Raw genomic sequence first — 53,851 nt, 5'->3', positions numbered from 1 at the left:
GCTGGAGGCCGCGCTCGCGGAATACGCCGCCGCGCAGGGTGATCCGCTGCACCCCGCCGCGATGATGGCCGCGGCGCTCGGCTACCACCGGCGCGAGCGGCAGCCGCTGTGGTGGGCGCACGCCGACCGGCTCAGTCATCCGGTGGACGAATGGGCCGAGGCTCCCGGCGTTCTGGTCGCCGACTGGGGCACGGTCGACACCAAGTGGCATCGGCGCCCCGACCGCCCGGCGATGCGGCGCTACCTGACCCTGACCGGCCGGATCGGCACCGGTTCGAGCGGCGCACCCGGCCCGAGCACACTCACCCCGGGCACCACCGTCTACACCTTCTACGACCAGCCGATGCCGGACGGCATGGTCACCGGGGCGGGCCTGCGGGCCACCGCGACGGCGACGGTGCTCGGCTGCTCGGTGGACACCGAATTCGACGACACCGTCCGGCTGGAGGAATTGCTGCCCGAGAGTTGCGAACCCTACGACGACCTGCCCTCCGCGATCGCGCCCGGCCTCCCGGACTGGGACGAGAACGCGGAACTGGCGATCGAACTCGCCGCGCAGCAGTTGCTGATGACCCTGCCGGACGCCCCACGCTCGGCCGTCTTCGACCTCCTCGCCCGCCGTCCGCCGCGGCTGCGCGGCGAGGCCGGGTTGCCCGAGGTGCACGGCGACTACGCCGTGGCGATCACCGCCGCGCTGTGCGCCCTCGACGACTCCTACCTCGCCGTGCAGGGCCCGTCGGGCACCGGGAAGACCGCGACCGCCGCGCGGGTGCTGGAGCGGCTGATCACACGGAACAAGTGGCGCATCGGCATCGTCGCGCGAGAGGCCGCCACCGTGGAGAACCTGCTCGACGCGGTCGTGCGGGCGGGCGTGCTGCCGGAACTGGTCGCCAAGAAGGACGCGGCGGCGGTCGCCCCGGAGTGGGTGGTGATCGACGCCGCCCGCTATCCACGATTCCTGGACAACGCGATCAGCGGTTGCGTCCTCGGCGGCGATCCGGCCGATTTCGCGAACGAGGATCTGGTGCCGCGTGCGGGCCTCGACCTGCTCGTCGTCGCCGACGCGGGCAGCTTCCCGCTGGCCGAGACCGTCTCCGTCGCGGCGTGCGCACGCAACCTGTTGCTGCTCGGCGACCCGGTCGCGTCGAGCGCACGCGGCGCCCACCCCGCCCCGATCGGCGAATCGGTGCTCGGCTGGCTGGCCGAGGGACGCCAGACCTTGCCCACCGAGCGGGGCTACTTCCTGGACCGCACCTGGCGGATGCACCCGGCGGTCTGCGAACCCGTCTCCCGCCTCTACTACGACGGGCGGCTGCGCGCCAACGAGACGGTCACGCTGGCCCGTCGCCTGGACGGCGAGCAGCCCGGCTTGGACACCGTCCTGGTGGACCACTACGGCAACGCCACCGAGTCACCGGCGGAGGCGCGCGAGGTGGTGCGCCGGGTGCGCGCCCTGCTCGGCATGTCCTGGACGATCGGCGCGACCACGCGCAGGCTGCATCCGCACGACATCTTCGTGGTCGCGCCGTACGCCGCTCAGGTGGGTCGCATCCGCACCCTGCTGGCCCGCGCCAAGATCGAGGACGTCCTGGTGGGCACACCGGATCGCTTCCGCGGCCGGGAGGCGGCGGTGGTGCTGCTGTCCATGACCACCTCCTCCCCCGCCGACGCGCCCTACGGCATGCCGTCGCTGTTGTCGCGCGGCTTGATCCACGCGCTGTGCCGCGCCATGTGGAAGGCGATCGTCATCCGCTCGCCGCTGCTCACCGAGTATCTGCCCGCGAGCACGGACGAACTCGCCGATCTCGGTGCGTTCCTGCGGCTGACCGACGCGGGTCAGCCGAAGCAGACGCCCTCGCCCCGGTAGGTCGGCACGCCGACGCGGGAGCCATCCTCGTCGACCAACTGCACGGCGTCGAACCGCTCGCACAATTCACCGGCTTTCGCGTGCCGGAACCACACCCGGTCGCCGATCCGGAGTTCCGCGGCACCCGACAGCGGGGTCTGCACCTCACCGGCGCCCTCGGCGCCGAGCAGCTTCAATCCGCGCGGCCACACCGGCTTGGGCACCCGCGACGACCCGGTGGGGCCGGAGGCGATGTAGCCGCCCGCGAAGACGGTAGCGATATCGGCCGCGGGCCTGCGCAGCACGGGCATGGCGAAATACAGCGCGGGTCTGGGAGTGAACGCGCGGTAGTCGTCGAACAGCGTGGGCACATACAGCCCGGACCCGGCGGTCACCTCGGTGACGTCCGGATCGGCGACGCTGACCTCGATGGACCCGCTGCCGCCGCTGTTGACGATCTCGAGTTCACCGGTCACCGAACGGACCGCGTCGAGCACCTGGGCCCGGCGTTTGCGGATCTCCGCCGCCGACGCCCGCTTCACCAAGCGCACCGCGACATTCGAATCAGGAAGCCCCGCGATCTGCGCCTCGTAGGTCATCACGCCCACCACGTCGAAGCCCCGCCGCAGCGCCGCATCCGCCAGGGCGGCCGCCTGTTGCGGCGTGCGGATCGGAGAACGGCGCACACCGAGGTGCAGTGGGCCGATGCGCAGGGACGCGTCGACGTCCAGACAGACCCGTGGCCGTACCCGATCGGTGCCGAGGGCGGCGCGGATCAGGTCGAGTTGCCCGGCATCATCGATCATCAGCGTGATCGATCGCGACGCGATGTCGCCGGCGACCAGTTCCGCCAGCGCCGCGCGGTCCACGGTCGGATAGCCGAGCAGGACATCGCGCGCTCCGTGGCGCACGAGCCAGAGGGCCTCGCGCAGGGAGTAGGACATGACGCCCGCGAAGCCGCCCGCGGCGGTGAGATCGGCGCCGAGGACTTCGGCGAGCACGGCGCGGCAGCGCACGGATTTGCTGGCCACTCGGATCGGGGTGCCCGCCGCGCGACGCACCAGGTCGGCGGCGTTCGCGCGCAGGGTGGGCAGGTCGAGGGCGGCCAGGGGCGGGTCGAGTTCGGCGGTGGCCGCGTGCAGCCCCGCGATCGGCGACGTCTCGGTCACCAGGACAACTCAACCACCAAGTTGGTCAAACGTCCAGTATTTGTCAGATCTCCGCGGCCTTGGTGGCCAGTCCACTGACCATCTCGTCGAGCACCACCAGCATGGTCTCGTCGTTGCAATCGGCCAGCCAGCGCAGGACCGTGCCCTGCACGATCGAGACCACGTTGCAGGCGATCGCCTCCACCGGCTCCAGCCACTGCGTTCCCGACCGCTCGGCACACAGCTTCAAGAACGCGGTGACCTCGGCGTCCTTCTCACGATAGAACCCCGTCGCGATCGGATCCGGGAAGCAATCGGTCCTGTCCTCCCAGCGCGCGCGCAGCGCCTGCAAGGTCATCTCATACGACTTGATCTGCCTGTCCGGGGTGGCCTTGACCAGTGGCCAGTAGGCACTGACCCCCGCGTGCAGCAACACCCGCAGCGCGCGCAGGCCCGTGCAGTCGAGCGTGGCGGCCGCCGTTTCGACCGCGTCGGTGACGGCGGGGCGTAGCCGGATTTCTGTTATCACTTCTCCACGTGCGCTCAACGACGACTCCCTCTCGGCGAAAGAACTCACGCACCTGCGTTGGCGCGACTCGCTGAACAGGGCGGGCAACATCGGGAAATACTCGGGCTGCCCGGTCCAACGTTCACCAATGGTAGAGCGTTTTCGGGGTTTGAGAACGGGTTCGATGGGTAATTCCAGACTGAAAGAATGTTTTGTTACCCAACCGGGATCGCAGCGCGATCATGCCGTGCCGCCCGGAAATCCCGCTATGACGGGGGATCTGGCCGTTCACCTTCGCCCGGCAGACCGTTGACAACGGTACGGTCCGAGTCGTCGGCAACCCAAATCCTGTGGCAAATGCCACAGCGAAACCGCGCGAATCGGTCAGCATAACGTGCGGGGTTCGATCCGCTCCCGACACCGTTTCGTTCCGCGTGCCCGATAGCCTGGATCGGTGACTCTCTCGCCCCCCGCCGACCAGTACTTCCTCTCCGGCACGTTCAACTTCCGCGACACCGGCGGGCTGCGCACCCACGACGGCGCCAAGGTTCGCCCGGGTGTCCTGCTGCGCTCGGCCCAGCTGAGCGGACTCGACGACGCCGGCCACGCGGCGCTACGGGAACTGAGCATCAGCGACGTCCACGACCTGCGCGGACAGCGCGAGATCGACCACATCGGCGCCGACCGGCTGCCCGCGGACGTCCGGCTGACCATCACTCCGTTCGACTCCAGGATGGCCGAGGCTCCGCCGCACGAGGCGACCGCGCGGACCGCCTACACGCACATGCTCGAGGTCTACCGGATGTTCCCGGCGCTGCCCGAGGCGCACGCCGCCATCGCTTCGCTCGCCGAGTCCATCCTGCGCGGCGAAGGCGCCGTGCTGGTGCACTGCGCGGCGGGCAAGGACCGCACCGGCTGGGCCGTCGCCACGCTGCTGCGCGCGGTCGGCGTGACCGAGGCCGACGTCCAGGCCGACTATCTGCTCAGCAACGGGGCCGTCCCCGCGCTGCGCGCCCTGATGACGGGCAAGCTGCTGGCCGGCGAGGAGTTGTCGATCGACCTGCTCGGCGTGCGCGAGGAGTACCTGGACATCGCCACCGCGTCGATGCGCGAGTTGCACGGCGATCTGGACGGTTACCTCGCGACCATCGGGCTGACGCCCGAGTTGCTCACGCGCTTGCGCGAGCGAATGCTGGAGTGAGGGCCGATCACTCGACCGGCGCCACTCCCCTGCGCACCAAGCCGTCGGCGTCGATCGTCACCTGATCGCCGGTGTGGAACCAGGTTCCGGTGAACCGCGCCGCCGTGGTGGTGGGGTCGTTCCAGTAGCGCGGGGTCACATTCGGCCCGCGACAGAGCAATTCGCCGCGGCCCGCCGTCGCCCGCGGCCCCCACAGGGCCAATTCCGTTCCGCCGAAAGGAAACCCGAGCACCGCGGCCGCGTCGGACGAGTCCGGCTGCTCGGCGTCGTCCACCGCGAGACCGATGCCGCTGGTTTCGGTCGCACCCCACACCGACCACTGCCGGGCCGCGGGGAACACGCCGCGCAGTTCGGCCGTGAGCTCGACGGGAGCCACCGGGGACGCGGCGCGTTCGGCGCGATGACCGGCTTTGCTGATCCGCGCGATGCCCTCGGTGCACAGCCCTTCGGCACGCAGTTCGGCGAGTTCGGGCAGCAAGCCCGCGAAGATCCGCGGCGTCGCGGAGACCATGTCGATCCGCTCGGCGGCGATCGCCTCGGCCATGCCTCGGGCGTCTTGGGTGAGTACCACGGTGCCGCCGACGGCGAAGGTCGGCAACAGCTGATCGACGCAGCCGCTGGCGTGCGCCAACGGCAGCAGCACCAGGTTGCGCAGGCCGTCGGTGGGCAGGTCCAGCGCGGCGACCACCGAGCGCACGGCCGACAGCAGATTCTCGTTGGTCAGCTCCACGCCCTTGGGCGTGCACGTCCCGCTCGTGTAGCTCAGCAGTGCAAGGTCGCCCAGCGCCGCGCCGTCGTCGATGTAGGCGGCGCCGTCGGGCAGCTCGGCGCCCTTGGGGCCGAGCACGAAATCGGCACGGCTGTCGGCGATCACGCGCTCGGCCACCGCCTCGGGTAACCCATCGTGAACCAGCACAGGTACCGCGCCGCTGAGCAAGGCGCCGAGGAACGCCTGCACCCAGCGAGCGCCGGAGGACATGTGCACGGCGACGCGGTCGCCGTATCCGATGCCGTGCTCCTGCAAGCCGCCCGCGATCCGGGAGGCGCAGTGCCACAGCTCGCGGTAGGTCAGGCGCGGGCCGCCGATCTCCACCACGGCTTCGCGGCTACCGAAGGCGTGCACTTGCAGATCCAGCAGTTCGGTCAGCGCGGGTGTGAGGTTTCCGTAGCGCAGCACCCCGTCGGCGCCACGGGCTAGCGGGTTGTCCCAGGCGGGCGGGCCGTTGAGGGGATATTCGACGAGCAACTGCGACATTCGTCCTCCGCGTGCCTCGAGGTATCAGGCACTGCGACTATATGACGCATGTCACAACTTCGCTGCGATAGGCGATGAACGTGTCCCAGCTGTCACCGCCCCGAGTAGCGAGCCTTCCCCGGACCCTGCTCGAGGAAACTGCGCACCCCGCCCTTCAGGTCCTCGGTGTCGAACAGCACCCCGGACACCTCGGGCGTCACCGAATCAGCATGTGCCACACCGCCGGAACGCCAGGCCTCGATGATCTTCTTGGTCGCCGCGTTCGCCTTCGTCGGGCCATCGGCCAGCCGGTGGGTCAGCGCCTTCGCCGCCGCGTCGAGGTCTTCGTGCACGGCGTTGACCACGCCCCACTCGGCCATCGTCGCCGCGGCGTAGAGGTCGCCGGTCATCACGAACTCGCGGGCCCGTCCGGAACCCGCGCGTTCGGCGAGGCGCTGCGGCCCGCCCATCGACGGGGTCAGCCCGACCACGATCTCCACCAATCCGAACCGGGCATTCGGCGCCGCGAGCAGGATGTCGCAGGCGAGCGCGATCTCGAAGGCGGCGGTCAGGGTCAACCCGTGCGCGGCGAACACCACCGGGCACGGCAGCGCCTCCAGCGGATGGATGATCTGCGCGAACAGGGTGCGCCACAACTCGGCGCCCTGCTCCGGGGTCAAGCCGTCGAAAACGTGCACGTCGACCCCGCCGGACACCACCTTGCCCTCGGCGCGCAGCAGCAGGGCGCGCGGCGGCCGCGCCGACAGCTCGGCGATATCGGCGATCAGCGCGTCCATCATCGCCCGATCGAAGAGATTGAGCGGCGGATGGGCGAGGGTGAGGGTCGCCACCTCCGCGCCGGCGTCGGTGCGGACTCGTTCCAGCCGGGTGGCCTTCGTTTCACTCATCCGGTCAGCGTACGAGGTCGATCTGGAAGACTGTCGATGTGACCAAGTCGGCCAGCCAGCGCGGTTCCTACGTCGAACCCGGCGAGTTCAAGAGGGACACGAACTACATCACCACCCGGATCACGGCCGACGGCCGCGACGGCTACCCCGTCCAGCCGGGGCGCTACCGGCTGGTCGCGGCGCGCGCCTGCCCGTGGGCCAATCGAACGCTGATCGTGCGCAGGCTGCTCGGACTCGAGCCGGTGCTCTCGCTCGGACTGTGCGGGCCCACGCACGACAAGCTCAGCTGGACCTTCGATCTGGACCCCGGCGGCGTCGACCCGGTACTCGGCATCCCCCGGCTGCGCGACGCCTATCTGGCCCGGTTCCCGGACTATCCGCGGGGTATCACGGTGCCCGCCGTCGTCGACGTGCCGACCGGGCAGGTCGTCACCAACGACTACGCGCAGATCACGCTCGACTTCTCCACCGAGTGGACCGCGCACCACCGGCCCGGCGCGCCGCAGTTGTACCCGGAGCCGCTGCGCGCGGAGATCGACGAGGTGAACCTCGCGGTGTTCCGCGACGTCAACAACGGCGTCTACCGCTGCGGGTTCGCCGGGGCGCAGGACTCCTACGAGGCCGCCTACGACCGGCTCTTCCACCGCCTGGACATGCTCTCCGAACGCCTTGCCGCGCAACGGTATCTGGTCGGCGACACGATCACCGAGGCCGATGTCCGGCTGTTCACCACACTGGTCCGCTTCGACGCGGTGTATCACGGGCACTTCAAGTGCAACCGGTCCAAGCTCAGTGAGATGCCGGTGCTGTGGGCGTACGCGCGCGATCTGTACCAGACCCCCGGGTTCGGCGACACGATCGACTTCGGTCAGATCAAGACGCACTACTACGTGGTGCACCGGGACATCAACCCGACCGGGATAGTTCCCAAGGGCCCTGATCTGGCGAACTGGCTCACCCCGCACGGCCGGGAGGCCCTCGGCGGCAGGCCGTTCGGTGACGGAACCCCGCCGCCCCCTCCGCCGTCGGGCGAACGCGTGCCCGCGATCGGCACTCCCGCGTAATCGGCGATCCGGACGACGTCCGTCCGGACGAAAGCGAGGCAGCCGCCGGTGGAACCGATGCGGCTGGGTACTTCGTTGTCATGACGAGCTGACGGCAACCGGTGCCATACAGTTCTACCCAGCAGACCGGAAGAGGAGGATGCCGCCGATGCTCAAAGGCGCGTTCGAGAAGACGGTGGTCGAACTGCTCGACACCGGGTCCCGCCTGCAGGCCCCCGCGGTCGCCAAGTACGTGGACCGAATTCGTCGCTCCCATCCGGATGACAGCCCCGCGCAGATCATCGACCGGCTGGAGAAGCAGTACCTGCTCGCGGTGACCGGCAGCGGCAGCGCGGTCGGCGCGACGGCGGCTGTTCCCGGCGTCGGCACCGTCGCGGCCATCGCCGCCGTCAGCGCCGAGACCACCTTCTTCATGGAGGCCTCGGCGGTGTTCACCCTGGCGGTGGCCGCGGTGCACGGCATCTCGCCGGAGGACCAGGAGCAGCGCAGGGCGCTCGTGCTGGCCGTCGTGCTCGGCGAGAGCGGCATGCAGATCGTGCAGAAGAGCGTGGGCAGTTCCGCGAAGAACTGGGGCTCGGCCTTCGCCAACCGCATCCCCGGATTGTCGAGCATGAACGATTCTCTGCTGAAGCGGTTCATCATCCGGTTCATCACCAAGCGCGCCGCGCTGATGGCGGGCAAGGTGCTGCCCGCGGGCATCGGCGCCGTGATCGGCGGCGCGGGCAACCGCGCCTTGGGCAAGGCCACGATCAACAACGCGCGCAAGGCATTCGGGAAGCCGCCTGCCACCTGGGCCGGGCACCTGATCATCGACGCCGATCCGTTCACCGCGATCGACCCGGTCGAGCCGCGACCTCCGGCCGAGCCACGATGAGCGGGGCGCTGCCGATCGCGTTCGCGGTCCAGGGACTGACCAAGCGGTACGAACTGGCGACCGCCGTGGCGGACGTCAGCTTCACCGTGCCCTCCGGAGCCATCGCCGCACTGGTGGGTCCGCGCGGCGCGGGGAAGACCACGATTCTGCGGGCGCTGCTCGGACTGGTCGTCCCCACCTCCGGAACCGCGTCCGTCGGCGGGCCCGGTGCCCGGCGCGACGGCATGGGCTCCGCGAGCGTGATCGGCGGCGTCCTCGCGCCCCGCGGACTGCCTCCGGCCCGTACCGCGCGAGAACACCTCTGGATCCACGCCGCCGCGGCGAACGTCGCCGACAGCCGGGTGACCGAGGTACTCGAACTGGTGGGGCTGGACGAGCACGCCACGACCAAGACCGGCGTCCTGTCGATCGGGCAGCAGACCAGGCTGGCCCTGGCCACCGCGCTGCTCGCCGATCCTCCGCTGCTGGTGCTCGACGATCCGATGGACGGGCTCGACGCCGCCGAACGCGGCTGGCTGCACGACTTCCTGCGCGGGCACACCCGCCGCGGCGGCAGTGTCCTGCTGACCAGCGAGAGCCTCGGCGCCGTACTGCCCGCCGCCGACCAGCTGGTCGTCCTGAACGAGGGCACGGTGGTGTACCAGGGCACTCCGGCGCGGCTGCGGCGCGGGCACCCGGACCGTCTGGTGGTCGCGGCGTCCACGCCCATCGCGCTGGCCACCATGCTCGCGGCACAGGGATTCACCGACGCGGTGATCCGGCCGGACGGTCGCCTCGCCGTCGCCGAAGCGAGCGAAGCGCAGATCCGCACGGCCGCCACCGCGGCGCAGGTGCGCATCGACAGCATCGTCGCCGACCCGATCCATCCCGACCGCGTGCTCGCGTCGCTGACCAAACCCACCGCCGCGCCCGCGCCGCACTACCCGGGTCTCTCCGCGCCCGGCGCCCAGCCACCCTCGCCGACGCCCTACGGAATCCCACGATGATCACCATCCTGCCCGCGGACCTGGTGCCGAACGTCAACTCCGAGGTGCGCAAGGTCGTCACGATGCCGCGCGCCAGGACGCTCGCCGCCGCGCTGCTCGCCGTGGCACTGTTCGCGAGCCTGGTGTCGGCGAGCCTGGCCGGGCCGCCGGATCCGCGCGGCCAGCCCGCCACCGGCGCGGCGACGATCGGGCTGTACGTCGCGCTGGCGCTGGTCGTGCTCGCGGCCGCGGTCTTCGGCGCGGTGGGCACCGGCGCCGAGTACCGGTACCACAGCATGGCGGTGACCGCGCTGTTCACCGCGGACCGCGACCGGCTCGCCGCCGGGAAATTCCTGGTCATCGGGTGTTGTGCGCTGGCGGCGGCGGTAGCGGTCGAGCTGGTGTCGGTCGGGGCGCTGTTCGGCGTCGGACACGGCAAGGTCGCCGTCACCGGGGAGTTCTTCGCGGTACTCGGCGGCGGGCTGCTCGCCGCGGTCTGCTGGTCGCTGATCGGCGCGAGCGCGGGCATCCTGCTGCGATCCTCGACCAGGGCCGTGCCGCTGCTGCTCGGCTGGATCGTGCTCGCCGAACCCTTGATCTGGCTGATCGCCCGCGGCCTCGGCATTCCGGGCGTGGTCACCCTGCTGCCCGTCTCCGCGACCGTCGGCACCGTGGCGGTGGGTTCCTACCCCGACAGCGATCTACTCGCCCCCACCCCGGCCGCCGTCGTGGTCTTGCTGCTGTGGACCATCGGCCTGGGCGCCGCGAGCTGGTGGAGCCTGCGCACCCGCGACCTGTGATCCGCGCCTGGTAGGGAACAACGGCTTGTCGGCCGGTGTCGGTACCGTCGATGACGAACGCGGTACGACAAAGGGGACGAGCGAACGACGTGGACGGGGGACGTAGACCCGGCTGGATACGCAGGCTGTGGGCCGAATGCCTACCGCACCGCGCGGTGCTGGGCGGACTGGCGGCGGCCGTGGCCGGCGGGGCGGTCGTCGAGACCGCTGGGCCGCTGCTGACGAAACGGGCCGTCGACGCGGCGGGGATCGGTGACACGGCGGCGATCAGCGCCGTGGCCGGACTGATCCTGATACTGGCCGTCAGCCGGTCCGCGGCCGGGTTCGGACGGCGCTGGCTGGCCGGGCGACTGTCCCTGGACGTGCAGCACACGCTGCGCGTGCAACTGCTGGGCGCCTTGCAGCGGCTGGACGGCGTCGGACAGGACACGCTGCGCACCGGGCAGGTGGTGTCGCGCTCGATCACCGATCTCCAGATGGTCCAGGGCCTGCTGGCGATGGTGCCGCTGTCGGGCATGGCACTGCTGGAGTTCGGATTGGCCGCCGCGGTCATGATCTGGCTGTCCCCGCCGCTGGCTGCGGTCGCGCTGCTGGTGGTCCCCGCGATCGGCGTGGTGGTCTACCGCATGCGGCCCCGCCTGCACGCGGCGACCTGGTCGGCGCAGCAGCGCGCCGCCGATCTCGCCCAGCACGTCGAGGAGACGGTCACCGGCGTGCGGGTGGTCAAAGGGTTCGGCCAGGAAGCGCGGATGGTCGATCTGCTCGAGCGGCACGGTCGCAAGCTGTTCGCGGAGCGGATGCGCGCCGCGCGGATCGATGCCGGGTTCGCGCCGTCGGTCGCGACGATTCCGCAGATCGGCATGGTCGCCGTCATCGCGCTCGGCGGACTGCTGGCGCTGCACGGCAGTATCGGCATCGGCACCTTCGTCGCGTTCGCCGCGTATGTCGCCGTCATGACCGGCACCGCGCGCATCCTCTCCTCTGTGATCGTCATGGCCCAGCTGACCAGGGCGGCGGCCGAGCGGGTGTTCCAGGTGATCGACACCGCGCCGGTCATCGCCGAGCCCGACCACCCGGTGGAGCTGCCGGACGGACCGCTCGGCATCGAGATCGATGCGCTGAGCTTCGGTTTCGACCCCGACCGGCCGGTGCTGCGCGAGCTGGATCTGCGCGTGCGGCCCGGCGAGACGGTGGCGGTCATCGGCCCGGCGGGGTCGGGCAAGTCCACGCTCGCCCTGCTGCTCCCCCGGTTCTACGCGCCCGACGCGGGCAGTATCCGGCTGTTCACCGACGCCACCGCGTCACACGCCGGCTCCGACACCCGCGCGAATCCGCCCGCCGGGGCCCACACCGCCGAAACGATCTGCGTCGACATCGCCGACGTGCGCGCCGCCGACCTGCGCGCCGCCATCGGCGTCGTCTTCGACGATCCGTTCTTGTTCTCCGACACCATCGCGGCCAATATCGCGCTCGGACGGCCTGAAGCCACCGACGAGGAGATCAGGCAGGCCGCCGTCCAGGCCGCGGCCGACGATTTCATCGCCGAACTGCCCGACGGCTACGACACGGTGGTGGGCGAGCGCGGTCTCACCCTCTCCGGCGGCCAGCGCCAGCGGATCGCGCTGGCCAGAACGCTGCTGGCCCGCCCGCGCATCCTGGTGCTCGACGACGCCACCTCCGCGGTGGACGCAGTCACCGAGGCCGCCATCTTCGATGCCCTGCCCGACAACGGCGGACGGACCACGCTGATCCTCGCGCACCGGGAGTCGACGCTGGCCCACGCCGACCGCGTGATCCGGTTGCCCGCTCCCGCCGGGCACCTCGCTACCGAGCCGGACCCGGCTGCGACGCCGGTGTCCCGGGGGCGAGCGCTCGACGGTCCCTCCGGTCGGCGCTTCGGCAGCGCGGCGGCCGACATCAGCGAGACACCCGAGCTGCGCAGGACCATCGAGCTCCTCCCGCCCGCCACCGAGCAGCCGGGCATGGACGCGGAGCGGCTTCGAGAGCCTGATCCGGCGTTCCGGCTCACCCGCTTGCTGCGGCCGGTCCGCGCATTGGTACTGACGGTGATCGCACTGCTGGCCGCGGACGCGATCATCGCGATCGCCTTCCCGCCGCTGGTGCGCTACGCCATCGACGGCGGCGTGCTCGGCGACGAGGCCGGGGCGCTGATCCGCGCGGCGCTGCTCGGCACGGTCCTGGCCGGGGCGGGCTGGGCGGTCGGCGCGGCCACCACGATGCTCACCGCCCGCACCGGGGAACGGGTGCTTTTCGCCCTGCGTGTGCGCAGCTTCGCGCACCTGCAACGGCTCGGCTTGGACTACTACGAGCGCGAGCTGTCCGGGCGGATCATGACGCGGATGACCACCGACGTCGACGCGCTGTCGACCTTCTTGCAGACCGGAGTCGCCACCAGCCTGATCGGCCTGCTGACGTTGGTCGGCATCACGGCCGCGCTGCTGGTCATCGACGTCTCACTGGCGCTGGCCGTGCTGTCGACGGTGCCCGCCCTGGCGATCGCGACGGTGCTGTTCCGGCGGGTGTCGTCCACCGCCTACACCGTGTCGCGCGAGCATGTGTCGGCGGTCAACGCCGACTTCCAGGAGAACGTGACGGGCTTGCGCGCGGTGCAGGCCAACCGGCACGAGCCACGCGCCGCCCGTCGATTCGCCGAGTACTCCCAGCGTTACCGCAACAGCCGGTTGCGGGCCCAGCGGGCGATCGCGCTGTATTTCGCGTTCGTCGTCGGATGGGCGGACGTGGCCTTGGCGGCGGTGGTGTACTTCGGGGCCCGCGAAGTCGCCACCGGCGCCACCAGCGCGGGCACTCTGGTGGCGTTCGTGCTGTATCTGGAGCTGCTGTTCGTGCCGATCCTGCAGCTTTCCCAGGTCTTCGACAATTACCAGCAGGCCAGGGTCGGCCTGCGCCGGATCGGGGACCTGCTGCGCACGCCCTCCTCGATCGCCGCCGATCCGGCCGACCCGGTGCTCATCGACGGCGGGCTGCGCGGCGAGGTGATGTTCGACGACGTCCGCTTCCACTACGCGGGCAGCCGCGTTCCCGCGCTGGACGGCGTCTCGCTGCACATTCCGGCGGGCTCCACCCTGGCCCTGGTCGGGCCTACGGGCGCGGGCAAGTCGACCGTCGTCAAGCTGCTGGCACGGCTGTACGACCTGCCCCCGGACTCCGGTTCCGCCGGTGAAGCAGAGCCCGCGGCCGCCGCACCGAAAAGCGAAAGCGGAGTAGTCGCGGATGCCCCGGGCGCGATCCGGGTGGACGGCGTCGACGTGCGCGACTACCGCCTCGCCCAGTACCGCTCTCGGCTGGGCATCGTCCCCCAGGAAGCTCACCTGTTCACCGGCGACGTGGCGAGCAACATTGCATTCGGGAAACCATTCGCGACACCCGAGGAGATCGCCGCGGCCGCCGCCGCGGTGGGCGCGACGGAGATGATCGCCGCCCTCCCGCTCGGGATGAACCAGCCGGTCGGTGAGCGCGGGCGCGGCCTGTCGGCCGGGCAGCGGCAGCTGATCGCGCTCGCCCGCGCCGAACTGGTCGCTCCGGACTTGCTGCTGCTCGACGAGGCCACCGCGACGCTCGACCCGGACGCCGAGGCATCGGTGCTGGCAGCGAGCCGGTCACTGAGCCGGGAGCGCACCACGGTGCTCGTCGCGCACCGGCTCGGCACGGCCGCGCGCGCCGACCGGATCGCCGTCGTCGATCATGGGCGAATCGTGGAGATCGGCTCCCACGCGGAGCTGCTCGCGGCGGGCGGGCCGTATACCCGGCTGTGGGCAGCGGCGCAGGCGTCGGAGGGAATATTCTCAGGTGACGCCGGGTCATCACCAATAGGGTCGGGGGTGTCGGGTGGTCGGTGAATCCGCCGATTTGCTGCTGGGCCTATCCTCAGATAGGGCGCATCGGCGCGCAATCCGCTGATCCCCGTGCCGGGCACGTCACAAACGTCGCAGCGCGAAGAACGAAATGAGGCGAACACCTGCTGTGAGCAGCTCAACTTCCCAGTTCGGACAGAACCAGTGGCTAGTCGATGAGATGTATCAGAAGTTCAAGCAAGATCCATCTTCGGTCGACGAGAGCTGGCACGAATTCCTGGCCGACTACACGCCTGAGGTGAGTGGCGACTCCGGCAACAGCCAGTCCGCCCCCGCCCCCGCGCAGGCTGCCGCTCCCGCACCGGCTCCGGCGGCCGCCAAGCGCAACGACGCCAAGCCCGCCGGCACCAAGCCCGCCTCCCCCGCGGCTCCGAAAGCGCCCGCACCGGCCGCCGCCAAGCCCGCACCGGCCGCCGCCAAGCCGGCCGCGGTGAACGCGCGCACACCGCAGACCACCCCGGCGCCGACGTCGAACGCCGCGCCGACCTCCGGCCCGAAGCAGGCCGACACCGCCGCCGACGAGTCGAAGGTGCTGCGCGGCGCCGCCGCCGCGGTGGCGAAGAACATGGCCGCCTCGTTGAGTATCCCCACCGCGACCAGCGTGCGCGCCATCCCGGCCAAGCTGATGATCGACAACCGCTTGGTCATCAACAATCACCTCGCCCGCACCAGGGGCGGCAAGATCTCCTTCACCCACCTGCTCGGCTACGCCATCGTGCAGGCGGTCAAGGCCTTCCCGAACATGAACCGGCACTACGCCGAGGTCGACGGCAAGCCGAACGCGGTCACCCCCGCGCACACCAACCTCGGCCTGGCCATCGACCTGCCCGGCAAGGACGGCAGCCGGTCGCTGGTCGTCGCGGCCATCAAGGGCTGCGAGGCGATGACCTTCGGGCAGTTCCACACCGCCTACGAGGACATCGTGCGCCGCGCCCGCGACGGCAAGCTCACCGCCGAGGACTTCTCCGGCGTCACCATCTCGCTGACCAACCCGGGCACCATCGGCACAGTGCACTCGGTGCCCCGTCTGATGAACGGGCAGGGCGCGATCATCGGTGCGGGCGCGATGGAGTACCCCGCCGAGTTCCAGGGCATGAGCGACGAGCGGATCGCCGATCTGGGCGTCGGCAAGCTGATGACGCTCACCTCCACCTATGACCACCGCATCATCCAGGGCGCGGAGTCCGGCGACTTCCTGCGCACCATCCACCAGCTGCTGATCTCCGACGGCTTCTTCGACGAGATCTTCCACGGCCTCGGCGTGCCGTACGAGCCGATCCGCTGGCGCAAGGACATCCGCGAACGCGGCGTCGACAAGAGCGCGCGCGTGCTGGAGATGATCGCGGCCTACCGCAACCGTGGCCACCTGATGGCCGACACCGATCCGCTGCGGCTGGTCAAGGAGAAGTTCCGCAGTCACCCGGACCTGGACGTCACCCAGCACGGCCTCACGCTGTGGGACCTGGACCGCACGTTCAATGTGGCGGGCTTCCACGGCCAGGACCAGATGAAGCTGCGCGACGTGCTGTCCGTCCTGCGCGACGCCTACGTCCGCCACGTCGGTGTGGAGTACACCCATATCCTCGAACCCGAGCAGTTGCAGTGGATCCAGGAGCGGGTCGAGCAGAAGCACGCGAAGCCGACGGTTGCGCAACAGAAGTACATCCTGAACCGGCTGAACGCCGCGGAGGCCTTCGAGACCTTCCTGCAGACCAAGTACGTCGGGCAGAAGCGCTTCTCGCTGGAGGGCGCCGAGGCCGTCATCCCCATGATGGACGCGGTGATCGACCAGTGCGCCGAGCACAGCCTCGACGAGGTCATCATCGGCATGCCGCACCGCGGCCGGCTCAACGTGCTGGCCAACATCGTCGGCAAGCCTTACTCGAAGATCTTCACCGAGTTCGAGGGCAACATGAACCCGGCCGCCACGCACGGCTCCGGTGACGTGAAGTACCACCTCGGCGCGCAGGGCACCTACCTGCAGATGTTCGGCGACAACGAGATCGAGGTCTCGCTCACCGCGAACCCCTCGCACCTCGAGGCGGTCGACCCGGTCCTGGAGGGCCTGGTCCGCGCCAAGCAGGACCTGCTGGACAAGGGTGACGGGGCCGAGGGCTTCTCGGTCGTGCCGCTCATGCTGCACGGTGACGCCGCGTTCGCCGGTCAGGGCGTGGTCGCCGAGACACTGAACCTGTCGGGCCTGCGCGGCTACCGGGTCGGCGGCACCATCCACATCGTGGTGAACAACCAGATCGGCTTCACCACCGCGCCGGAGAACAGCCGCTCCACCGAGTACTCCACCGACATCGCGAAGTTCATCGGCGCCCCGGTCTTCCACGTCAACGGCGACGACCCGGAGGCATGCGACTGGGTGGCGCGCCTGGCGGTCGACTTCCGGCAGAAGTTCCGCAAGGACGTCGTCATCGACATGATCTGCTACCGCCGGCGCGGCCACAACGAGGGCGACGACCCGTCGATGACCCAGCCGTGGATGTACGACGTCATCGACACCAAGCGCTCGGTCCGCAAGGCCTACACTGAGAGCCTGATCGGCCGCGGCGACATCTCGCTGAAAGAGGCCGAGGACGCGCTGCGCGACTACCAGGGCCAGCTGGAGCGGGTGTTCAACGAGGTCCGCGAGCTGGAGAAATACTCGCCGGGACCGAGCGCGTCGGTCGAAGACGACCAACCGGTGCCCGCGAGCGTCGTGACGGCCGTGGACAAGGCCGTCCTGCAGCGCATCGGCGACGCCTTCCTCAACGTGCCCGACGGCTTCAACGTGCACCCGCGCGTCAAGCCGGTGCTGGAGAAGCGCCGTGAGATGGCCTACGAGGGCAAGGTCGACTGGGCCTTCGCCGAGCTGCTCGCCTTCGGCACGCTGATCGACGAGGGGCGCGCGGTGCGCCTGACCGGTCAGGACTCCCGCCGGGGCACGTTCACCCAGCGGCACGCGGTGATCATCGACCGCAAGACCGCCGAGGAGTACACCCCGCTGCACAACATCGGCAGCGAGAACCCGGGCTGGTTCGCCGTGCACGATTCGGCGCTGAGCGAATTCGCCGCCGTCGGCTTCGAGTACGGCTACTCGCTGGGCAACCCCAACGCGCTGGTGTTGTGGGAGGCGCAGTTCGGTGACTTCGTCAACGGCGCGCAGTCGATCATCGACGAGTTCATCTCCTCCGGCGAGGCCAAGTGGGGCCAGCTCTCCGACGTCGTGCTGCTGCTGCCGCACGGCCACGAGGGGCAGGGCCCGGACCACACCTCCGGCCGCATCGAGCGCTTCCTGCAGTTGTGCGCGGAGGGCTCGATGACCGTCGCGGTGCCGTCCACCCCGGCCAACTACTTCCACCTGCTGCGCCGCCACGCGCTCGACGGCATCCGCCGCCCGTTGATCGTCTTCACCCCGAAGTCGATGCTGCGCAACAAGGCCGTGGTCTCGGACCTGAAGGACTTCACCGAGAGCAAGTTCCGCTCGGTCTTCAACGAACCGTCCTACGAGCAGGGCATCGGCGACCGCAGCAAGGTCAAGCGCGTCCTGCTGACCAGCGGCAAGCTCTACTACGAGCTGGCCGCCGAAAAGGCCAAGCAGAAGCGCGAAGACGTGGCGATCGTGCGCATCGAGCAGCTCTACCCGCTGCCCGTCCGCCGCCTGAACGAGGCCCTGGAGGGCTACCCCAACGCCACCGATCTGGCATGGGTCCAGGAGGAACCGGCCAACCAGGGCGCCTGGCCCTTCTTCGGCCTCAACCTCCCCGAAACCCTCCCCGCCCGCTTCGCCAACACCAAGCTGCGCCGCATCTCCCGCCGCGCGATGTCGGCCCCGTCCTCGGGATCGAGCAAGGTGCACGCGGTGGAACAGGCGGAGATCATCGCGGAGTCGTTCGAACCGACGAGCTAGTTTCCTGCTGTGACGCCGGCCCGTATCGCTCAATCCTTTGAGCGATACGGGCCGGTTTCGTATCTGTGGGGTTGAGTTCTAGGACGTCGTCGAACAAAGTTTCAGGGCCTGCGGGACAGGTCGTCGGCTCTCCTGATCGCTGCTCACGCCTCGAACAAGCTCACACCTTGACGATCTCGATCTTCGGACCGCACAGCAACGCCATGTCCTCGGGGTCCGACGTCACCACCGTCGCCAGCCCACGAACCGAGCGGGCCGACGCAGCCAAAACGGCGTCGATCGCGTATTTGTGCCCACCAAGGCCATGCTCGCGCAACAGCACAGCGGCCTGCGCGGCCAACTCTCGCGTCACGGCGTGAACATCGATCTGTGACAACGTCCATGCGATGCGGGCAGCATTCACTTTGCTGTAATCGGCTTCCACCGTCGTCATAGCCGTGGTGGCCACTCGTACGCCGTCCTCTTTCGCAGCCTGCACCCACGCGAGCATGCGGCGATCCTTCCGATACAGCATGGACAGTCCCTCGCTGTCGAGGAACAGCACATCCGGCATCAGGCGGCCGATCCGCGCGAGCTCCGGCGGCGCCGCTGGAAACCCAATTCCGCCCGAGCCTCATCTATTTCCGCGCGCGTCAATGGCTCATTGTCCTTCTCGAAATCAGACACCAGTTCCCCCAGTTTGTCCATCGCCACACGCTGCTCCAACGCCTCGGCGACGTAGGCGGAGAAGCCGCCGGAGCCGACATAGGCTCGAGCCTGCTCAGCGAGATCCTCCGGAAGGCTGATCGAGTATTTCTTACTACCACCCATGGTCTTTATGCTACCAAGGGTAGCAAAGAGGCTACCAGCATCCACGCTTGCGCTGTCGCGCGAATTGTTAGGGCCTAACCAGTCCGTACTGAATTCACCAGTTACTGAACGCTCAACCCATCGGCATCAAATACCGGAGCGGCACCATACCTCCGTCGTCGACGGAATCGCTGCTGTCCTGAAAAGCGGGCGGCTACAGTACGGCCTCGGCGCTTATCGTCGCGGAGTCACTCGCAACCCTGGGCGTGGGTGATCGGGGTACACCGCTTGTACCAGTTGCGGACAGTGGTAACGGGTGTAGATGCAGAAGTGCTTACGCATGATGTCGAGAACCAATCGGGCCGCGGCGGTGGTGACATGTGGGTCATCGACAAGGCGCCGGAGACTGTCCAGAGTCGAGCACTGCACCGAGATGTCGTCACTGCCCGCGTCGGCATACTCGCCATACGACAACCGCACCCGAGGATGCCGACGCAGAAATTTGCGTTCGGCCTCGGCGGTGGGAACCAGCAGGCTGCGGCGGACAGACCAACGAGCAGGCCGAGGAGTTCACTCAGCGCTTCCGCCAGGAAGCGCGGGTAACCGCGCGCATCCGCCACCACGGGGTGCCGCAGGTATTCGACGCGGTGCTCGACGCCTCGTTCGAGGTGGTGTATCTCGTGATGGAACTGATCGACGGAATTCCGCTGCGCGACTACATCAACCCTGGCAATCCGCTGCCGCTCACCTGGGTTGCTGCGGTCGCGGCGGAGATCGCCACCGTGCTGTCCCACGCTCACGCGATCCCGGTCGTGCACCGCGACCTCAAGCCGGACAACGTGCTGGTCACCCGCGAGGGCGCGGTGAAGGTGATCGATTTCGGTATCGCCGCGATCCTCGATGTCCGATGACGCGCACCGCGTGCGAGAACAAGAGGCCTGGTTGATCCGCGCTGGACGAAGCGGGGAACGCGAGCCCCGCGCCCTACAGGACGGCCTCGCCATCCTCGGGTGGGACGAGGTGGGCGACCTCAGCCGGTACCGAACCGGGGGTGAGCTCAAATCGGCTCTGCGTCAGGCATACCCGGACGCCGGTCGAGCGTTGATCGGTAACTGGGCCGGACAGCTGTGGAAATTCGAGACGGAGATCCAGTACGGCGATCTCGTGGTGATGCCTCTCAAGACCCATGCCGGATACTTGGCGGTCGGCAGAGTCAGCGGCTCGTATGAGTTCCGTCAGGACGAGCCGAAAGAATTCCGGCAGGTGCGAAAAGTCGACTGGCTCCGCACCGATATACCGTGGGACGCGGTCCGACCCGATCTGCGGGCCAGCCTCGGCTCTCTCCTCACGGTTTGCGGCCTAACCCGCCACAACGCGCCACACGCATCGAGCATTTGGCGGCTCATGGTACCGATCCCGGCTTCGACGGGGACGAGGAGGCCACCAGCTCGGCCGAGCCGCTGGACGACGCCGCCTCCAGAGACCCATCGAATCCGCGTGAGCTGACCATTCGAAGCCTGCTCGAACACTGGGGCGTCGAACGACGCACTGCCGCGGTGATCTCCATGATCAAGTCGGATCTCGCGAGCAACGGACTGACCACGCGGCCCGCCTTCACCGAAGGCGCGTTGAGTGACATCGTCGCGCTTGTGCCGCTCGGAACAGAACCCGGGGGCGTCACGGTCACCGGCGCGGCCGAGGACATCGAGAACGTGACCGAGCCCGAGCCGATGTCTCGTCGGCTCGGCAGCCTCCCCGCTCGGCTTGTGTACGTGCCGTCCTCGGTCGATCCGACCTACGTCAAAACTTTGATGCTGCAACACCAGTTCTCCCAGGTCGCCGTCATCGATGAGGACGGCCCCTATCACGGTGCGGTGACCTGGGAGTCGATTGGGCAGGTGCACATCGCAAGCGATGACCCCACCTTGGCGAAGGCGACCGTATCGGCCCTCGTTGTCGATCACGATGCCCTTCTGCTCGATCAGATCGATGCGATCTACGACAGAGGATTCATCTTCGTCCGGGATCAGGACCGGGTCAGAGTCACGGGTATCCTGACCGCCTCGGATCTGACTCGTCAGTTCGGCACGCTCGCACGTCCGTTCATCCTCATCGAAGAGGCCGAGAACCGGTTGCGTCGTGCTGCCGACGAGCATTTCGAACTCGAGGACCTCAAGGGCTCGGTGGCCAACCATCAGAAGTCCCGGGTCAAGGACGCCTCGGACTTGACCTTCGGCAATTACGTCTTCCTCCTGCGCGACCCCGACCGCTGGCGCAAGCTCGGCTGGCGACTGGACCGAAGCCAGGTCATCGATCTGCTGGAAAGAGTCCGGAACGTTCGCAACGACTTGATGCATTTCGCGACCGACCCCTTGTCGGAAGAACAATTCGCCGCGGTCACCGGGCTCTTGCAACTGCTCCGTACAGCCGAGCCGAACCCGTAGCAGTCGGCATCGGAGCATCGACGACTACCTCCCGAAGGACGACGACGGTGTATGAGGAAAGGGTGTCGCCGCACCAGCAGGTAGCAGACGTGCCTTTCCTCTCCCGCGACTGTCCAGTCGGCACGTCGCCATGGTTCGGCATGCCGACCGAGCGTCATCGAGCGGGCATGAGCGCGGAGATCATGGCCATCCCGGCCGTTATACGGGGCACCCGTATGCGCGAATTCGCCGCCGCGCGCTGCGCGCAGGACCGGCTACAGCAGTGGCGGAAACGTGCACGAATTCAGTCTCCACTGAACCAGAGATACCCATTCCTACGGATAGCGGCTTCGGCAGCATCGCGCAATACTGCGAGCATCTCCGCTTCTTTGTCGTTGTTCGGCGACAGATGCGCTAGTTCGTCCAAGAGCATGGCCAGTTGGGTCGTGTTGAACATTGTGTCCGCGTGCGCGTGGAGACCCCGAAGCAGTGAGCCCGACGGAGCATTCTCTCGATACTTGACAAGCGTGTCCTCCACGTCCCCGTATACCAGTTCGACCCGTTCGTGGATTTGATTTTGAACAACTATGTCGATTCCCAATTTAACTCCCTGGCTTTTACGGGATCGGATACATGGTGATGATGCCGCCGAATCGGTCGGTGATGATCTTGTATCGGCTGGTGGCGTGACCACCCAACTTCTCCGACACGCTGCCGATGACTTTACCGGCGTCGACCTCGCGTTCGAAGTTGCCGTCGTGGTTGGGTCCACGTGCCGGTGAGTTCTCGGCCGCTTCGGCCAGCTCATCGAGTTCCTCGCTGGTAATCGTGTCGGGCCATGTCCCCTTCGAAGGATTATAGTTGGGAGCGCCTTTGACATGCTTGCCGAGAATGTACTTTTCGACTTCATCGGTCATACCCGGAGCCGGATTTCCCGGAGCCAGCGGCAAGTTCTCGAATTTGTCCTCATCATCGATGTAAACCTTCATGGCGATGATGGCAGCAAGTTTGAGCGCGATATCGGTGAGGCTGGGGACTTTGTCGAACGCAGTGACGGTGAAGGCTGCGGCGCCCGCCACCGCGGAGGCAGTGCCGATTATTTTGATGAGTTTGCTGGCGTCGTAGGTGCTTTTGAGCACTCTGGCGGTGTTGCCCGCGATCGCTACGACGCCGACACCGGCGGCGACGTCGCTGAGTGCGGCGGTGATCCAGGAGGCGGCGACACCGATGACGACAGTGGCTCCGGCTGCTATCAAAGCGTTGGTGACCGCGTCCCTGAATTTGTCGCGGGTTTCGGAGGTGGCGGTGCTGTACTCCGCGACAGGTGTAGCGAGGTTGAGGGACGCGGAGGCAAGCTGGGTGGCGCCGCCGTTGAGGGTGGTGAGGTGACCGAGGATGGGGTCGAGGCCTTTTTTGTCCTGGATGTCGCTGAAAAGGTTGCTGATCTCGGTGATCCGGGATGCGGCATCGGTGATGGTCTTATGTTCGGAGAATGCCTTCCAGGTCGATGCGGCCTTGGCGAGCTTGTCCTTGTTGCCGTTGGGCAGCTTGCTTCCGAACTCCTCTTGGACTTTCCCGACCAGGGCGTCGTAGAAGCCGGGGACACTGCCACTTCCCTCGGTGACGCCGTCGCCGTTATTGCCGACCGAAGTCGGGATGGTCACCTTGTACTCCGACATCGCCGTCACGGTGGGCCGGTCGGGCATCGGGTTGGAGTTGTTGGACAGTGCCCAGTTGTACCCGGCTGCGTAGAGCATGTTGCCGAAGTTGGTGAGGGCGTCGGCCAGGTTCGTGCAGGTCTGCATCGTTTCCCGGGCGACGTGGTCGTAGGTGCTCCCCCATTGTTCGCAGCCCGCGGTGTTCCCGGCCATGCCAGCGCATTCACCCTTGACCGCGTCGTGGACCGGTTTGTCGGCGGCACGGAGGTCGGTTGCCAGCGCGTGGCATTTCTTGCCGGCGTCGTAGTAGGTCTGCCAGTCGATAACCAGTACACCCATGTGTCTTATCCCTGGGAGAACATCTTGTAGTTCGTGTCGTGGGCGGTGGTGTAGCGCGCATGGGCCGCCTTCGCCGCGTCGCTGACATCCTTCACACCTTCGACGAACTCCCGTGCCCCGGCGATCCATTGAGTGTGGGCATCGGCGTACGCCTGGGCCGCAACCCCCTCCCACCCAGTACCGGCCAGGGTCTCGACCCGGTGATCGATCTCATCGAGATGCTCGCCGATGAACCCGGCCAGACCCGACAGACGAACCACGATCTCATCGAGATGGTCCAGGTCGACCGAAAACCGAGAGTTCATGGCAGATCCAAACTCGAAGTGCTCAGAGACGCAGCGTTGCTTTCATCGCGTGCTTGATAGGTTTCCGCGGTGACGCCGAGCTTTTCCGCCATACCAATCAGGGCGGTCATGATTCTGGCGCCGCCATCGCGGACCTCGGTCCAGCCCTCGGAGAATTCGTTGGCCGCGTCCCCGGTCCAGCCGCCATCGGTCAGCGAAGCGACGTCCGTCGCGGTGGAGTCCAACGCCGCGTGCAGCGCCTCCGCCAACTCGTAGACGTACTTGCCGACCTCGCGCACCTTCTCGGGCACCACGGCGAGGTTCTGGCCAGAGGCTGGTGTCCCCCCATCACTCATGACGCGAATCCTAACCGATACGCGCTTGGGTACCGGTAGAGCGAGGTAGGAGATCTTGGTCGGTTGTGGCGCTCAACTCCGCCTTCCTCGACAGCGTCGAAGCGCAGAGCGACCTGGCACCAGGCCGCTGCCAGGTGAATCGGTTCAGCCCACGCTCTGGGCACGCCCCCGGCAACTATCAACAGCTGACGCGGCGGCCACCATTGATATCGCCATCGCACTCGCTGGCTCGAGCAGCGCGAATAGTCGCTACTCGGGATATGGAGCCAATCAGCTTGCGACGCGGACAAGGTGACGCTCCACGGACAAGTCATCCGAAGACGACGGAACGCCCTATCGACAGTCCTATGAATCGGACGTCTTCATTCTGTCCAATATCCTGGGCTGCCATTGGTAAAACCAACTGAACTTGTAGGACTCCCCATCGGGCGACGCGGTTGCGGCATAGGTGAATCGACGGTCAGTCGTACGGACCGGGACTTTGTCGACGAGTTGCTCGAAGCGCGGTTCGACCCGAACCGGGAGCGTTGTCGGGTCCGGTGTTATCACCGGAAAACAAAGGCGCTCGATCCGGGGCGATTCCCAGCTGATGGTGGCGTAGATATCGAATGCTTTCCCGGCGAGTGAGAGAAAGTCATCGCTCGGGTCCGGAAGTCCGGCATCCCGGTGCAGCGACACGATGGCGCGGGGTTCGAAGTAGTCGGCCGACAGTCCGGGGAAGTACACGTTCATCGTCTTGTCGTGGTAATCGATACCGAGCAAGCCGACTTTGTCCGCCAAGCCGTGACGTGCGAACATGCGGGCATGGTCGGCGAGACTGGGCGGCATGGACGGTAGTTCGGCGAGCTCCGATACCTTCTGCATGCCATCGGCGGGAAAGAACGGCCAGATTTTCTTGAAGCCGCCGACTACACCGATGTCGATCCCGTAGCTGTGGATCGGGCACCGTTCCCGGACCTGGTCCAGCAGAGCGCCGACCGGATGATCGGTCTCGGGAATGAGTTTGTTGGAAAGGGCGATGTCGTAAGGGTCGATGTCGCTCGGCAGCGTCAAGAAGCGGTAGTCGAGGTCTCCCGAGCGGCGGGCGTCGGTGACCACTCGGAGGGAGATCACGGAACGCGTGAGCATCGCGCCGTACGCGGTCAGAGTGGGCCGGACAGCTTCTCGAGTGCAGGGCACGTTCCATAGCCGCGCGGATTCCTCGATGGCCGCGTAGAGATCGTCCAGCTCGGATTCGGTAGTGGTGAACACGCGTCCTTCCAGAGATCGGTGCTACGAGCAACATCACGGTTCCGCCAATTCCATTCAACCAGAATGCAACTCAGAGCCGGGTGCCATGTGTGGGAATGCCGGCACCGCATCCTTCCAGTGTCACGCGGTTGACGAACGGAGGTAGCGGGTGAGGGCATGACCCAGATGCGGGCCGAGGGGACCGGCGTGGTCGGTGGTGGTGTGCAGGCGTGCGGCGTTTTCCAGCAGTGTGGCGTAGGTATCGGTGGTAGCACGGATTCGGTGATGAGCGGTCTCGGCGATGACGACGGCGAGAGGTGCGGCGGGCCACCACCAGACGGTCAAAGCAAGGTAGAGAACGGACCAGGCCGCGAGCGGCGCGACTTCGGGCAACAAGCGGACCGCCCGCCGAAGCTGTTCCGCCGCCCGGCCCGGCTGCGCCGCCGCGGCGAGCTCGGCGGCGCGAGTGTCATGCTGACAGCGGATCTCGTTCTCGATCCGATGAGTCGAAACCGACGGTTCGGTAAAAGGACCAACTGCTACCGGAGACACTCGATCCGGTGGCGAAGGTCGCGGCCGACAGCGACAACGCCGTGCGGGGCCGTGGTCTGGTGGCCGACCCGGATGGGCCCCGCATGCCCGCCTGCGTCGTCAGCACTTCGGCGTGCGCGGAGTGCACAAAGGCAGCAGGTTCATGCGGGCCGGGGTTTCCGTGACGGGCGGCGGTGGGGGAACCGTCTCGGTGGTGAGCACAGGAGCTTGGGTCGGTTGCACAGCGCCGCCGGTGGGCGGCGAGCAGGCGGCGGCCAGTATCCAAATCGTGCCGATGACCAGCACGATCAGCGCCACCGCGGCGATCTGTTGTGAGCGGTGGCTGCGTGGCTTCGATTTCTCGGAGGTGCGGCCGGGGATGCGCGCGGACAGCGCGGTTATCTGGTCGCGAACCGTAATCCGTGGACGCTCGAGCACAGCGGTCGGCGCGGGGCGGCGCAGTGGCTGCGGTTCGGGGGTGGGTGTGGACCATGCTGTGGGCCGGCTCGGCTGAGGTGCCTGCGGCGGGCGCGGGCGCGGCGGCCGGTCGGCGTCGGGCTCGATCCACGACGACCAACTGTCCGTGAACGACGACGGTGCGGGGGCTGACTGCGCAGCCGGATCGACATCCTCTTCGGCGGGCGGGGGTTCTGGTTCAGTTCGTTCCGGCGCGGAGGACTCAGCTGCGGCGGGGCGTATCGACGCCACGTGTCCGGCGGCGAAGCGTTCCGTCGCATAGGAATACGGCTCGGCGACTTCTTCCCGTGCGGGCCTCGCCGCTTCTGCCCCCGCGGGCCTCGCCGCGAGTCGCCCTTCGAAGCGCGGCGGCTCCGGTTGGTGATCTTCTGGCACGCCAGGTGCGAACGGCCGCGCGTCCGCGAGAGAGAAGGCCGACTGGCGCTCTTCGTCGCGAGCGTACGAATGAGCTGTCGTATCCAACGGCTCCGGCATCGATGGAGGCTCCGGCGCGAGGAATTCCGGCGCGAACGGATCTTCCTCGGTAGGTTGCATCTGCACCGCCGCGGCGACGGGCGCCTGCGGGGGATGTGACTCGGACGCCTGTACGTCCTGGCTGCTGTCCGGAACAGCCGTGTGCCCGAGCGGCTGCCGAGCCGTCGACGACCTGTCACCCTGCGGTGCGCTTTCGGTATCGGACCGCCTCCCGTGCTCGGACTCCGAACCCTCGGGCTCTCCGAAATCGGGTTCACGGGCGTCGGTCTGCTTGGGCGTAGACAGCGATGCAGTCGACTGATCTGCTTCCGACAGCTGATGGTCCCCATCGTCTGTGACGTCACGGCCCTCGACGACTCGCGTCGATGCGGTGAGCCGCGTCGCATCCGGATCGGCGTCCGGCGGCTCGGGCACGGTATCCACCGGTGGTGCGTCCGAACCCGCCGACTCGTCGGCGTCGGACCCATCCGTAGGCGTCCTGTCCTCGAGTTCAGGAGTCTTCCGCGTGACACTCGCCAACGCAGCCAGCGTCCCTGCCCGCAACTTCCGCTCCGGCGGGAAGCCGTCCGCTGCCAAGTCGTCGACGGTGATCTGATCGCCCAGGTTCAAGTCGGTGAGCAGGGCGTGCGTGCGTTCGGCGGTCCAGATGAGCTTGCGGCTCGCGGTGCGGTGGAACCACGCGCGCAGGTCGGCCTGCCCGGCCCCGAACACCACCGCGCAACCGCGCCTGCGTGACTCGATGTTCAGCGTGAGGTTCGAATCCTGGGGCGGCACCACGACGATCAGGCCGTCGACGAAGGCTTCCGCGTTGTGCTTGCGCACCAGCGCCTCCAAGTTGGAGACGTTGTTCGTCACCTGGTCGAACGGGCTGCTGTCGTGGTCGCGCACGTGGACCGGGTCGCCCGCGTAGCCGGACAGCCGCCAGCGGCCGTTGGCCTGCACCGACAGGACACCGCTCGTCGCCTCCGGGACGGTGCCCTTGACCTCGACGACGACCGCGGCCCTGGGGGTGATCACCACCAGATCGGCTTCTTGCGTTTCGTCTCTGCGCTCGCGGTCGGGTAGGTAACACCCCGAGATCGCGAGTCCCACAATGACGTACTGGCCGGTCCAACTCCGCATCCAGTCGAGCACGCGCTGTTCGGATCGCGGCGCCGTCGTTCGTTCATTGATGACCAACATCGGCGGCCTCCATCGCCGTCCCACACCATCGACCACCCAACGGTATGCGCCGGGTTTTCCGACACAAAATCGAAAGGCACTGGAACAGCACGGTATTGGCAGCACAAGGGCATGCGGAGTGCGGCGTGTGGGCAGCACCACACTCGTGGGCCGTCCGCTGATCAACTCAGGCGGCGCACGTTCGCCACGGACTGTACACGCCGCCCGATGTCGTGAAATTGAGCATCACGATAAGCACCATCATCGTCAGCGTGGTCCAGCGCCGTAAGAAGGTGTGCAACCCGATGCCCACCGCGAGAATCCCTGCTGAATAGAGCCATGACATCGCCCAGACGGCGGCGGCGTAGTCGTGGTCGACCACATGGAATACCGGCCCGGCGACACCGAGGCCGATAACGCTCACCGCCAGCGATGTGACCAGGCATCTCACCCGGGAGGTCGATCCCGCCAACCGCCGCAACCACATCCTGCGCGCCACCCCGCCGGGCAGCGGATCGCACGGGAGGCCGAACAGCGCCGCCGGGAGGCGTTCGCCGAACGGTTCCGCGACTGGGACGACGAGGACCTCGCCGAACTCGCCGGGTACTTGGTCCGCTACAACGCGGCGGACGACTGATCGTCACACCACCGGCGCGGCAGCGGCCATAGACCGAATTGGCCGAGGTCCGGCAGACGCGAGCAAGACCTCACCCTCGCAGCGCCGAAGCCAGAGCCGGATCCACCGAGAACGCTATGGCGATCAGCGATTCGACCAGCAGGTCGACGAGCTGTTCGCGGGAGATGGGTTCGGAGCGCAACCACGTGAGCGTGGATTCCTCCACGAACGCGATCCACCCGCGCATGGCGAGCATGAGCCGGGGATGGTCGGACTCGGCGACCGGAACCGGCGTCTCGGCCAGGATGATGCCGATGATGGCGTCGCGGGTCTGATCGACCAGCGGGGCCAGCTCGGGGCTGACGCTGGTCGGCCCACGCAACAGCGCGAGGTAGGACGTGCGGTTCTCGGTGACGTACTCGATGTAGCGCTCGATGGAATCGCGCAGCATCTCGAACAGACCGAGCGAGCGGTCCGGGATCACGCGCTCGATCAGTTCGGCGTTGGCGTGTCGCACGATCGCCAACTGGAAATCCTGCTTGGTCGGGAAGTAGTGGAACAGCAGGCCTCGGGAGATGCCGGCCTGGGCGGCGATCTCGCTGACGGAGATGTCGTCGATGGAGCGCTCGCCGAGCATCTTGGCGCCCAGGGTGATCAGCTGCTCGCGGCGCTCGTCGGGACTGAGCCGCGTGCGCTTGGGGGCGTCCGACTGAGTTCTGGTCACCGGTTCATCCTACTGAACGGGAGTCAATACACTGTTGACTCGTGCTCAATAGCACCGTAGGCTGCATTACATGAGTCGCAAGGTTACAGACAAAGCTGTCGCCGGCCGATCCACGCGCCACGCCAGGACGATCATCATCGGCAGCGGGTTCGCGGGTCTGGGTCTGGCCATCCGGCTGACCCAGCAGGGTCGCAACGACTTCCTCGTGCTCGAACGCGGCAGCGATGTCGGCGGCACCTGGCGCGACAACACCTACCCCGGCGCGGCCTGCGACGTTCCTTCGCACCTGTACTCGTACTCGTTCGCGCTGAATCCGGACTGGTCGCGGTCGTTCTCCAAGCAGGGCGAGATCCAGCAGTACATCCAGGACGTGTCGAAGCGCTACGACGTGCGCGACAAGCACGTCTTCGACTGCGACGTGACCAGCGCACGCTGGAACACCGAGACCGCGCTGTGGGAGATCGAGTCGAGCAAAGGCAGCTTCACCGCCGACACGGTGGTCTCGGCGGTCGGCGCGCTGTGCGAGCCCGCGCTGCCGGACATCAAGGGCATCAACGACTTCGAAGGCGAGATCTTCCACTCCGCCCGCTGGAATCACGACGCCGATCTCACCGGTAAGCGGGTCGCCATCATCGGCACCGGCGCCTCGGCCATCCAGATCGTGCCCGCCATCGCTGCGAAGGTCGGCCACCTGGACGTCTACCAGCGCACCGCGCCCTGGCTGCTGCCGCGCCTGGACCGCCCGTACACGAAGGCCGAGCGACTCGCCTTCAAGCGCGTGCCGGGCCTGCAGCGACTATCCCGCGCGGCTATCTACGCCGCGCGCGAGACCCAGGTGGTCGGCCTGGCCAAGGTTCCGGCCCTGATGCAGCTGTTCGAGGCGATCGCGAAGGCGAAACTGCGCTACGAGATTCGTGATCCGCAGTTGCGCGCCAAGGTCACGCCGAACTTCCGGATCGGCTGCAAGCGCATGCTGATCTCCAACGACTACTACCCCGCGCTGGCACGCCCCAACGTCGACGTGGTCACCGACGGCATCGCCGAGGTACGCGCGAACTCGATCGTCACCGAGGACGGCACCGAGCGCGAGATCGACGCGCTGATCGTGGCGACCGGCTTCCACGTCACCGACTCGCCGACCTACGAGACGATCTTCGGCCGCGACGGGCGCACGCTGTCGGAGGTGTTCGACGAGATCGGCCAGCAGGGCTACAAGGGCTCCACGATCGCCAACTTCCCCAATATGTTCTTCCTGCTCGGCCCGAACGTCGGCCTCGGGCACACCTCGATGGTGTACATGATCGAATCGCAGATCAACTACGTCGCCGACGCGCTGGCTACCATCGACCGCCTCGGCCTGCGTACCGTGGAAGTGCGCCGCGACGTGCAGGATGCCTACAACAAGGACCTGCAGGCGAAGCTGGCGGGCAGTGTCTGGCTGACCGGCGGGTGCTCGAGCTGGTACCTGGACAAGCACGGCAACAACACCACGTTGTGGCCGGACTTCACCTTCGAATTCCGTCGCCTGACCAGAACATTCGACGTGTCGGCGTACGACATCTCCCTTTCCCGAACCGATGTGAAAGCAGTGGCATCGTGAGCAGTGACGCTTACTTCAAGAACAAGGTCTGTGTGATCACCGGAGCGGGCTCCGGGATCGGCCGTGCGCTGGCGGTGAATCTGGCCCGGCGCGGCGCCAAGCTGGCGCTGTCGGATATCGACGTCGACGGCCTCGCCGAGACCACGCGCCGCTGCGAGCAGCTCGGCGCGCAGGTCAAGTCCGACCGGCTGAACGTGGTCGAACGCGAAGCGGTGATCCTCTACGCCGACGCGGTGAAAGCGCACTTCGGCACCGTGCACCAGGTCTACAACAACGCGGGCATCGCCCACCACGGCGAGATCATCCGCTCGGAGTACAAGGACTTCGAGCGCGTGATGGACGTCGACTTCTGGGGCGTCGTCAACGGCACCAAGGCGTTCCTGCCGATGGTGATCGAGTCCGGCGACGGCCACATCGTCAACGTGTCCAGCCTCTTCGGCCTCATCGCGATCCCCGGCCAGAGCGCCTACAACGCGGCGAAGTTCGCGGTGCGCGGTTTCACCGAGTCGCTGCGCCAGGAGATGCTGGTGGCCCGGCACCCGGTCAAGGTCACCTGCGTGCATCCCGGCGGCATCAAGACCGCGGTCGCGCGCAACGCCACCTACACCGAGGGCATCGACAGCAAGTCGGCCGCCTCGATGTTCGACAAGAAGCTGGCCATCCACACCCCTGAGATGGCGGCGCAGACCATCACCGAGGGAGTGCGCAAGGGCCACGGCCGTGTGCTGATCGGCTGGGAGGCCAAGCTGCTGGATCTGTTCGTGCGGGTGACCGCGTCGGGCTACCAGCGGATCGCGGCCAACGTCGAGCGCCGATTCCTGCCCTGAGCCGGGATCCGAGGAACGACGAATGCGCGACATCGACCTTCCGCTGCCCCTGGCGCGGGCGATACTGAATCCGATCTTCCGGGTGACGCTGCACAAGCGGTTGCCGTTCGCGATGCAGCGCAGGCTGCTCGACCTGAGTTCACGGGCGCAGCTGTTGCCCGCGGGCTCCGTCGTGCAGCCCCTGCGCCTCGGCGGCAGGCCCGCCGAGCGGATCGGCTTCGCGGACACCTCCGAGCACGGCGCGGTTCTCTATCTGCACGGAGGCGGATACGCCGTCGGCTCGCCCGCGACGCACCGCTCGCTGGCGGCCCGGCTGGCGCGGGACACCGGGTGCGCGGTCTACGTGCTGGACTACCGGCTGGCGCCGGAGCATCCCTTCCCCGCCGCACTGGAGGACGCCGAAGCGGCGTTCCTGGAGCTCGTGGCCAGTTCGGGCCTGCGGCCGGATCAGATCGCCGTCTCCGGCGATTCCGCGGGCGGCGGACTGTCGCTCGCGCTCGCGCAGCGCCTGATCGCCCGGCACGGACAGACCCCGGCCGCGCTCGGTTTGATCGCCCCCTGGGCCGACCCCAACGAGATCCCGGAGCGGGAACGCGATCTGGTGATCAACAAGCCCTGGTCACGAGCCTGCGCGGCCGCCTACCTGGGCGACGGCGACGGGGCCGACCCGGCCTACGCCCCGCTGACCGGTGAACTGCGCGGCCTGCCGCCCACCTACGTGCAGGTGGACGTCAGCGAACTGCTGCACCGCCAGTGCGTCGCGCTGGTCGCCGCCCTGCGCGAGGCGGGTGTACACGTCCGCTTCACCGAGAGCAAGGGCTTGTGGCACGTCGCTCAACTGCAAGCCGCGCTGGCCGGACCCGCGGCGGCCGCTCTGCGCGAACTCGCGGAGTTCCTGCGCGAAGCCATTCAACCGGCGGACCTGCGCGAACTAGGATGAAACCCGAGCGGTTCCCCAGCCTGTGGTGATGTACGGAGGCGATTGGCGGTGGTCGACCTCACGGCCCAAGCGCAGGTGTCGTAGATTACTGGCGAGTAAACCCACGTGGAAGGGCACTGATGCGAGAGTTCGAAGTCCCGGCTTCCTACACCATTCCGGATGACGCGAACAATTCCGACAACGTCTTCCGCCACGCCGAGCAGTCACCGAACACGGTGCTGTTCAACGTGCCGAACGGCAGTGGCGGCTGGCGGGATGTCACCGCCGCGGAGTTCGCGAAAACCGTCACCGGGGTGGCGAAAGGCCTGATCGCTTCGGGGCTCGAACTCGGCGATCGCGTCGCCATCATGGCCCCCACTCGCTACGAGTGGGCCGTCCTCGATTTCGCCATCTGGGCCGCGGGCGGCTGCACCGTCGCGATCTACGACAGTTCCGCCGCCGAGCAGGCCAAGTGGATCCTGCAGGATTCGGCCACCAAGCTGCTGATCCTGGACAGCGACAAGCACCGCAAGGTGATCGACGAGATCGAATCCGGGTCGCTGCCGGATCTGCGGGAGACCCTGCAGATCGACAAGGGCGCGCTGGACGAGCTGACCACCCGCGGCGCCGAGCTGGACGACCAGGCCGTGCACGAGCGTCGCGCCCAGGTCGGCGCGCAGTCGCCCGCCACCCTGATCTACACCTCGGGCACCACGGGCCGTCCCAAGGGCGTCATGCTGAGCCACGCGAACCTGTACGCGGAGTCCAAGTCCGACCGGATCGCGCTGAGCAAGTACGTCACCGAGGGCAAGAAGACCCTCATGTTCCTGCCGCTGGCGCACGTATTCGCCCGCGCCGTCGCGCTGGCCGCGTTCGACGCGAAGGTGATCGTCGCGCACACCGCCGACTGGTCCACCCTGGTCGAGCAGTTCGGCAGCTACCAGCCGCACTTCATCCTCTCGGTGCCGCGAGTGTTCGAGAAGGTGTTCAACAGCGCCAAGCAGAAGGCGCACGACGGCGGCAAGGGCAAGATCTTCGACGCCGCCGCCGATACCGCGATCGCGTGGAGCGAAGCGCTCGACAACGGCGGACCGGGCATCGCGCTGAAGCTGAAGCACGCGCTGTTCGACAAGCTGGTCTACAGCAAGCTGCGCGCCGCCCTCGGCGGTCAGTGCGAGGCGGCCGTCTCCGGCGGCGGTCCGCTCGGCGCGCGGCTGGGTCACTTCTTCCGCGGCGTCGGCGTCACCATCTACGAGGGCTACGGTCTCACCGAGACCACCGCGGCCATCGCCGTGAACACCCCGGAGCGGATCCGGGTCGGGTCGGTCGGCCGTCCGATCGAGGGTCACGCCGCCAAGATCGCCGAGGACGGCGAACTGCTGCTGCGCGGCTCGGTCGTGTTCAGCGGCTACTGGGGGAACGCGGAGGCCACCGAGGACGCCTTCGAGGACGGCTGGTTCAAGACCGGTGACCTCGGCGCCATCGACGGCGACGGCTTCATCACCATCACCGGCCGCAAGAAGGAGATCATCGTCACCGCCGGTGGCAAGAACGTCTCCCCCGCGCTGCTGGAGGACTCGCTGCGGGCGCACCCGCTGATCAGCCAGGTGATGGTGGTCGGCGACGGTCAGCCGTTCATCGGCGCGCTGATCACGCTGGATCCGGAGTCGCTGCCCGGCTGGAAGGAACGCAACAGCCTGCCCGCCGACACCCCGATCGAGAAGCTGATCGAGAACCCGGATCTGATCGCCGAGGTGGACGCGGCGGTGGCCGAGACCAACAAGAAGGTCTCGCACGCCGAGCAGATCAAGAAGATCCGTCTGCTGACCATCGACTGGACCCAGGAGACCGGCGAGCTCACCCCGAAGATGTCGCTCAAGCGCGCGGTCGTGATGAAGCAGCACGCCGACGACGTGGCGAGCATCTACAACTGAGCTGATCGCTGCGAGGCGCTGTCCGCTGTTCGCGGACAGCGCCTTTCGCGTATCCCGGCTCGTCCACGACGAACAGCGCCCGGCCACCCACCGCAGCGCGCGCCGCGACCGCGACCGAATGCACCGTGAGCGAAATCGCCGGAGCGGAGTTCGTCGGCGATCGAGCGTCGACGACGGTGGCCGACCGGGTCAGCGGTTGCGGTGGCCCACCGGCAGTAGTCTCGATGCCATGGCCGATCTGCGACTGCGCGTGCCGGCCGGGATGGTCTCGGCGGGCCTGACGCTGGGCGTGGCCGAACTCCTCGCGGCTGTTCTCGATCCCGGCAGCGCACCGCTGCACGTCCTCGGATCGGCAGTCGTCGACCACACGCCCGACGGGTTGCGGGAATGGGCCATCACCACCTTCGGCACCAACGACAAGGCCGCGCTGTACCTGATCATGGGCGTGATCACCGTGCTGGTCGCCGGGCTGGCCGGTGCGATCGAACGGACCGGCCGAGCCGCCGGATCGTGGTTGTTCGTAGTGTTCGGGGTGGTCACGGCATGGGTGGCGGTGACGCGTACCGGTCTGTCCGCCGCGTTGCCGACGGTCGTCGGCGTTGCCGCGGGTATCTACGCGCTGCGCGCACTGACCCGTCGTATCGATGCGGCCATCGAGAAGTCCACTGGCGATAACCGAATCGGCGCGACGCTGCCGACCGGTGATTCCGAGGTGCCGACCGAGACCGGTGGGTCGGCGTCCACCCCGGGCGGCGGAAATCGAGGGAGCTCCGGACCCGCGTCGGATGTCGACGAGACGTCCGACGCCGCAGTCCAGGCGGGCGCGGGCACCGGTTCGCCTCCGGGCGCGAAAGCTCTTGACGCACAACAGCACGAAGCAAGTCCGGCTGGAGTGGCAAACGCGACCGCACCGGCCGACGAAGCCGCACCGACAGCGGGGGCATCGAGCGCCACCGGGTCGTCCTCGCCGGTGGCCGACACCAACCGGTCCCGGGCCGCGGAACGCAGGCAAGTCTTGCGGGGACTGTTGGTGGTAGGCGGATCAGCCGTGGTCACCGGGGTCGGCGGCCGCGTGCTCGGTGCCCGCCGCAGCGACGTATCCGGCGAGCGCGCCGCGGTGCAGCTGCCGGAGCCCTCCGCCCCCGCCGAGCCGGTCGCGCCGGGCGTCGATCTCCGCGTACCCGGGCTCACGCCCTATCTGACCCCGAACGACGACTTCTACCGGATCGACACCGCGCTGATCGTGCCGCAGGTGTCCAAGGATGGCTGGTCGCTGCGTATCCACGGCATGGTCGAGCGCGAGATCCGGCTGGACTGGGCGGATCTGGCGAATCGTCCGGTGGAGGAACACCTGGTCACGCTGGCCTGTGTGTCGAATCCGGTCGGCGGCGACCTGATCGGCAACGCGCGCTGGCTCGGCTACCGCGTGGATCGGCTGCTGGCCGAGGCGGGCCCGCACCCCGACGCGGACATGGTGCTCTCGCGCAGCGCCGACGGCTGGACCGCGGGCACTCCGCTGGCGGTGCTCACCGACGGACGCGACGCCCTGCTCGCGATCGGCATGAACGGCGAACCCCTTCCGGTGCAGCACGGTTATCCCGCCCGGTTGGTCGTGCCCGGGCTCTACGGCTACGTCTCGGCCACCAAGTGGGTGACGGAACTGGAAGTCACCCGCTTCGACCGCGCGACCGCGTATTGGACGCGCCGCGGCTGGTCGGCACTCGGCCCGATCAAGACCGGCACCCGCATCGACACCCCCCGCGCCCGCGGCCGCCTCCAGTCCGGCCGCATCCCCATCGCCGGTGTCGCGTGGGCCCAGCACCGCGGTATCCGCGCGGTGGAAGTCCAGATCGACAACGGCCCCTGGCAGCAGGCCCGCCTTTCCGAAGAACAGTCCATCGACACCTGGCGCCAGTGGGTCTTCGACTGGGACGCCACCTCCGGCCCGCACACCGTCCGCGCCCGCGCCACCGACGGTTCCGGCGAAATCCAAACCGCCGACCGCCGCGACGTGATCCCCGACGGCGCCACCGGCTACCCCTCCGTCACCGTCCAGGTGGCCTGAAACCGACAGCGGTCGCCGATCGGTCAGCTGGCTACGGAGTCGGCCTTGGCGCGTTCTCGCTCGGGTTGCGCCGGGGCGGATTTGCCGTGGCGGATGAACAGCACCGAGGCGGCGACGCCGATGAGCAGGATGGCGGAGGGGAGCAGGGTGGACTGGCTCAGCGCGGTGCTGAAGGAATCCTTGACGAACTCCGGGATCGGGCCCTGGCCCGCGCCGCCTTCGGCGACCTTTCCGCCGCCCAGTCCGTTCGCCGTCATCCGGGCCGCCACCAGCGCGCTGATCGCCGCGCTGCCGAGCACCGAGCCCACTTGGCGGGTGGTGTTGTAGACGCCCGCGCCCGCACCGGCCTGCTGGACGGGCAGGTTGTGGGTGGCCGTGGACGCCAGCGGGGCCCAGATGCAGGCGTTGGCGAAGCCGGCCAGCGCCGCGGCCACCAGGAACCAGGCCAGCGACGAGTGCGGTTCCATCAGGGCCGCGAACCAGAACACCGACAGCGCGAACAAGCCGAAGCCGACGGTGGGCACGATCCGCGGGTGCAAGCGGTCGGCGAACTTGCCGACCAGCGGGGCCGAGAAACCGGTCACGATCGCCATGGGTGCGAAGACCAGCGCCGACTTGGTCGGCGACAGCTCCCGCACGGCCTGCAGGTAGAAGTACGTCGGCACCATCAGGGAGGTCACCGCCGCACCCATCGCGGCGATCGCGGCATTGGACAGCGCGAAGTTGCGGTCGCGGAACAGGCTCAGCGGCAGCAACGGCTCACCCTTGGTCTTGGCCTGGTTGACCAGGAAGACCGCGAGCACCACGATGCCCGCGCCGATCAGCAGCCAGATGCGCAACGACCAGTCGTAGCTGTTGCCCTCCTGGATGCCGAACACCAGCAGGAACATGCCGACGCCGCTGAGCAGCACGCCGGGGATGTCGAACTTGTGCTCGTGGGTCGGCAGTGCGGGCACCAGCCAGACCGCCAGTGCGAAGGCGACGACGCCGACCGGGACGTTCACGATGAAGATCCACTCCCAGCCGAGACCGTCCACCAGCACGCCGCCGAGGATCGGGCCGACCAGGGTCGCCAATCCCGCGACGCCACCCCACAGGCCCATGGCGGCGCCGCGCCGGTCCGGCGGAAAGGTCCGGGTGATCACGGCCATGGTCTGCGGCGTCATCAGGGCGGCGCCGATGCCCTGCGCGGCGCGGGCCGCGATCAGCATGGCGATGCTGCCGGACAGGCCGCACCACAGCGACGCCGCGGTGAATACCGCCAAGCCGATCAGATAGATGTTCTTGGGGCCGAATCGGTCGCCCAGCCGGCCGGTGACCAGCAGCGGCACCGCGTAGGTGAGCAGGTAAGCGCTGGTCACCCAGATCACCTGCGAGATGTCGGCGTGCAGGCTGGTCATGATCGCGGGATTGGCGACCGCGACGATCGTCATGTCCAGCAGGATCATGAAGAAGCCGACAACCAGCGCCAGTAGCGCCGGCCACGGATTACGTTGTGTGGACATCTGTTTCGTTCCTAACTCGGATTATCCGAAAAATTCGAGACGGGTTTCGCCGCGCTGCCGGGGGGCATCGGTGGCGACACCGCGGAATCGGCGCCGTGGTAGGCGGAGCGCGCGCCGGTCACCGGGTCGAAGTTCTCCCATTCGAGTGCACCGCCGGCCAATTCGGCGGTGAACTCCTCGACCCAGGCGAGTTCGGCGGCGAGCAGAGCCCGCAGATAGGGCAGGGCGATCCAGTAGCGGCGGGGGACGACGTGCTCCTCGGCCCAGGCGCTCAGCATGTCGGCGTCGGCCAGTTCGGTTTCCAGTACGCCGATTCGTTCGCGCAGCAGCGCGAGCACCTCCGGCTTGGGCAGATTGTGCAACTCCCCCAGCGCCACCGGGAAGATCGGATACTCCGGGACGGGACGTCGCACGATCTCGGCGATCCGGTTGCGCAGCGCGTCCCTGCCGCGCCCGGTGATCCGGTAGGTGGTGCGCTCGGGCCGGTTGCCCGCCCGGTCGACGCCCTCGGCGCGGACCAGTTCCTGGTCGGCCAGCCGGGACACGGTGTGGTACAGCGAACCGGGCCGCACCTTGACCAGCTTGTCCTCGCGCCGGGCGATCAACGTCTGGAACATCTCGTACGGATGCATGGGCCGCTCCTCGAGCAGTGCGAGCACGGCGATGGCCAGCGGTGTCACCGGTGGATGCGCCTGCCCTTGCCCCATGCGGGGTCACCTCCGTTGCTGAATCGTCTCGGCCCTCGGCTGCCGCCGTTCCGCACGCTATCGCCGGACGCCGACATGCTCCACGCTAAATATTCCACGTGGAATATACGGCTCGGAACAGTCTGCGGACAAGACGGGTCGACCCGTGATGAGCCACACAATCCCCGGCCTCGCGTATCGCGTTCCCGACTACCTCGCGGATACACGACGAGAGGCCACCGAGACGTCAGGTTCTCGATGACCTCTCGATTTCAGCTCCGGCCGAAGGTCGACACCGTTGGCAACCTGTCCAGCGCCGTTGCTGTTGCAAGACCGGAAATGAAGCGTTGTTCGCCAGAGCGGACCGCCGCGCACGCCAGGCCGGAGACCCTCGCCGACTACAGCGCGTGCTTGTCCAACCAAGCACGCGCGACGTCACCCGGCGCGGCGCCGTCGTCCCGGACGCTGCGGATCATGGCCGCCAGCTCGTCGGTCATCAGCTCGCCCGCGACGTAGTTCAGCTTCTTGATCTGCCGCTGGTCGAGCAGGCCTTTGCGGAACAGCGGCAGCACGTTCTCGGCACGCACGGCGTAGTCGTCGTCGGCCAGCACGGCCAATCCGTCGGTCGCGCCGGGCGTCAGCTCAGGGGGACCACCGAGAAGACCGACTTGAACGCGTCCGTCCAGCAACGCCTTCCGCAACGCGGCCGGATCCGGGAAGGCCACGGTGGCCGCGAAGTCGCACCCGTCGACGCGCTCACGCCCGGCGGAAGGCAGCAGGCCCGGCGTGGTCGCCACACCGACGGTCAGTCCGCCGCAGCGCGGCGCGAGATCGCCCACCGTCCGCACTTTGTCCTGGGCCGCCGCCTGCGTGGTGAGCAGCAGCCGCGGCCGCAGATCGGCGCCCTCGGCGCGGTCGGAGACCACCAGCCCTTCGGGCAGCGCGGCGCTCACCGCCTTCACCACCTTTTCGGGGAGCCGAACCGTCGCGTGTTCGTCGAAGTGGGCCAGCAACGCCCCGGTGTGCTCGCCGACCACTTGAACCCGGTCGGCGTCGAGCGCCGCGAGGTAGTCCGCGCGGTCGCCCAGCCCCGGGGCGACCGCGGTGCGCGCGCCGGTCCGCGCCAGTGCGCCCGCGTAGATCTCGGCGAGCACCGACGACTCGATCGAATCACCCGCGCCGACGGTGATCGACGGCGCCGGCTCGTCGTTCCCGCAGGATACGGCCAAGGCGACCGAAGCGACGACCAGCAACCGAGCCAGCACCCGCTGTGACGCGGCCAACACCATCCGGCGACACCAACCCTCCGACGAACCGACACAGCCAACGGGAAAACCCGGAAGCAGGCAGTATGGACACCCAGAATGTACCGGCGGCCGTTCGGTGCCGAGCCCGCGCCCGCCGTCCTGTCGGAAGGACTCTCGTGAAATCCACCCGCACCCCAGACGCCGCCGCGCGTCGGCGACCCGCCGTGCGCGGCACGTTACGCGCCGCCCGGGTCCTCGCCGCCGCAGCCGTTCTCGCCGCCGCGATGATCCTGTCGGCTTGTGGCAATTCCGATCCGCTCGCCACCGGCGGCAGCTGTTCGGGAGACGGATTGATCGTCGGTTCGGCGAATTTCCCGGAGTCCGAGACCGTCGCCAACGTGTACGCGGAGGCGTTGCGCGTCAACGGCTTCACCGTGGACACCAAGCTGAATATCGGCAGTCGCGAAGCCTACATTCCGGCGTTGCGGCAGTGCGCCATCTCGGTGATCCCGGAGTACACCGGCAACCTGCTGCAATACCTGGACAAGAACGCCACCGCCACCAGCGCGGCCGACGTGGAGAGTGCCCTCGGCAAGGCGCTCGGTTCCGATCTCGCGATCGGCGCGCCGGCGCCGGGAGAGGATTCGGACGCCGTCGTGGTCACCCGCGCCACCGCGCAGCGCTGGAATCTGAGCACCATCGCCGACCTGGCAGCGCACTCGGCGGAGGTGAAGTTCGGCGCCCCTGCCGAATTCCAGGAGCGAGCGGGCGGATTACCCGGTCTGAAGAAGAACTACAACCTCGACATCGCGGCCGACAACTTCGTGCCGATCGCCGACGGCGGCGGTCCCGCCACGGTGCGCGCGCTGGTCGAGGGCAAGGTGACCGCGGCCGATATCTTCACCACCTCACCGGCCATCGCGCAGAACGATCTCGTGGCGCTGCGCGACCCGAAGCACAACTTCCCCGCGCAGAACGTGGTGCCGCTGCTCAACGCGAGCAAGAAGTCGGACAAGGCGCTCGCGGTGCTGAACGCGGTGTCGGCGCAGCTGACCACCGACGAGCTGCTCCGGCTGAACGAGGCCGTCTCCGGTGCCCGCAAGACCGAGCCCAAAGCCGCCGCCGAGGCCTGGGTCGCCGCCAAAGGGCTGAACAAGCCGGTGGGCTAGGGAGGGGAATCCGTTGTCCGATATCGAATTCTCCGGTATCAGCAAGACCTATCCGAACGGCACCCACGCCGTCACCGACTTGGATCTGCGCATCGAATCCGGGTCGTTCACCGTTTTCGTCGGCCCCTCCGGCTGCGGGAAGACGACCTCGATGCGAATGATCAACCGCATGATCGTTCCGAGTTCGGGGACGATCACCATTGCCGGACAAGATATTTCGACAGTCGATCCGGTCCGGCTGCGCCTGGGGATCGGGTACGTCATCCAGAGCGGCGGCCTGCTGCCGCACCGGACGGTCGTCGACAACGTGGCGACCGTTCCGGTGCTGCGCGGCGACTCCCGGCGCGCAGCCCGCGCCGCGGCGCTCGAGGTGCTCGACCGGGTCGGCCTGGATCGCTCACTGGCCCAGCGGTATCCGGCGCAGCTGTCGGGCGGCCAGCAGCAACGCGTCGGCGTGGCCCGCGCGCTGGCCGCGGACCCGCCGGTCCTGTTGATGGACGAACCGTTCAGCGCCGTCGACCCGGTGGTGCGCGCCGAATTGCAGATCGAAATGCAAAGGCTCCAAGCCGAATTGCACAAGACGATCGTGTTCGTCACGCATGACATCGACGAGGCGATCACGCTCGGCGATCGGGTGGCGGTGTTCGGTCCCGGCGGAGTGCTCCAGCAGTACGACCCGCCGCAGCGCCTGCTCGCTCAGCCCGCCACCGATTTCGTCGCCGATTTCGTCGGCCGTGATCGCGGTTATCGCGGCTTGTCCTTCCGTGCCGCGAACGACGTTCCGCTGCACGAGATCCGCACGGCCGTGGCAGACGAGGTGCAGGAGCTGCGGCTGGACGCGGGCGAATGGGTGCTGGTGGTGGACGCGGCGAACAAGCCGGTCGGCTGGATGGACGTCACCGGGGTCGAAGGGTTCCGCGCGGGCCGCGCACTGGCCGACAGCATGTCGGCGGGTGGCTCGCTGTTCACCCCGTCCGGTGACCTGCGCCAAGCGCTGGACGCCGCGATCTCCTCGCCCTCCGGAACGGGCGTGGCCGTGGACGACTCCGGCGCCGTGCGCGGTGGCGTGCTGGCCACCGAAGTACTCGAGCAGTTGGCCGGCCAGCGCGCACGGGAGGACGCCGAACGCAACCGCCACTTCTTCGAAGAACAGGTGCGATAGGCGGCCATGAGATACCTTGTCGAGAATTTCTCGGAGATCATGGGATTCACCGCGACCCATCTCTATCTCGCGCTGGTGCCGCTGCTGCTGGCCTTGGTGATCGCGATTCCGGCCGGTGCGCTGGTGCGGCGGGTGTCGTGGCTGCGCCGGGTCACGGTGACCGCCGCGAGCCTGGCCTACACCATCCCCTCACTGGCGCTGCTGGTGATCATTCCTCCGCTGGTGGGCATCTCGGCCATCGATCCGCTGAACGTGGTCATCGCGCTCACCATCTATTCCACGGCGCTGCTGGTGATCGCGGTCCCGGCCGCCCTGGATTCGGTGCCCGTCACCGTGCTCGACGCGGCCGACGCCGTCGGCTACGGCCCGCTGCGGCGCACACTCACCGTGGACATGCCGCTTGCCGTGCCGGTCTTCGTATCCAGCCTTCGGGTGGTGCTGGTGACCAATATCGCGATGGTTTCGGTCGGCGCGCTGATCGGCGTCGGCGGGCTCGGCAAGCTGTTCACCCAGGGCTACCAGCGCGATTATCCGGACGAGATCATCGCGGGCGTCATCGTGACGCTCGCGCTGGCGCTGATCGCCGACCGGGCGGTGTACGCGCTGGGCCGCTGGGCGACGCCGTGGGTGCGCGCGGATGCCAGGACGGCGAAGGCGAAAGGCGCTGCCACATGAATCTGTTCCTCGACGCCTGGCACTACTTCACCGACGGCGCCAACTGGAGCGGTCCGTCCGGTATCGGGACCCGGATCGTCCAGCACCTCTGGTACAGCTTCCTGACCATCGCCGTCTCGGCGGTGATCGCGGTACCGCTGGGCCTGATCATCGGCCACACTCGGCGGGGGGCGGCGGTGCTGGTCGGGTTCGCCAACGCCATGCGCGCGCTGCCGACCCTCGGCCTGCTGACGTTCCTGGTGCTGCTGCTCGGCCTCGGCCTGGTCCCGCCGCTGCTCGCCCTGGTCACGGTCGGCATTCCGCCGCTGCTCGCGGGCGCGTACGCCGGCATCGCGAACGTTCCCGCCGACGTCGTGGACGCCTCACGCGCCATGGGCATGACCGAGCGGCAGATCCTGTTCCGGGTGGAGGTGCCCAACGCGCTGCCCATCCTGCTCACCGGGCTGCGCGGCGCGACCCTGCAGGTGGTGGCCACCGCGACGATCGCCGCCTACGTCAACCTCGGCGGGCTGGGCCGGTACATCTTCGACGGCATCAGCCTCTACCGCTACGACCGGGTGCTGGTCGGCGCGCTGCTGGTGGCCGTGCTGGCAATGGTGCTGGACGGCCTGCTCGCGTTCGCGGTGTGGGCGAGCGCGCCGGGTGTGGACCGGTTGCGCCGCGCGCCACGCCCCGTGGCCGCACCCGCTGCCGAGTTGCAGACCACCGGCTGATCACGGCGAACACCGTTCCTACGACAAGGACGCCCCGTTCGATATGAACGGGGCGTTCTTGTAGCTGCGTGAGGATGCGCGTTACGCGACGCCCTCCGCGCGGGCAGCCGCGGCGACCGCTTCGGCGACGGCCGGAGCGACCCGCGGGTCCAGCGGGCTGGGCACGATCTTGTCCGGACCGAGTTCGTCGGCGACGACGCTGAGGATCGCGTCGGCGGCGGCGATCTTCATGCCCTCGGTGATCCGCCGGGCTCCCGCGTCCAGCGCGCCCTTGAAGACACCGGGGAACGCCAGCACGTTGTTGATCTGGTTCGGGAAATCGCTGCGGCCGGTGGCCACGATCGCGGCGTACTTGCGCGCCACCTCGGGGTGGATCTCCGGGTCCGGGTTGGACATGGCGAACACGATCGACTCCGGCGCCATCGACGCGATGAGCTCTTCGGCGATCAGACCGGCGGACAGGCCGAGGAACACGTCGGCGCCCGCCAGCGCCTCTGCCGCGCCGCCGGTGAGGCCGCGCAGGTTGGTGCGGGTGGCCAGCTCGGCCTTCACGTCGTTGAGGTCGCCGCGCTCGCGGTTGACGATGCCCTTCGAGTCGAGCACTGTGACGTCGCGGACACCGGCGGCGAGCAGGATGTTCGTGCACGCGACACCGGCCGCGCCCGCGCCGGACACCACGACCTTCAGGCCCTCGATGCCGCGGCCCTGCACCTTGGCCGCGCCGTTGAGCGCCGCGAGCACCACGATGGCGGTGCCGTGCTGGTCGTCGTGCATCACCGGGCAGTCGAGCGCCTCGATGACGCGCTTCTCGATCTCGAAGCAGCGCGGCGCGGAGATGTCCTCCAGGTTCACCGCACCGAAGCTCGGGCGCAGCAGGATCAGTGTCTCGACGATCGCGTCGACGTCCTTGGTGTCCAACACGATCGGGATCGAATCCAGGCCGGCGAACTTCTTGAACAGCGCCGCCTTGCCCTCCATGACCGGCAGCGAGGCGCGCGGGCCGATGTCGCCGAGGCCGAGCACGGCGGTGCCGTCGCTGACCACGACCACGAGCCGATCGGTCCAGGTGTAGCGCTTCGCCAGCGCCTCGTCCTCGGCGATCGCGCGGCTGACCTGGGCGACGCCCGGGGTGTAGGCGATCGACAGATCACGCTGGGTCTCCAGCGGCGCACTGAGTTCGACCGAGAGCTTGCCGCCGAGATGTCCCGCGAAGATTTCGTCGTTTGTGATTTCGGACAGGCTTGCGGTGGAATTCGGTGCATCAGTCACAGGTGACACGATTTCACTCCTGCTCAGGTCGGGCTAAACCGGGGGACGGTTACCCCTGGGTAATGGGTATAAGTCGTTTCACTACGCTCATCGAGTGCGCTGACCGGTATGTTTCGAGACGGATGCGAGCGGGCGAACACGACTTGCCGGTATCTCGATGGCGGGCGCGGCACTGATCCGCGAAACAGAAACCGGACGGGTGGGCCCGGACAGAACATGCGGTGTGATCTCGCGGGTCGCGACGGTACGTCGGCGAGGCGGAGACCTCCGTGATTCCCTCACCCGGCGGTGGCGGAGGTAAGGAATCCGACACATTCTGCCAGTCCGGTGGGCAAGTTGCCAAACCGGTTACTCCCTGGGCCGTGTCGCGCTCCATCACCCAACGGTAGGAGGCGGGAATTACCTTCAGGTAAGCGGAAACTCCCCGTTCACGAGCGCGGCGCGGTGAGTGATCGCACCGCTCGCGGCGTTGCCGGTGTGAGTCCCGCGCGGCGGCGGGCGGGCGCGGCCACGGCAACGCGGGCGAAGATCATGCCACGATATCGTGGGGCTGCTCCGGCAGGCTCGGCGGCGCGTCGGGGCGCACCCACACGCTGCGCACGCCACCGGAGATCAGCCGCATCCGCCAGGTGTCGGACGCGCCGGGATGATCGGTCCTGCGGTGCATGCCGCGGCTCTCGGTGCGCATGAGCGCGCTGTATTTCGTCCAGCGCGCCACCGCGAGCAGTGCGGCGGCCTGCCGGGCGCGCAGCAGGTCCACACCGCTACCGCCGAGGTCGAATTCCGCGCCGGGCCACATCCCGTCGAGTTCGCCGATGCTGTCGCGCAGGCTGCCCGCGCTGCGCCAGTAGCTGCGCCGCAACGGCAAGGTGTGCTCCTGGACGAGGCCGACCACCGCTCGGGGGTCGATCCGCGCCACAGCGTTCAGCCCGGCTCCCGGCACCTCGCGCGCCGGGGCGCGGCGATCCGAGGTCCGCGCGAACTTCGCCGCGGCGGTGCCCGCCCACACGCCCGACGCGATCGCCCACGCCCCGCTCAGTCCGCCGGATCCGCTCACCGCGCCGGTGATCGCCTCCCGGCTGACGACGTCGCCCGCGGCGAACAGGCCCGCGACGGTCGTCGCGCAATCCGGCCCGGTGACGCGCAGTCCCCCGGTGCCGCGCACGGTGCCCTCCAGCACGGCCCGCAGCGGCACCCGTGTGGCGCGGTCGACGTGGCCCTGGTGCGTCGGCCGGGACCGCAAGGCGACCGGCACGTCGTCCAAGGCGGCGAATATGCGCTGTCCATCGGCGATGGCCGCGAGCGCCGCCGACATATGGCCGGACAACTCGGCGCCGGATTCGTCGTAGAGGGGGGCGGATCGCGAGACGAAACCACGGAGCGCGGCCTGCTCGTCCTTGTCCGGCGAGATCAGGCTGTAGGCGCAGGAGAATTCCATTCCGGACAGCTCGGCGCCCGCTTCCGCGGCGAACAACAGGCCGTCGCCGGTGTCGACGTCGGTGCCGGCGGCGCCGGACAGGAACGCGCAACCTCCCGTGGCCACCACGACCGCGCCCGCACGCACGCTCCAGTGCCGGAACCCCTCGTGCCCGCTCAGTCCGCCCGCGCCCGCCACCATCCCTTCGCGATCGACGAGCAATTGCAACGCGGGATGATGGTCGAGTACGCGCACCCCGGCTCCCCGCAGCACGCGGCGCATCCGCCGCAGGTAGCGGGCGCCGTCCAGATGCATCCGCCGTCGCGCCGGGTCACCGGCGACGCGACAACCCCACCGGGCCAATTGCTCGACCCGCTGATGGGTCTCCTCGAGCACGCGGTGCATCAGGTCAGGATCCGCCAGCCCGCCGCCGTGCGCGTGCGCGCGCCGCACCGCCTCCTCCCGCGCCGGGCCGGGCGGGATGTGCCACAAGGAGATCGCGCCGCGCGCGGTCGGCCCGCTCGAGCCGCAGTGCGCCTTGTCGACGAGCACGACGGTGGCGCCCGCCGCCGCGGCCGAGACGGCCGCCCAGGCACCGGCGGGACCACCGCCGATTACCAGTACACTCGTCTCGAGTTCAGTCACAAAGAAAAATGTTCCGGCACAATTCATCCGGCCGCAACCAATGCCCGGAAATCAGCTCCACCATTGTGTCCACAGCAATAGTCCAGCAGCCAGAAAAACGATCATGGATGCGGCGCAGGCGGCCACCCCGCGGTGCCGGTCCGAATATATCTGCGCCGCGAGGGCGACCACCGCGGCCGCGACATGCCAGGTGACCGATTCACCGCCGGGACCGGGGAAGCCGCGCCGATCCGCGAGCACAGCGGCGCCGACCACGACCAGCATGCCCACCACGGTGCCCCCGGCGACGATGCCGCTGAGTCCGCGCAGGAGTCTCACGGGGTGACCACCGGCACGCCGGATGCCTTGCCGACGAGCTTCTCGAACTGCGCGGGATCGGTGGTGTAGTCGCCGAGCCGGATGGTCTTGTTCGAACCGTGGTAGTCCGACGAACCGGTGGTGAGCAGGCCGAGTTCGGCGGCGAGATCGGTGAGCACCGCGCGGTCGGCCGCGGAGTGGTCGGGGTGCGCGATCTCCAGGCCGCCGAGCCCCAGCGCGGCCAGTTCGCGGATGTCGTCGAGCGCGAGCAGCCTGCCCCGCTTGCGCGCCCTGGTGTGCGCCAGCACGCTGACCCCGCCCGCGGTGGCGATCATCTGCACCGCCCGGCGCAGCGGGGTGTCGGCCTTCTCGGCGTAGTAGCGGCCGTGCGGGGCGAGCAATTCGTCGAACGCCGCGTCCACGCTCGGCACCACACCGGCGGCGACCAGCGCGCGGGCCAGGTGCGGTCGCCCCGCCGATGGACCGGCCGAGGCCAGCACGGCATCGGGATCGATCGGCAGTCCGTCGGCGGCCATCCGCTCGGCCATGGCGCGCAGCCGCTCCACCCGTTCGGCGCGCAGCCGCTCGCGTTCCTCGGCGAAGCCGCGATGGGCCGGGTCGAACAGGTAGGCCAGCAGATGCACGGGCACCGGCCAGCCGTCCTCGCCGAGGCCGACACACGACATCTCCATGCCGCGGACCAGCGTCATGCCCGCCGGTAGCGCGTCGACCGCTTCGGCCCAGCCCGCCGTGGTGTCGTGATCGGTGATCGCGACGACGTCCAGGCCCGCGGCGGCCGCGTTCCGCACGAGTTCGGCCGGGGTGTCGGTGCCGTCGGACGCGGTCGAGTGGGTATGGAGGTCGATGCGCACGCCTTCAAGTCTTACAGTGCGGCGGCGTCTTCCCGCACGCGCAGGCGAGCTTCCGGCAGCCTGCGGCGACGTAGCATCGTCAAGGTGCCGTCCTTTTCTCCGCTCTCCTCACTTCGTGGATCCGGCCGAACGCCCGCGCACCGTTTCATCCCGGTCCCGACGGCGCAGGCGATCGTCGACTGCGCGGTGTACGTGGACGGCAAGCGCCTGTCCGGACGCTTCACGCATGAAGCGGCCCTCGCGCGAGCCCGCGAGGAACACGGGTTCGTCTGGGTCGGGCTGCACGATCCGGACCGCACCCAGATGGCCGACATCGCCGAGACCTTCGGGCTGCATCCGCTGGCCGTGGAGTACGCCTTGGAGAAGCACCAACGGCCGAAGCTGGAACGTTATGACGATTCGCTGCTGCTGTTGCTGCGCACGGTCAGCTACGTCGAGCACGAGTTGAACAGCGTCAGCGAGATCGTGGAGACCGGCGAGATCATCGTGTTCACCGGCCCCGACTTCGTGGTCGCCGTCCGGCACGGTGAGCATTCCGGGCTGGCCGAGGTGCGCAAGGCGTTGGAGGAGGACCCCACGCAACTGGCGCTCGGCCCCGGCGCGGTGCTGCACGCGATCGCCGACCGGGTGGTGGACTCCTACATCGAGGTGGCCCAGTCGGTCGAGGACGACATCGACGAGATGGAAGAGGAGATCTTCACTCCGCGTAGCAGGGTCACCGTGGAATCCATCTACCAGCTCAAGCGCGAAGTGGTCGAGCTGCGGCGCGCGGTGAATCCGCTGGCCGCGCCGCTCGACCAGCTGAGTCATAAACCGGATCTGCCGGTGCCCAAGGAGGTCCGGCGCTATCTGCGCGACGTCGCGGAGCAGCACGCCGCCGTCGCCGAACGGATCAACGACTTCGACGAGGCGCTCAGCGCGCTGATCAGCGCCGCGCTGGCCCGGATCGGCGTGCAGCAGAACACCGACATGCGCAAGATCTCGGCCTGGGTCGCGATCGCGGCGGTGCCGACGATGATCGCGGGCATCTACGGGATGAACTTCGATCACATGCCCGAACTGCACCAGGTCTGGGGTTATCCGATGGTGTGGGTGCTCATCCTCGCCATCTGCACGGGCTTGTTCTTCACCTTCCGCCGCAACAAGTGGCTGTAGCCGGGCGACGGATCACAAGCTGGCGGCGCCGCGCCTCGGGTCGCGCACGTCGATCCCCGCCTCCTGCCACGCCTCCCGCAACGCCTGCGCGCCGCGAACGCGTACCCACGCCGCCTCCGTCGCGGTCACCGGCGTCACGGCGAAGTACCGCACCGGCTCGGCCGGGTCGGGCAGCGACACGGCCGGAATGTCGCTGTCGCCGAGCAGAACCGCGGTGAACGGCGCGTCGCGCCACATCGGCTCACCCAGATCCAGCAGCGCGTCCGCTTGCAGCACAACGCCTTCCACGACCGGAGCCGCGGCGAGCACGCCGAGCGATTTGGCCAGGCCGGAGCTGGCGCCGACGCCGGACCGCAACGTCAGAACCAGCTCGGCGCGCGGCCCGCGCACCGGGTCGGCGTGCACCGCGGCGGGATCGCCCATCGGATGCCTGCTGGCGCCGAGCGTCACATAGTGCACCAGATCGCCCTCGGCGATGCGCAGGATCTCGATCGGCTCCAAGCCCAGGAAGGTGACCGACGCGGCGTCGACGTGCGCGGCCTCCACCCCGAAATGGCCCAGCACCTCGGTGCGGACCGTCTCCAGTACTTCCATGCCTCAGATCGCCAGCCGCGCGAGCATGTCCCGAGCCTGTTCGGCCGACTTCGGATCGCACAGCACGTCGTAGCGGCCTGCCACCAACTGCATGGTGGAGGCGAAATCGCGCTGGCCCCTGGTGGCCGCGTACGGGATCGAGGTCGAGATGACGCCGAAGATGACGCCGCCGATCAAGCCGACGAGCAGCGGACCCAGCGCCCCACTGGTGGTGAACAGGCTCAGCAGCAGACCGAGGAACAGGCCGAGCCAGGCGCCCGACACCACGCCGCCGCCGATCACCTTGCCCCAGGTCAGCCGATAGAGGACCCGCTCGACCTGCATCAAGTCGACGCCCACGATGGTCACGTCCTGCACCGGGAACTGGTTGTCGGCCAGGTAGTCGACCGCCTTCTGCGCCTCGACATAGGTCGGATACGAGCCGACCGGCCAGCCCGACGGGGGTGTCGGGAGGCCCTGCCGCGCACGGCTCGAGTTCCCCAAGGGATTCGTCATGGTTCCATTCTGCTATTCCGACGCATCCCGCGGTGGTGTGAAACGCGTGGTGCGCGTCATTCCGGCGGCACGGCCCTTCTCCGCGATCACGTGGGCCATCTTGGCGCTGGCCTCGTCGATCATCTCGTCACCGAGCATCACCGCGCCGCGCGCGCCGCCTGCAGCCGAGGTGTGAAAGGCATAGGCGTAGAGGATCTCCTCGGCACGGTCGTAGTCCGACTGGCGCGGGCTGAAGATCTCGTTCGCCGCCTCGATCTGTCCGGGGTGCAGCACCCATTTGCCGTCGAATCCGAGCGCGGCCGTGCGCGCCGCGGCCCGCCGGAAACCCTCCACATCCCGGATCTGCAGGTACGGGCCGTCGATCGCCTGCAAGACGTGCGCACGGGCCGCGAGCAGGATGGTCATCAGGATGTGGTGGTAGGCGTCGCCGGTGTCGTAGCCCTCCGGTTGTTCGCCGACCACCAAGGTGCGCATGTTGATGCTGGCCATGAAGTCCGCCGGGCCGAAGACCAGCGTCTGCACCCGGGGGCTCGCGGTGGCGATCGCGTCGATCGCGCGCAGCCCGGCCGCGTTCTCGATCTGCGGCTCGATACCGATCCGCCCGGCGTCGAGGCCGCAGGCCTTCTCCAGCTGGGTCAGCAGCAGGTCCAGCGCGCGCACCTGGCCCGCGTCGGTCACCTTGGGCAGCAGGATCGCGTCCAGCGCCGCGCCCGCGCCCTCGACCACGGAAATGACATCCGCGTAGGTCCATTCGGTGGTCCAGTCGTTGACCCGCACCACGCGCAGTTGCGTTCCCCACCCGGAGTCGTTGAGCGCCGCGACGATGTTCGCCCGCGCCTCGGCCTTCGCGACCGGGGCCACCGCGTCCTCCAGATCGAGAAACACCTCGTCGACGGGCAAGGTCTTGGCCTTCGCGATCATCTTCGTGTTGCTGCCCGGGCAGGCGAGCACCGAACGGCGCGGCTTCATGATCACTCCCGTCGATCGTGGCGGGGTGCGAACACCCGCCCGCGAACATCTAGCCTGACAGCATGGCAGCTACCAGGGTGTACGTCGCCAGGCTGGCCGGTTTGGCGGTGCTGGGACCGGACGGCGAGTCTATCGGCCGGATTCGCGACGTCGTCGTGGCCGTCCGTTCCGACCGCCAGCAACCGCGGGTGCACGGCTTGGTCGTCGAACTGCCCACCCGGCGGCGTATTTTCGTGCCGATCCTGCGGATCACCGCGATCGAACCCGGCGTGGTCACGCTGAACACCGGAACGGTGAGCCTGCGCCGTTTCAATCAGCGACCCGGCGAGATGCTCGCCCTGGCACAGATCGTCGACTCGGTGGTGCGGGTCGAGGACCCGGACCTGCCCGACCTGGCGGACGTGGACGTCCACGTGGTCGATCTCGGCATCGAGCAGACCCGTTCCAGGGACTGGCTGGTCAGCAGGGTCGCGGTGCGCGGGCACCGCAGGCTGGGCCGCAGGCGCACGGTGCACGTGGTGGACTGGACCATGGTGTCCGGCCTGACGCCCTACGAGATCGGCAGGCCGGGGCAGGACGTCACGCAACTGCTCGAACAGTTCGAAGGCATGCGCGCGGCCGACGTGGCGCAGCAGTTGCGCGAGCTGCCGGAGAAACGGCGGATCGAGGTGGCCGTCGCGCTGGACGACGAACGCCTGGCCGACGTGGTGCAGGAACTCCCCGACGACGAGCAGGTCGAGTTGCTCGGTCACCTGGAGGTGCGCAGGGCCGCCGACGTGCTGGAGGCGATGGACCCCGACGACGCCGCCGACCTGCTGGGCGAGCTGCCCGAGGGCGAGGCCGAATCGCTGCTCGCCCTGATGGACCCCCAGGAGTCCGAACCGGTGCGCAGGTTGCTCGCGCACTCCCCCTACAGCGCGGGCGGTCTGATGACGCCGAAACCGATCATCCTGACGCCGTCGACGACGGTGGCCGAAGCGCTGGCGCGGGTGCGCAACCCCGACCTCACCCCAGCGCTGGCCTCCATGGTGTTCGTGGTGCGTCCGCCCACCGCGACGCCGACCGGCCGCTACCTCGGTTCGGTGCACATCCAGCAATTGCTGCGCGAACCTCCCGCCCACCTGGTGGGCGGCATTCTCGACACCGACCTGTCGCCGCTGCGCCCAGATCTCCCCTTGGCCGCGGTGACGCGATATTTCGCGACCTACAACCTGGTCTGCGGACCGGTGGTGGACGAGGAGAACCATCTGCTCGGCGCGGTAAGCGTCGACGACGTCCTCGATCACCTGTTGCCCGAAGACTGGCGCGACCAGGAAGAGACCGACGAGAGGGGCAGGGCGTGACCGCGCGGGGCCCCGCTCACGCCCGAAAGGACACACCGTGAGCGAGAACGACCCGGGCATGCGGCTCGGTCCCAGCAGGGCGCGCCAGCGTTTGGAAACACCGGTGGAAAGCCGGTTCCGGTTCGAGTGGGACGCCGAGGCTTTGGCCCGCAGCAGCGAACGGGTGGCGCGATTCCTGGGGACCGGACGGTATTTGGCGGTCCAGACGATCCTCGTGCTGGTTTGGATTCTGCTGAACATCTTCGTGGTCGCCCTGCGGTGGGACCCATACCCGTTCATCCTGCTGAATCTGGCGTTCTCCACCCAAGCCGCCTACGCGGCGCCGTTGATCCTGCTGGCGCAGAACCGGCAGGACAACCGGGACCGGGTGGCCCTGGAGGAGGACCGGGTGCGGGCCGCGCAGACCAAGGCGGACACCGAGTTCCTCGCCCGGGAACTCGCGGCGCTGCGCATCGCCGTCGGCGAAGTGGCCACCCGCGATTACCTGCGCCGGGAATTGGAGGAACTGAAAGGGATTCTGGACCGAATGGAGTACGGGGAATCCCCTGATCACGAGATCCGAACGGAAAGCGGCGGAAAGGGTGGCCGCAAGAAAAGCTCCGGCCGAAAGCCTGCTCCAGCAGCGGTTTCACCGTCGGGAACCAGTGATCAACCGAAAATACCGAATAAGGACCTGACTGGTGGGTAACCTGGACAACGTTGTCCAGAGTGGCCGGCGCAGGGGTTGTCGCGACGGCTGCTCCCACGACGTCGAGGATTGGGTGTGGCCGAATGCGTGTATCTGCTCCGATAACGGTCTCGGCTTTGGTTGTTGCTGGTGTGGTGGTGAGTGGTTCGGGTGCGCAGTCGCCGGTGGGGGTGTCGGTGCCGCGGGCGCCTGAGGTGTTGGCGG

Annotated in this window: 48 protein-coding genes; 23 read left to right on the top strand and 25 right to left on the bottom strand. The window is 68.3% G+C overall.

The window, feature by feature from the left end:
• The coding region (locus NG1_RS30265; RefSeq protein WP_218019016.1) for a DEAD/DEAH box helicase at positions 1-1,867 on the top strand (1,867 nt) is incomplete at its 5' end.
• Here NG1_RS30265 and NG1_RS30260 read toward each other — a convergent pair.
• Both NG1_RS30260 and NG1_RS30255 read right to left on the bottom strand, forming a co-directional pair.
• A complete protein-coding gene (locus tag NG1_RS30260) occupies positions 1,837-3,015 on the bottom strand; it encodes an amino acid deaminase/aldolase (RefSeq protein ID WP_062976507.1) in 1,179 nt (392 codons plus the stop codon). The genes NG1_RS30265 and NG1_RS30260 overlap by 31 nt on opposite strands.
• Positions 3,016-3,058: 43 nt before the next feature.
• A complete protein-coding gene (locus tag NG1_RS30255; protein WP_062976523.1) occupies positions 3,059-3,541 on the bottom strand; it encodes a hypothetical protein in 483 nt (160 codons plus the stop codon).
• Positions 3,542-3,956: 415 nt separating this feature from the next.
• Between NG1_RS30255 and NG1_RS30250 the strand changes: the two genes are divergently transcribed.
• A complete protein-coding gene (locus NG1_RS30250) occupies positions 3,957-4,703 on the top strand; it encodes a tyrosine-protein phosphatase (RefSeq protein WP_062976504.1) in 747 nt (248 codons plus the stop codon).
• Between the two features lie 7 nt (positions 4,704-4,710).
• On the opposite strand, the gene NG1_RS30245 is transcribed toward NG1_RS30250, so the two are convergent.
• A complete protein-coding gene (locus tag NG1_RS30245; RefSeq protein WP_062976502.1) occupies positions 4,711-5,958 on the bottom strand; it encodes a class I adenylate-forming enzyme family protein in 1,248 nt (415 codons plus the stop codon).
• Positions 5,959-6,050: 92 nt separating this feature from the next.
• Positions 6,051-6,845 carry an enoyl-CoA hydratase/isomerase family protein gene (locus NG1_RS30240; protein ID WP_062976501.1) on the bottom strand — a complete coding sequence of 265 codons (795 nt, stop codon included), beginning with the start codon at positions 6,843-6,845 and terminating at the stop codon, positions 6,051-6,053.
• A 38-nt stretch (positions 6,846-6,883) separates the two neighbouring features.
• Between NG1_RS30240 and NG1_RS30235 the strand changes: the two genes are divergently transcribed.
• From NG1_RS30235 to NG1_RS30210, 6 genes are all read left to right on the top strand, one after another.
• A complete protein-coding gene (locus NG1_RS30235; protein ID WP_062976499.1) occupies positions 6,884-7,909 on the top strand; it encodes a glutathione S-transferase family protein in 1,026 nt (341 codons plus the stop codon).
• Positions 7,910-8,057: 148 nt separating this feature from the next.
• Positions 8,058-8,783, top strand: a complete 726-nt coding sequence (locus NG1_RS30230; RefSeq protein WP_062976521.1) for a hypothetical protein — start codon at positions 8,058-8,060, stop codon at positions 8,781-8,783.
• Positions 8,780-9,769, top strand: coding sequence for an ATP-binding cassette domain-containing protein (locus tag NG1_RS30225; RefSeq protein WP_062976497.1), 990 nt, complete (start codon positions 8,780-8,782; stop codon positions 9,767-9,769). The genes NG1_RS30230 and NG1_RS30225 overlap by 4 nt, the downstream gene beginning before the upstream one ends.
• Entirely contained in the window at positions 9,766-10,548 is a 783-nt protein-coding gene (locus tag NG1_RS30220; RefSeq protein WP_062976495.1) for an ABC transporter permease, read from the top strand. Before NG1_RS30225 ends, NG1_RS30220 begins: the two co-directional genes overlap by 4 nt.
• A 50-nt stretch (positions 10,549-10,598) precedes the next feature.
• The gene (locus tag NG1_RS30215; RefSeq protein ID WP_062976493.1) at positions 10,599-14,426 is read left to right on the top strand and encodes an ABC transporter ATP-binding protein; all 3,828 of its coding nucleotides are present in this window, start codon (positions 10,599-10,601) and stop codon (positions 14,424-14,426) included.
• A 175-nt stretch (positions 14,427-14,601) separates the two neighbouring features.
• On the top strand, positions 14,602-18,339 hold the full coding sequence (locus tag NG1_RS30210) for a multifunctional oxoglutarate decarboxylase/oxoglutarate dehydrogenase thiamine pyrophosphate-binding subunit/dihydrolipoyllysine-residue succinyltransferase subunit (RefSeq protein ID WP_062976491.1): 3,738 nt from the start codon (positions 14,602-14,604) through the stop codon (positions 18,337-18,339).
• A 160-nt stretch (positions 18,340-18,499) separates the two neighbouring features.
• Here the strand turns inward: NG1_RS30210 and NG1_RS30205 are convergent, their stop codons facing one another.
• Positions 18,500-18,892 (bottom strand): PIN domain-containing protein, encoded by a 393-nt coding sequence (locus NG1_RS30205; protein ID WP_062976489.1) that lies wholly within the window; start codon positions 18,890-18,892, stop codon positions 18,500-18,502.
• Positions 18,892-19,149, bottom strand: a complete 258-nt coding sequence (locus NG1_RS30200; RefSeq protein ID WP_062976519.1) for a hypothetical protein — start codon at positions 19,147-19,149, stop codon at positions 18,892-18,894. Before NG1_RS30200 ends, NG1_RS30205 begins: the two co-directional genes overlap by 1 nt.
• A 359-nt stretch (positions 19,150-19,508) precedes the next feature.
• Here NG1_RS30200 and NG1_RS30195 point away from each other — a divergent pair, with 359 nt between their 5' ends.
• Genes NG1_RS30195 through NG1_RS30190 form a run of 3 tightly spaced genes read left to right on the top strand, consistent with a single transcriptional unit; the run spans position 19,509 to position 21,572 of the window.
• The gene (locus NG1_RS30195; RefSeq protein ID WP_210750823.1) at positions 19,509-20,039 is read left to right on the top strand and encodes a protein kinase domain-containing protein; all 531 of its coding nucleotides are present in this window, start codon (positions 19,509-19,511) and stop codon (positions 20,037-20,039) included.
• Positions 20,029-20,634 carry a restriction endonuclease gene (locus tag NG1_RS39325; RefSeq protein WP_501193578.1) on the top strand — a complete coding sequence of 202 codons (606 nt, stop codon included), beginning with the start codon at positions 20,029-20,031 and terminating at the stop codon, positions 20,632-20,634. Before NG1_RS30195 ends, NG1_RS39325 begins: the two co-directional genes overlap by 11 nt.
• Positions 20,523-21,572, top strand: a complete 1,050-nt coding sequence (locus tag NG1_RS30190) for a CBS domain-containing protein (protein ID WP_062976486.1) — start codon at positions 20,523-20,525, stop codon at positions 21,570-21,572. The genes NG1_RS39325 and NG1_RS30190 overlap by 112 nt, the downstream gene beginning before the upstream one ends.
• Positions 21,573-21,855: 283 nt before the next feature.
• Here the strand turns inward: NG1_RS30190 and NG1_RS30185 are convergent, their stop codons facing one another.
• The 9 genes from NG1_RS30185 to NG1_RS30140 form a co-directional block, all read right to left on the bottom strand.
• Positions 21,856-22,008, bottom strand: coding sequence for a hypothetical protein (locus NG1_RS30185; protein ID WP_157114323.1), 153 nt, complete (start codon positions 22,006-22,008; stop codon positions 21,856-21,858).
• Between the two features lie 160 nt (positions 22,009-22,168).
• Positions 22,169-23,548 (bottom strand): hypothetical protein, encoded by a 1,380-nt coding sequence (locus NG1_RS30180; RefSeq protein ID WP_245660124.1) that lies wholly within the window; start codon positions 23,546-23,548, stop codon positions 22,169-22,171.
• Between the two features lie 5 nt (positions 23,549-23,553).
• Positions 23,554-23,853, bottom strand: coding sequence for a WXG100 family type VII secretion target (locus NG1_RS30175; RefSeq protein ID WP_062976484.1), 300 nt, complete (start codon positions 23,851-23,853; stop codon positions 23,554-23,556).
• Positions 23,850-24,188 (bottom strand): WXG100 family type VII secretion target, encoded by a 339-nt coding sequence (locus tag NG1_RS30170; protein ID WP_062976482.1) that lies wholly within the window; start codon positions 24,186-24,188, stop codon positions 23,850-23,852. Before NG1_RS30170 ends, NG1_RS30175 begins: the two co-directional genes overlap by 4 nt.
• A gap of 345 nt (positions 24,189-24,533) precedes the next feature.
• Positions 24,534-25,439: an aromatic prenyltransferase gene (locus NG1_RS30165; RefSeq protein WP_063910478.1), complete on the bottom strand. Its 906-nt coding sequence runs from the start codon at positions 25,437-25,439 to the stop codon at positions 24,534-24,536.
• Positions 25,440-25,559: 120 nt separating this feature from the next.
• Entirely contained in the window at positions 25,560-25,811 is a 252-nt protein-coding gene (locus NG1_RS30160; RefSeq protein WP_157114322.1) for a hypothetical protein, read from the bottom strand.
• 258 nt (positions 25,812-26,069) lie between these two features.
• Positions 26,070-28,082 (bottom strand): nuclease-related domain-containing protein, encoded by a 2,013-nt coding sequence (locus NG1_RS30155; RefSeq protein WP_062976477.1) that lies wholly within the window; start codon positions 28,080-28,082, stop codon positions 26,070-26,072.
• A gap of 166 nt (positions 28,083-28,248) precedes the next feature.
• The gene (locus NG1_RS30150) at positions 28,249-28,485 is read right to left on the bottom strand and encodes a hypothetical protein (protein WP_218019015.1); all 237 of its coding nucleotides are present in this window, start codon (positions 28,483-28,485) and stop codon (positions 28,249-28,251) included.
• A gap of 283 nt (positions 28,486-28,768) precedes the next feature.
• The gene (locus tag NG1_RS30140; RefSeq protein WP_040869442.1) at positions 28,769-29,401 is read right to left on the bottom strand and encodes a TetR/AcrR family transcriptional regulator; all 633 of its coding nucleotides are present in this window, start codon (positions 29,399-29,401) and stop codon (positions 28,769-28,771) included.
• Positions 29,402-29,471: 70 nt separating this feature from the next.
• Between NG1_RS30140 and NG1_RS30135 the strand changes: the two genes are divergently transcribed.
• From NG1_RS30135 to NG1_RS30115, 5 genes are all read left to right on the top strand, one after another.
• Positions 29,472-31,001: a flavin-containing monooxygenase gene (locus NG1_RS30135; RefSeq protein ID WP_062976473.1), complete on the top strand. Its 1,530-nt coding sequence runs from the start codon at positions 29,472-29,474 to the stop codon at positions 30,999-31,001.
• Entirely contained in the window at positions 30,998-31,828 is an 831-nt protein-coding gene (locus tag NG1_RS30130; protein ID WP_062976472.1) for an SDR family NAD(P)-dependent oxidoreductase, read from the top strand. The genes NG1_RS30135 and NG1_RS30130 overlap by 4 nt, the downstream gene beginning before the upstream one ends.
• 22 nt (positions 31,829-31,850) lie before the next feature.
• On the top strand, positions 31,851-32,768 hold the full coding sequence (locus NG1_RS30125) for an alpha/beta hydrolase (protein WP_062976470.1): 918 nt from the start codon (positions 31,851-31,853) through the stop codon (positions 32,766-32,768).
• A gap of 119 nt (positions 32,769-32,887) precedes the next feature.
• Entirely contained in the window at positions 32,888-34,681 is a 1,794-nt protein-coding gene (locus NG1_RS30120; RefSeq protein ID WP_062976468.1) for an AMP-dependent synthetase/ligase, read from the top strand.
• Positions 34,682-34,910: 229 nt separating this feature from the next.
• Positions 34,911-36,746, top strand: coding sequence for a molybdopterin-dependent oxidoreductase (locus NG1_RS30115; RefSeq protein WP_062976466.1), 1,836 nt, complete (start codon positions 34,911-34,913; stop codon positions 36,744-36,746).
• Positions 36,747-36,769: 23 nt separating this feature from the next.
• On the opposite strand, the gene NG1_RS30110 is transcribed toward NG1_RS30115, so the two are convergent.
• The 3 genes from NG1_RS30110 to NG1_RS30100 form a co-directional block, all read right to left on the bottom strand.
• Positions 36,770-38,251, bottom strand: coding sequence for a DHA2 family efflux MFS transporter permease subunit (locus NG1_RS30110; protein WP_062976464.1), 1,482 nt, complete (start codon positions 38,249-38,251; stop codon positions 36,770-36,772).
• Positions 38,252-38,262: 11 nt separating this feature from the next.
• Positions 38,263-38,958 carry a PadR family transcriptional regulator gene (locus NG1_RS30105; RefSeq protein WP_062976462.1) on the bottom strand — a complete coding sequence of 232 codons (696 nt, stop codon included), beginning with the start codon at positions 38,956-38,958 and terminating at the stop codon, positions 38,263-38,265.
• 377 nt (positions 38,959-39,335) lie between these two features.
• Positions 39,336-40,226 (bottom strand): glycine betaine ABC transporter substrate-binding protein, encoded by an 891-nt coding sequence (locus NG1_RS30100; protein ID WP_062976460.1) that lies wholly within the window; start codon positions 40,224-40,226, stop codon positions 39,336-39,338.
• Positions 40,227-40,468: 242 nt separating this feature from the next.
• On the opposite strand from NG1_RS30100, the gene NG1_RS30095 reads away from it, so the two are divergent.
• Genes NG1_RS30095 through NG1_RS30080 form a run of 4 tightly spaced genes read left to right on the top strand, consistent with a single transcriptional unit; the run spans position 40,469 to position 43,903 of the window.
• Entirely contained in the window at positions 40,469-41,353 is an 885-nt protein-coding gene (locus NG1_RS30095) for an ABC transporter substrate-binding protein (RefSeq protein ID WP_157114325.1), read from the top strand.
• A 13-nt stretch (positions 41,354-41,366) separates the two neighbouring features.
• The gene (locus NG1_RS30090) at positions 41,367-42,515 is read left to right on the top strand and encodes an ABC transporter ATP-binding protein (RefSeq protein WP_062976458.1); all 1,149 of its coding nucleotides are present in this window, start codon (positions 41,367-41,369) and stop codon (positions 42,513-42,515) included.
• 6 nt (positions 42,516-42,521) lie between these two features.
• Entirely contained in the window at positions 42,522-43,190 is a 669-nt protein-coding gene (locus tag NG1_RS30085; RefSeq protein WP_062976456.1) for an ABC transporter permease, read from the top strand.
• Positions 43,187-43,903, top strand: a complete 717-nt coding sequence (locus NG1_RS30080) for an ABC transporter permease (RefSeq protein WP_062976454.1) — start codon at positions 43,187-43,189, stop codon at positions 43,901-43,903. Before NG1_RS30085 ends, NG1_RS30080 begins: the two co-directional genes overlap by 4 nt.
• A gap of 81 nt (positions 43,904-43,984) precedes the next feature.
• On the opposite strand, the gene NG1_RS30075 is transcribed toward NG1_RS30080, so the two are convergent.
• The 4 genes from NG1_RS30075 to NG1_RS30060 form a co-directional block, all read right to left on the bottom strand.
• Positions 43,985-45,181 carry an NAD(P)-dependent malic enzyme gene (locus tag NG1_RS30075; RefSeq protein WP_062976450.1) on the bottom strand — a complete coding sequence of 399 codons (1,197 nt, stop codon included), beginning with the start codon at positions 45,179-45,181 and terminating at the stop codon, positions 43,985-43,987.
• Between the two features lie 520 nt (positions 45,182-45,701).
• Positions 45,702-47,234, bottom strand: a complete 1,533-nt coding sequence (locus tag NG1_RS30070) for an FAD-binding protein (RefSeq protein ID WP_245660123.1) — start codon at positions 47,232-47,234, stop codon at positions 45,702-45,704.
• A gap of 51 nt (positions 47,235-47,285) precedes the next feature.
• A complete protein-coding gene (locus NG1_RS30065) occupies positions 47,286-47,552 on the bottom strand; it encodes a hypothetical protein (protein ID WP_051175505.1) in 267 nt (88 codons plus the stop codon).
• On the bottom strand, positions 47,549-48,403 hold the full coding sequence (locus NG1_RS30060) for a PHP domain-containing protein (protein WP_062976446.1): 855 nt from the start codon (positions 48,401-48,403) through the stop codon (positions 47,549-47,551). The genes NG1_RS30065 and NG1_RS30060 overlap by 4 nt, the downstream gene beginning before the upstream one ends.
• 75 nt (positions 48,404-48,478) lie before the next feature.
• Here NG1_RS30060 and NG1_RS30055 point away from each other — a divergent pair, with 75 nt between their 5' ends.
• Entirely contained in the window at positions 48,479-49,558 is a 1,080-nt protein-coding gene (locus tag NG1_RS30055) for a magnesium and cobalt transport protein CorA (RefSeq protein WP_218019017.1), read from the top strand.
• Positions 49,559-49,570: 12 nt separating this feature from the next.
• On the opposite strand, the gene NG1_RS30050 is transcribed toward NG1_RS30055, so the two are convergent.
• The 3 genes from NG1_RS30050 to NG1_RS30040 are packed head-to-tail and all read right to left on the bottom strand — an operon-like array spanning position 49,571 to position 51,616.
• A complete protein-coding gene (locus NG1_RS30050) occupies positions 49,571-50,152 on the bottom strand; it encodes a suppressor of fused domain protein (protein ID WP_084499302.1) in 582 nt (193 codons plus the stop codon).
• A gap of 3 nt (positions 50,153-50,155) precedes the next feature.
• On the bottom strand, positions 50,156-50,647 hold the full coding sequence (locus NG1_RS30045; RefSeq protein WP_040869460.1) for a YflT domain-containing protein: 492 nt from the start codon (positions 50,645-50,647) through the stop codon (positions 50,156-50,158).
• Between the two features lie 12 nt (positions 50,648-50,659).
• A complete protein-coding gene (locus NG1_RS30040) occupies positions 50,660-51,616 on the bottom strand; it encodes an HpcH/HpaI aldolase/citrate lyase family protein (protein ID WP_062976511.1) in 957 nt (318 codons plus the stop codon).
• 62 nt (positions 51,617-51,678) lie between these two features.
• Here NG1_RS30040 and NG1_RS30035 point away from each other — a divergent pair, with 62 nt between their 5' ends.
• Together NG1_RS30035 and NG1_RS30030 are read left to right on the top strand one after the other, a co-directional pair.
• Entirely contained in the window at positions 51,679-52,959 is a 1,281-nt protein-coding gene (locus tag NG1_RS30035; protein WP_062976442.1) for a magnesium transporter MgtE N-terminal domain-containing protein, read from the top strand.
• Positions 52,960-53,017: 58 nt separating this feature from the next.
• Positions 53,018-53,647 carry a DUF1003 domain-containing protein gene (locus NG1_RS30030; RefSeq protein ID WP_062976509.1) on the top strand — a complete coding sequence of 210 codons (630 nt, stop codon included), beginning with the start codon at positions 53,018-53,020 and terminating at the stop codon, positions 53,645-53,647.
• The last annotated feature ends 204 nt before the right edge of the window (positions 53,648-53,851 follow it).

It is taken from the genome of Nocardia gamkensis NBRC 108242 (genome assembly GCF_001612985.1).
In the GTDB taxonomy this organism is placed as follows: domain Bacteria; phylum Actinomycetota; class Actinomycetes; order Mycobacteriales; family Mycobacteriaceae; genus Nocardia; species Nocardia gamkensis.
The sequence above is the reverse complement of the archived record's forward strand: the minus strand, read 5'-3'. Positions and strand labels throughout refer to the sequence as shown.

Coding starts and splice junctions, on each gene's coding strand:
- NG1_RS30245 (WP_062976502.1), bottom strand. CDS start 5,958: ATGTCGCAGTTGCTCGTCGAATATCCCCTCAACGGCCCGCCCGCCTGG.
- NG1_RS30240 (WP_062976501.1), bottom strand. CDS start 6,845: ATGAGTGAAACGAAGGCCACCCGGCTGGAACGAGTCCGCACCGACGCC.
- NG1_RS30230 (WP_062976521.1), top strand. CDS start 8,058: ATGCTCAAAGGCGCGTTCGAGAAGACGGTGGTCGAACTGCTCGACACC.
- NG1_RS30225 (WP_062976497.1), top strand. CDS start 8,780: ATGAGCGGGGCGCTGCCGATCGCGTTCGCGGTCCAGGGACTGACCAAG.
- NG1_RS30220 (WP_062976495.1), top strand. CDS start 9,766: ATGATCACCATCCTGCCCGCGGACCTGGTGCCGAACGTCAACTCCGAG.
- NG1_RS30215 (WP_062976493.1), top strand. CDS start 10,599: ATGACGAACGCGGTACGACAAAGGGGACGAGCGAACGACGTGGACGGG.
- NG1_RS30210 (WP_062976491.1), top strand. CDS start 14,602: ATGTATCAGAAGTTCAAGCAAGATCCATCTTCGGTCGACGAGAGCTGG.
- NG1_RS30205 (WP_062976489.1), bottom strand. CDS start 18,892: ATGCCGGATGTGCTGTTCCTCGACAGCGAGGGACTGTCCATGCTGTAT.
- NG1_RS30200 (WP_062976519.1), bottom strand. CDS start 19,149: ATGGGTGGTAGTAAGAAATACTCGATCAGCCTTCCGGAGGATCTCGCT.
- NG1_RS39325 (WP_501193578.1), top strand. CDS start 20,029: ATGTCCGATGACGCGCACCGCGTGCGAGAACAAGAGGCCTGGTTGATC.
- NG1_RS30185 (WP_157114323.1), bottom strand. CDS start 22,008: ATGTTCAACACGACCCAACTGGCCATGCTCTTGGACGAACTAGCGCAT.
- NG1_RS30180 (WP_245660124.1), bottom strand. CDS start 23,548: ATGGGTGTACTGGTTATCGACTGGCAGACCTACTACGACGCCGGCAAG.
- NG1_RS30175 (WP_062976484.1), bottom strand. CDS start 23,853: ATGAACTCTCGGTTTTCGGTCGACCTGGACCATCTCGATGAGATCGTG.
- NG1_RS30170 (WP_062976482.1), bottom strand. CDS start 24,188: ATGAGTGATGGGGGGACACCAGCCTCTGGCCAGAACCTCGCCGTGGTG.
- NG1_RS30155 (WP_062976477.1), bottom strand. CDS start 28,082: ATGTTGGTCATCAATGAACGAACGACGGCGCCGCGATCCGAACAGCGC.
- NG1_RS30135 (WP_062976473.1), top strand. CDS start 29,472: ATGAGTCGCAAGGTTACAGACAAAGCTGTCGCCGGCCGATCCACGCGC.
- NG1_RS30125 (WP_062976470.1), top strand. CDS start 31,851: ATGCGCGACATCGACCTTCCGCTGCCCCTGGCGCGGGCGATACTGAAT.
- NG1_RS30120 (WP_062976468.1), top strand. CDS start 32,888: ATGCGAGAGTTCGAAGTCCCGGCTTCCTACACCATTCCGGATGACGCG.
- NG1_RS30115 (WP_062976466.1), top strand. CDS start 34,911: ATGGCCGATCTGCGACTGCGCGTGCCGGCCGGGATGGTCTCGGCGGGC.
- NG1_RS30110 (WP_062976464.1), bottom strand. CDS start 38,251: ATGTCCACACAACGTAATCCGTGGCCGGCGCTACTGGCGCTGGTTGTC.
- NG1_RS30105 (WP_062976462.1), bottom strand. CDS start 38,958: ATGGGGCAAGGGCAGGCGCATCCACCGGTGACACCGCTGGCCATCGCC.
- NG1_RS30100 (WP_062976460.1), bottom strand. CDS start 40,226: ATGGTGTTGGCCGCGTCACAGCGGGTGCTGGCTCGGTTGCTGGTCGTC.
- NG1_RS30095 (WP_157114325.1), top strand. CDS start 40,469: ATGATCCTGTCGGCTTGTGGCAATTCCGATCCGCTCGCCACCGGCGGC.
- NG1_RS30085 (WP_062976456.1), top strand. CDS start 42,522: ATGAGATACCTTGTCGAGAATTTCTCGGAGATCATGGGATTCACCGCG.
- NG1_RS30080 (WP_062976454.1), top strand. CDS start 43,187: ATGAATCTGTTCCTCGACGCCTGGCACTACTTCACCGACGGCGCCAAC.
- NG1_RS30050 (WP_084499302.1), bottom strand. CDS start 50,152: ATGGAAGTACTGGAGACGGTCCGCACCGAGGTGCTGGGCCATTTCGGG.
- NG1_RS30045 (WP_040869460.1), bottom strand. CDS start 50,647: ATGACGAATCCCTTGGGGAACTCGAGCCGTGCGCGGCAGGGCCTCCCG.
- NG1_RS30040 (WP_062976511.1), bottom strand. CDS start 51,616: ATGAAGCCGCGCCGTTCGGTGCTCGCCTGCCCGGGCAGCAACACGAAG.
- NG1_RS30035 (WP_062976442.1), top strand. CDS start 51,679: ATGGCAGCTACCAGGGTGTACGTCGCCAGGCTGGCCGGTTTGGCGGTG.
- NG1_RS30030 (WP_062976509.1), top strand. CDS start 53,018: ATGCGGCTCGGTCCCAGCAGGGCGCGCCAGCGTTTGGAAACACCGGTG.